The organism is Nostoc sp. LPT, from assembly GCF_017115165.1.
Taxonomy (GTDB): domain Bacteria; phylum Cyanobacteriota; class Cyanobacteriia; order Cyanobacteriales; family Nostocaceae; genus Nostoc.
Window position 1 is genome coordinate 57,672 of the sequence record NZ_JABXKF010000105.1, and the last position, 57,671, is coordinate 115,342.

A 57,671-nucleotide genomic window follows, 5' to 3' on the forward strand; every position below is an offset into this window, starting at 1 on the left:
TTCCCATGCTTTTACTAGTCGGTGAATACGATCAAAAATTTATATCTATTAATACAGAAATGGCTAAAATATGTGAATTTACTCAGATAAAAATAATTAGTAATACTGGACACAATATCCACTTTGAAAATACCTTGGCATTTGTGGAAAATATTAAAAATTTTTTGTCCGCAGCAAATTAAAAATTAAGATAACCTCACTACTTCTTTACTGCCTTGCTAGAAGGAGTTGGGGATGGTGGCAAATTTGGGGCTGTTGGTTGCTTCGCTGCGGTCAATTCTTCTTGCAACATTTTCTGATAAACTTTAGGCAAAGAGTTACTAACAGAATTAGTCTCTATGCCATATCCTAGACTTGTCCAGGTGGGAGAGAGTCGCCGCAAAACATCATTTAACTTTCCCTGACGTAACAGTTGCGAAATATCAGCTCCCCAAACTTTAGAATCATTTAACCAACGGTAAACTACTACATCTTGATATTCTGCTTCAAAACTATAAGCAGTCCAAAACATCATCTGCATCGGCTTTGGGTGATAACGAGGGGCTAAACGATACCAAGTAATGTTGATAATTTGATATCTGCCAGCAGCGGTAGAACAATTACCTGTGTTGGGGCCTGTGATAATTGTGACGCATATCTCAGGATGTCGGCTGAGGTCGTTGACTTGCTGTCCCCCATACAACAGTGAATAGGGACGCTTTCCACTAGCCTCACTTGCCGAGATAGTTCGCATTAAAGCGCGGATATAAGGGTCGCCCTGTTTCATCACCAAAGGCGGCTGTTTATTTTCAAAGATGGGATCGGAAGGCGATCGCAAGTCTCCAATATACCATTGCAACAAATACACAAAGCCGAGAAGCGCGGCTATTGGGCCAATAAGTTTTTCAACACCTTTGAATTCAAAGCCTTTCAGAGTCTGACTCCTTCAAATTCACTCTTTTTGCTAACAAAAATCACCGACGAACTGATTCTAGTAAAGTTCACACCTGATTGTTAGTTATTATTTCCGGTTTGCTCATTTTTTTCGGAATTAGCAAAAAACAGTATAAATACAGAAGTTTGTAAGTAACTGAAATACAAAATGCAGGACTTACGCATCAAATAAGTAGTAAGACAAAATTAATTACATAAATTTTGACCTGATATCGTGTCCGCATAATTAGTTATGATTCCCACAGTCATTGCACCCCACACGCCAGTCGCTCATGGGGGAAACCCCCAGACGCTCGTTCGCCCTTGGCGTCTCCCCGCAGGAGTTGACTCGCTTGCCGCCGGCGCTATGCGCGGCATCGTCTCCCCGCAGGAGTTGACCGCGCTGGCTCCCCTTAATTCCCTCCGCTTGCGGGGAGGGGAAACAAAGCGTAGCTTTGGCAGGGTGGGGTGATTCGGGTTTGATAAGTAATCAAGCGGACATGAGATGAAACCCTTATCCAGCCTAAAACCTAATGTGTAAATATTTCTGTCCGATTACTTATAAAGAGTTTTTACCTCCTGCCTCAACCTCATTGCAAAGATTTCAATTGAAGTTGACACCAACGCACAACTGCGATCCCCTACAAAAGGTCTGTATTACGACTGATTGAGAACTGCAATCAGGGAGATTGGGTAATTAATGAGTCTGTTCTTTTAGCCCCGCATCAACTTCGTATCTTAAAATACCAGGAATTTTCTGAAGACACCGTAGATAACAAATGTTACTGTGGTCTAGTTGAAAACCAAGAGGCAGATAGCCTTTACCAATATTGAATCTGCTTTGTGTTTTTACACAATAGTCATAGTCATGGGCACAATATTCAAGTAGCTTGAAATATGAAAATCACTCCTATTCACCACCAGTTTGAAAAACTATGGTTAACCGTTTTACTTCCGTGAGTACTGCTCTCACACTTAAGGTAGTTGGAATAATCTGCATTTTGTCCTTTTTCGTTGACTTTTTGATTCTGTTGTTACCCTTTCAACCCACCGATCGGGTATGGCAAATCAATTTGGGAACCGCGCTCGTTGATCGAGGAATTGTTCCTCTAGTCGGTTTGGGGCTTCTATTTGCTGCCTATTGGATTGAAAATGCTGATGCCGCAAGCGATCGCCCCCAAGGTATCGATTTAAGATTTCCTGCGGTGATTATCTCAAGTATTTTAGGGTTGATGTTCTTGCTGATTTTTCCCCTGCACCTAAATAACGTCAATCAAGCCAAGGCTCAAACACTCAACCGAATCACTCAAGAAGCAGACCAAGCAGAAAATCAACTGAACACTCGGTTATCGCAATTGCAAGCACAACTGAATACTGATCAAGGAAAAGCGCAACTAGACCAGCTGCGAAACCAAACCAAAGCTCAGTTTAGTGAAATCCTCAAAGATGACCAAAAATATAAACAAGCAATTGAAAGCCCTCAAATTCCCGCAAATATAAAAGAGTTACTCAAGAAGGCTAAAACAAATCCCCAAGTACTTGACAAAGCTATCGAACAACAAACAGATGTTCAAACGCTGCAAACTCAACAACTGAGCCAACTTCGCCAGCGCCGAGACGAAGCACTGCAACAAGCTAAAGATACTGCTTGGAAGTCTGGACTGCGGATTGGTATTAGCAGTTTGCTATTGTCCATTGGTTACATTATCATCGGCTGGACAGGCTTAAGAGGTAGGGGTGCTGTACAAGGTGGTAAACCTAGAACTGCCGCACGCTAATCCACTATTGGCATGGCAGTAGGATGTATCCAAAAATTATTGACGGATTATACTGCCATGCGCCTAATAGCTAATAACAATAAAAAGGCAATTATCACTGAGTAAAATCACTATAAAACTTGAGTAATGTTCTCAATTTACATACTGACATATAACGAAGAACTAGATATTGCTGCTTGTATCGAATCGGCGATGTTATCAGATGACATCATTGTTGTGGATTCATGCAGTAGCGATCGCACTGTGGAAATCGCCAGTCGCTATCCCATCCGCGTTGTCCAACACGCTTTTGAAAGCCACGGCCGCCAACGCACCTGGATGTTAGAGTCTATACCCCCGAAGCATCAATGGGTTTACATTCTCGAAGCTGACGAGCGGATGACACCAGAACTGTTTGCGGAATGCGAAAAGGCAAGTCAGAATCCAGACTACATCGGTTACTATGTGGCTGAACGCGTCATGTTCATGAATCGTTGGATTCGCTACAGCACACAGTATCCCCGTTACCAAATGCGACTCTTCCGCCACGGAAAAGTGTGGTTTACAGACTACGGTCATACTGAGCGGGAAGTTTGTGAGGGTGCAACTAGTTTTTTAAAAGAAACATACCCACACTACACTTGCAGCAAAGGTTTGAGCCGCTGGATTGACAAGCACAACCGTTATTCTACGGATGAAGCTCAAGAAACGTTGTATCAGCTAGAACAGGGTAAGGTTAACTGGCAAGATTTATTCTTTGGTAAATCGGAAGTCGAAAGACGGCGTGCCCTGAAAGATTTGTCTTTGCGTTTGCCCGCCAGGCCGTTGCTACGGTTTGTATATATGTATTTTATTTTAGGCGGATGTTTAGATGGACGCGCTGGAGTCGCTTGGTGTACATTGCAGGCATTCTACGAATACCTGATTTTGCTCAAAGTCTGGGAAATGAAGTATCTACCAAAACCTAATTTAGATACAACAGCAATTTTGGTACAAGAGAGTACGCAACAGGTGCAGTGCGCGGATTCTGAAACTACACAGGTTGATGCGGCGTGAAGAGGACTGGAGATTAGAAGGATTTGCTGTATAGCGATCGCAAAATCATAGGCGCACAGACGTGCTATACAGATCCCTGACTTCGTAAAAGTTGTCGGGGATCTTGTTTTTCATGATTCAAGACTAGTAGTCTGTCAATAAATAATTGATAGATATATTCCCTGTAGAGACGGCGATTTATCGCGTCTCTCTAACCGTCAAAATGAATTTGACAGACCACTAGATCAAAATTCCAAACTTTCTAGTGGGTTCTATATTCAGGGCGGGCAGGATACTCACTCCACAAGATGGATAATTTATTTATTGGAAATACTTAATAAATTAATATTTTTAACAGAACATAAAATTTTACCTTTACCGTTGATTTGCAGTAGGGTTTTGACGTGCTGGAGGAAGTTTAGCTGTTTGTTAGATGTGGTAGCCCAAAAGTCATCACGGCGATAAACGACTTTTTCTTTGTCTGCTTTGCCATCGTCGTTGAAAACGGTGATGCTGCTTTTTTTTACCGAAAGGTGGATTTGTTAATACTAATTCAAAGCGATCGCCTGGATCTGCCATCAAGCTATCTTTGGCTTCCACTGGACTGTCATCGCCAGCAACACTGTGTAGATAGAGGTTCCGATATCTAAACCAATCCAAGTTTCTGAGTTGATGAGTTCTACCAATCGCTTGAGTTTGGCGGGGTCTTGAATTTTGTTTTGTGATTTGCGAAAGATAACGCCCAATAGTCCTTTTTCTTTACCAAGCCCCGTTGGGGCGGGTGTGGGGGTGTAGGGGTGTAGGGGTTGCATGGTGAAGAACTAGCCCCAACCACCCTTGGGTCAAAAGCCCTGCCCCTTGGGGCAACCGTGTTGTCCGGGGTTTCAATCCAAAGGACTTCACCTTACACCCTTACACCCTTAAACCCTTAAACCCTTACACCCCTAATGAACCAGGTTTTCTAAGGTGTGGCAGTACTGGGTTTCTAAAGCATCACCATCTTGCGATCGCAGTGCTTCCCAACTGTATTCTGGGGGTATAGTGGAACGTTTGCCCAAAGGTGGGGGAAGTTGCTTTTGTTCTTCAACCATCTTCAGGAACAGCAAATAGGTAAGCTGTTCTACATAGTCACTGTAGCTAACGCCATCATCTCGGAGGACATTGCAGTAGTTCCAGAGTTTTTGAACGATGGTTGAGAATTCGTTAGCCATTGAGTGATGCTACAGGTAGTTTCATTAGTAACGAAGAATTATATATTTTTGAGATGGCGATCGCTGTGAAGACAGGCTCAAATTCATATTTGGTTGCTTACTTCCAGCCATCATGCAAGCCTCACCTGTTGTCTACCTGATGAATGCATCGCTGCGAAAAATCCCAAAGCTTGAGTATATTACAGTTATGAGGTGTATTTTTTCGCGAATGATTGAGAAAGTATAAAATAAAACATTTTTTGGTACTAGATCATTTCTAATAGTAATTAACCCTTAGTTAGCAAGATAGCTCTGTGCTTTCGGAGTATCATAATGAGCTTCATTAACCTGGATTTGGTCTTCAGCGCAATTACTAGCATCGCCAATCCTTTGATTAAAGAAAAAATTCTGCGATCAGAGACTGTAATTAAGTTACTCCAGCAATTTAACCTAGATCCAGAGCATCCACCTGCTGATTTTAGTGGTGTTTATGCCTACGCCTTAGTAGAATACGGTGTTGGCAAACCAAAACCATTGCTGGAATTATTACGACAAGAAGCAATTAAACAAGCTTTTCGCACAGCATTAGACCACAATAACCCCTCAATTCTGCTTTCTGAGGTTGATACTTTTCTAGATGCCTATACCTTGGGTGATGATATCAGAAGTTTGGAACTTGATGTTAGGCGAGAAGTAGCTGAATTTGCGACGGTATTTATCGAAGTTGCTAAACGCACTCGCACACCTGCTGATGTATTGCTGAACCAGAAAATTGGTTCTCTACATAAAAGGATTGCGAGTATCCAAGAACAACTGGAAAGATTGCCGACGCTGGAGGGAATTCGCACAGAAATAGCACGATTAGCAGTAGAGAATTATCCTGCATTACCAGGAAATGTAACTGAAAACCAATGTAGAGCGATCGCACTTGCCCAGCAGATGCGAGGATGGTTTGAAACCTTGGGCTATGACTTTGAAAAATATCAAATCTGGGCAGAGGAATATTTTGAATGGATAATTCACATTCCAGTACGTCGCAGCTATGACCGCATTCTTATACGTGGTGTTGCTGGAGAAATTGGACTGAGTGATGTGATGGCATTGCGTTCCTCAGTTAATGAACAAAAAACTGATGAAGGATGGTTAGTAACTACTCGCCGTATTTCCCGTGCTGCAAGGGATGAAGTCAAGAAGGAAGAAAATCATCGCCTTGATTGTTTCACTTTTGACGAACTGATTGACCTGGATGCTGACTTTAGTGGGTATCTCGACTGGTTAGAAGCGGAAATCAAACGTCGAAAAATTGATACTAAGTATGTACCACTTGCTTGTACAAAAGAAGAAATTGACCCAATTACCAAGCGGCGAATTGGGGTGAGCCGATATGAACAAGAAGACGGATGGATTGATGGATATATCGACTTATGGCTTGATGACCCTGCAAAAGAGCATATTTCCATTCTGGGAGAATTTGGCACAGGTAAAACTTGGTTTGTCTTTCACTATGCTTGGACTGCGCTGCAACGTTACCGCGATGCCCAAAAACGTGGTATTGAACGTCCCCGCCTTCCTTTAGTAATTACGTTGCGTGACTTTGCGAGGGCGCTAAATGTGGAGAATGTTTTAGCAGGTTTCTTTTTTACGCAACACAATATCCGCATCAACAGCGAAGTTTTTGACCAACTCAATCGCATGGGTAAATTGCTGCTTATTTTCGATGGCTTTGATGAAATGGCAGCAAAAGTTGACCGTCAACAGATGATTAATAACTTCTGGGAATTGGCAAAGGTGGTAGTTCCTGGTGCTAAAGTTATCCTCACCTGTCGTACTGAGCATTTTCCAGAGGCGAAGGAAGGACGTGCTTTACTAAATGCAGAACTGCAAGCATCTACTAAAAAATTAACTGGCGAAACACCGCAATTTGAAGTCTTGGAATTGGAGAAATTCAACGATGAGCAAATTCGGCAGGTGTTGTCATACCAAGCCCAAGCAGCGACAGTTGAACAAGTAATGGGCAATCCGCAATTATTAGACTTAGCCCGTCGTCCAGTAATGACTGACTTAATTTTGGAAGCATTGCCAGATATTGAAGCGGGTAAACCTGTGGATATGTCACGGGTTTATTTATATGCAGTGCGGCGCAAGATGGAACGCGATATTAAGGCAGAACGTACTTTTACTTCGTTGGCAGACAAACTGTACTTCTTGTGCGAACTTTCTTGGGAAATGCTGTCTAATGACCAGATGAGCCTGAATTATCGGCTGTTTCCAGAACGCATTCGCCGCTTATTTGGTTCTAGTGTTCAAGAAGAGAAGGATTTAGACCACTGGCATTATGACATGATGGCGCAGACGATGCTTGTCCGCAATGCTGATGGTGACTATACTCCAGCGCATAGATCGTTGTTAGAGTTTTTTGTGGCGTATAAATTTACCGCAGAGTTGGGGACATTGGCTAGCGATTTTACGGAATTATCTCAAGCACAGTCATGTTTGGATGGCAGTGCTACGCCTATTGATTATACTTGGTCTGGTTATTTTTCGCGTCAAGGGAGTAGTGAGGCGATGCCTGCGGCAACCCCTTTGGGGAACGCACCACTCAGGGAATTTAGAAGTGAGTCTTTGGATAAGCTGAGGAAAACTTTTGGCAAAGCACCACTTACGAAAACAGTTATGGATTTACTTTTGCCGATGTTAGGTAATAGTGAGTCTTTGTCTCTTGTTTCTGTAATTGAGGCAACACGAGGTAAAAGCGAAGATGAGGTGGGCTATGTGGGTGGAAATGCAGCGACTCTGTCCGTAAAGTTAGATAAAGCGGTGTTAGATGGGAAAGATTTATCGTATGCAGTGATCAAGAGGGCTGATTTTTCTAATGATAGTTTACGAGGTGTGAATTTTACTACAGCAAATTTAGCAGAATCATTCTTTGCTAAAGTTTTAGGCAGTGTTTTGTCAGTAACATTTAGTCCAGATGGAAACTTGTTAGCAACTGGTGATAGTAATGGCTTTGTTCGTTTGTGGGAAGCTACTAGTGGAAATGAAATCTTGACCTTTAAAGGTCACACTGATTGGGTACGTTCAATTACATTCAGTCCAGAGGGTAAAACCTTTGCTAGTGGCAGTGATGATATGACAATTAGATTATGGAATATCAGCACTGGTGAATGTCTGCAAATTTTTCAGGAGTTTAATTACTCAGTTGCTTTTAGTCCAAATGGAAGAATTGTTGCTACTAGTGGTGTTAATCAAACAATAAAACTCTGGGATGTTATTACTGGCGAATGCCTTAAAACTTTAAAAGGTCATACGAGTTGGATATGGTCAGTTGCTTTCAGCCCAGACGGTAATGTTCTTGCTAGTAGTGGTGATGATCGAACGATCAGACTATGGGATATTCAGAGGGGTAAATGTTTTAAAGTTTTAGAAGCACATGAAAAGAAGATATACTCAGTTACCTTTAGCCCAGATGGTAAGACTTTAGCTAGTAGTTGTGATGATACAACTGTAAAAATATGGAACCTTCAAACTGGTGAATGTGTAAACACTTGCCGGGGTCATACCCAAGGTGTATTTTCAGTTGCATTTAGTCCTAACAGCGATATGCTTATCAGTGGTAGTATTGACCAAACAGTAAAGCTATGGAAAGTAAGTACTGGTCAATGCTTAAAAACTTTTTATGGACATACAGATGTTGTACGCTCAGTATCTTTTAACGCAGATAGTCAACAAATTGCTAGTGTAAGCCATGACCAAACAGTAAGACTATGGGACATCCAAAATGGTGAATGTTTGAAAATTTTGCAGGGTTACAGTAATTGGATATGTTCAGTGACTTTTAGTCCAGATAGTAAATTTATTTTGAGTAGCAGTTTTGACCAAAGTCTGAAGCTATGGGATGTTGAGACTGGCAAATGCTTAAAAACTTTACATAAAAGCAGCAATTCGATATCCTCAGCAGTATTTAGTTCAGATGGTCAAAAACTTGCCAGTGATAGCAGTAATGATACTGTTAAAATATGGGATGTTAGCAGTGGAGAATGCCTAACTACCTTGTATGGGCATTCCAATTGGGTTTGGTCAGTTAGCTTTAATTCAAATGGTGAAATCCTTGCAAGTGGAAGTGCAGACAAAAAAATCATAATTTGGAATGTTTACAACGGAGAACGTCTCAAAACTTTAGAAGGTCATACTAATTCAATATCTTCTGTTGTTTTTAGCCCAAGAAATCCAATCCTTGCTAGTAGTAGTCTTGACCAAACAGTGAAACTTTGGGATGTTTTTGGTGGTGAATGTCTTAATACATTAGAAGGACATACTAGCTTAGTTAATTCAGTTGCTTTTAGTCCAGATGGTAAAACTATCGCCAGTGCTAGTAGTGACTATACCTTGAAAATATGGGAGATCAGCACAGGAGAGTGCTTAAAAACTTTACACGGACACACTGATAAAGTTTCTTCAGTTGCTTTTAGTTATGATGATCAAACTCTTGCCAGTGCTAGTAATGACCAAACTCTGAAAATATGGGATATCAACACAGGAGAGTGCTTAAAAACTTTACACGGACACACTGATAAAGTTTCTTCAATTGCTTTTAGTTATGATGGTCAAACTCTTGCAAGTACAGGCAAAGATGACACAATTAAGTTTTGGAATGTCAAAACTAGCGAATGTCTGAAAACACTAATCAATGAAAGACCCTATGAAAACATGGATATCACGGGCGTTATTGGTGTAACCGAAGCAGAGAAAGCAACGCTCAAAGCTTTAGGTGCAATCGATAATGGAAAATAGAAAAGCAACTGCAATACCCATGACCCAGAATTGTTAGATCGCTCCACTCAATTCCTTTACACTAATACAGAAATAGCGATCGCATCACCAATTCTGACACGTCTTGAATGTGCGATCGCTTCAATCTTCTATGATCGCACTACCCATCCCTTTACACTAATACAGTAATAGCGATCGCATCACCAATTCTGACACGTCTTGAATGTGCGATCGCTTCAATCTTCTATGATCGCACTACCCATCCCTTTACACTAATACAGTAATAGCGATCGCATCGCCAATTCTGACACGTCTTTTATGTGCGATCGCATCAGTAAAGTTCTTCCTCTTCACCATACTGTATTGGTGCTTCACCATGAAACTCAAGAATTTTAGGCTTTTTCATTTTGGTATTAGCAGGCTCAATTTTTTCTAAGTGTAAATCAAATTCCCATTCATCCCGCAAATCAAAGATAAATTGTAGATGATTTCCAGGATTTTTGTTGGGGACGCTTGAGGTTAGTTTCAATCGGGTAACTCAAGCAAGAATTGAGTTGCTGGAGATATTTGAGGGAGAATAGGTGATAAGTGCTGCTAACTTCAACACCGTCAGGTTGGAGAAATTCTAGGATGGTTTGAAAGTCCCGCAGAATTGTTCCTGGGGGATCTTGGGTGATAGTTTGCTGTTGGAGGAGTTGCTTTTTGTCTTCCGTGAGGGTTGGGAGTTGTTCGCGGAGATGATTGGGGACAGGCAATAGTCGTTTAATCATCTAATTTCAATATATTGTTAACAGTGACAATACTTTGTTAAAAGTGACATTAATCTGTTAACAGTGACAAATAATTAGTTAATACACATAATATCTAAGAACTTGCAACAATCATTTACAAGTCTTATAAAGAAAAGTAACATCCTCTAAGAATAACCAGTCGCCATCGGATTGGTTAATGTCTATGTGTATGCTTATAGGAAAATAGCTGATTTCCAGCAGCAGGAAACTTGCTAGCGTTGTAAACAGTTACTTGCGGCAGAATCTGCCAAAGTTAAAGCCTTCGGAATTTGACGAATCTGCTGGTATGGATACGAATAACAAAAGTTCCTCTAGCTTAAAACAGGAGAATCGGGGCTTGGTAATCGATCGCCTAAAACAGGACTTAAAAAACGACCTGATTGCTGGTTTGTTGGTAATAATTCCCCTAGCAACCACTATCTGGCTGACAATTACCATTGCTAATTGGGTAATCAACTTCCTCACCCAAATTCCCAAACAATTGAATCCCTTTGATGGGTTAAACCCAGTTTTGGTAAATATACTTAATTTATTAGTAGGGTTAGCTGTACCACTACTAAGTATATTACTGATGGGCTTGATGGCTCGGAATATAGCTGGGCGGTGGTTGTTAGATTTTGGTGAGCGATTATTACAGGCAATTCCTTTAGCAGGACAAGTATACAAAACTCTCAAACAGCTTTTAGAAACAATACTGAAAGATTCTAATGGCAAGTTTCGTCGGGTAATTTTTGGTAGAGTATCCCCGCCGAGGAATTTGGGCGATCGCTTTTGTTACTGGTGCAATCAGCAGTGATATCCAAACCCAGATATCTCGCCCCGTGCTAAGTGTTTTTATCCCCACCACCCCAAATCCGACTACCGGATGGTACGCAGTCGTTCCTGAAGACGAGGTGGTGAACCTCTCCATGTCGATTGAAGACGCTTTTAAAATAGTTGTATCAGGTGGCATTGTCGCACCTAATACGCCTTTGGTTTTCTCCAAAGAGTCCACATTGGAAGTGAAACACGACGAAATCAAGCAGCAGGTTATTCCCGTTGAAGAAACTTAATAATCAATCTGGCATAGTCCCAAGCAAATGCGTAATGTTGTTGTTTAACTGTGCCAAAATTGATATGATTGTAAGTTTGTCTTGCCTATTTAATCAGTTCTCGCACAATCACCCCTCAGTTTTATGCAACCTCGTAAACCCCAGCAAATTGCTCGTGAATTGGCGCTTTTAAGCCTCAGCCAATTGCCAGTCAACCCAAAGAAATTAGATAAATTGGAAGACGATCAACTAGTATCCAAGTTGGTACTAGGTGCAGTACGCACTCTAACCACAGAAGTACAAGATACCCTCGATAATGCCGCAGGTGAACTACAACGTAGTAATGATCGCCTTTTAAGTAGCCAAACTCGGGCCTCCGACCTCAATACTGCCAGAACAATGCTTCAAGAAGCGATCGCCTGCACTCAGACAGCAATTAATCAGTTGGGTACGGCAGTTGATTTCCCAGTATTGATTCAGTTAGCTAATCAGGACAAGGGAGTTCGGAATTATGCCAAAGAGCTTGTAATTACCGTCAACGAAAATCGACACATTATAGATGAACTGATTTCTGCTGCTTTAGTAGATTGGCAAGTAACTCGTCTCGCCCAAATTGACCGCGATATCTTGCAAATTGCTGTGGCAGAAATGAAGTTTTTAGGAGTTCCAGATAGTATCGCCATCAATGAAGCTGTGGAGCTAGCCAAACGCTACAGTGGAGACGATGGTCATCGGTTTATTAATGGTGTTTTGCGCCGAGTCACTGAGCAGAAAAAAACTGCGTAGTACTGCCGCGGAATTCATAATTTCTATACTGCTGTGGAAAAAAGTCTGTAGCCGCTTCTGCGGCTTCCTCCAAGGGAAACTTCTCCCTTTGGGAGTAAGAGTAAATGCTGTGCTAACGCAAAAAATCCTCTGTTGTAACGATTCTCCTCAAACCGGCGTTGAAAGGTGAGGATAACCCGGAAGTTTTCACCCCAAGAAAAAGTGCAAAGTTAAATTAAACTCATAACTTATAACTTATAACTTATAACTAATACTGCTGCAATGGTTTTTAATTGGTTCCGTCGTCAACATAACGATTCCTCTAACACTCGCTCTGATCAGAAACAGGAAGAAACTCCTCCTGCACAAGAACCCCAACCAGAGCCAGCCAAAACCTCAACACCAACTGCTGAAACTGCACCAGACACAACGGCAGACTTATTGGCATTTGCGAAAGCTGCCTACAAAAATATTCAGCAAAAACAGCAAGTTGAGGTAGTAGAAACCCCACCTGATTCAGCAGATACCTTAGCATCATCAATACAACCTGAAACCGCAGAAACGGTCATTGCAGAAATCACTGAAGCAGAAGCAACTGAGGAACCTGCTAGTACAACTGTAGAAACTACACAGCCAGAAGTTATCCAAGCTGCGAGTGAGGAAGAAATTACAGAAGATTCCTCAGTGGCAGCAATTGCCGAACAGCCAGATGTCAAAAACCCAGAACTCGCGGCGAGTGAAATTAAATCAACACCCACCGAACCACTAGCTACGCCAGAGGCAACACAGCCAACAGTACCATCCTTCTTAGAACGGGCGGCGGCAGAACGGCAAGCAAAGCTAGAACAACTAATAGCCACTGCCATTGAAGTTCCAGAACCGGAGGTAGCACAGCCAGTAGCTACAACCTTAGAGACAGAAGAAGAAATTCCTGGATTGGTATTTGATGATGGCTTTGTCTGGTCAGCGAAAGTTCTAGCAGCTCAAGGTAGAAGTGCAGAAGACGTTTCTATTGAAGAAATTACCTGGCTGAAAAAGCTTCGGCAAGGATTAGATAAAACTCGCCGTAGTATTCTCAATCAACTAAAGGCAATCGTTGGTCAAGGGCCGCTAAACCAAACTGCTGTTACGGAAATTGAGGCATTGCTTTTGCAAGCGGATGTGGGTGTAGAGGCGACAGACTTTATTATCAATGCTCTACAGACAAAACTGCGAGAAGAAGTTACTGCACCTGAAGAAGCGATCGCTTTCCTGAAAAAAATCCTTCGGGATATGCTGGATGCACCGAGCAAAACCTCTCACAAAACTACCTTTACCCCAGAAAAAGAAACCTTGAATATTTGGTTAATTACTGGGGTGAATGGTGCCGGTAAAACCACCACTATTGGTAAAATTGCCCATCTTGGACAAAAATCTGGCTATAAATGCCTGATTGGGGCAGCAGACACCTTCCGTGCCGCCGCCGTGGAACAGGTGAAGGTTTGGGGTAGTAGAAGCGGCGTGGATGTAATTGCTAATCCGGGAAAGAATACAGATCCGGCAGCAGTTGTATTTGATGCGATCGCAGCCGCCCAAGCGCGTCAAACCGAATTACTTCTGGTAGATACAGCTGGGCGACTGCAAAACAAGAAAAATTTAATGGACGAACTCGGTAAAATCCGGCGAATTATTGATAAAAAAGCTCCAAATGCCAAGGTAGAATCACTATTGGTTCTAGATGCCACTTTAGGCCAAAATGGACTGCGGCAAGCCGAAGTTTTTTCCCAAGCTGCCCAACTCAGTGGTGTTGTCTTAACCAAGCTAGATGGCACTGCTAAAGGCGGCGTTGCCCTTGCCGTTGTGCAGCAGCTAGGTTTACCCATTCGCTTTATTGGTGCTGGCGAAGGAATTGAAGACCTACGCCCCTTTTCGAGCTATGAGTTTGTCGAAGCTCTCTTGAGTGGTTAGTTGAAAAATTTCGAGTTAAAAATTTTTCTTAACAAACTTAGGGCTTATGCAATACTGTATGATTCTTCTCTGGGAGACACTGCGCGTTGGCGTAAGCCTCTGACAAAGAAGGAGATTCGATAAATTAAGCTTTTTAGCGATTTTTGCGTAAGTCCTAAAACTGATAAATTTAGGGATGACTGATCTGCTATTATCACTTGAACTAACTAGAAACAGCTCAAGTCCTAAAATCATGAATTTGTCACAATAAATGGGTAACTTTTGCTAAAATTTCTAGCTAATGCTATTTTTGAAGTCTTAAACAGGCTTTTTAAATGTAGTAGTACGGTATTTAGTGCGACATACAAAAGTGCCTAGACTTTGATCTTGCAGCAATTGAAAAGGGAATCGAGATGCTCACCCCCACAAATACAATTATTATATTGTGGGATGGACAGCAGTCTCAGTGGTGAACTTATTTATATATTCTCAGATTTGGGAATGAGTGTAAGTCTGTTTTTTACCAAGCAAAGCTCGATTTGAGCGCTTATAGAGGTTTTCACTCAAAAGATTTGTAGTCTCCTAGTTTCCTCTGCCCAAACAGTCCCTCGGAAAGCGTTATAAATTATTCTTTGAATAAAGTATTTTTATGACTTTAGAGATATGCTTTGGTAATTAAGCTATGAAAAAATGAAAAGCTTTCTGAAATATCAGCAAAACTAGTAATTTTTACGGGTAGAGTTTGGACTAAAAATACATGATTTGAAATTACTAATATTCCATTAGAAATACAATAAGCAAATAAAATACTTATAAAATTTGCCTGTTACGTCTTTATACTCTTGCTAAAATGACAAGTCTTGTCTAAATATGGTTTAGCAATGCCAAAAGCCAAAAGATTTATAAGTAATCTAAAATCTGCCAATATAAAGTGCAATAATACCTGTGCCTGTGTCTCAACTGCCCTCTCAACCCATTGATAATAATAGTAGTGCCGCGACGGATGTCACACCAGTCGTGGCACTTAAAGAACTGGTGGCAAGGTTGCACCGGGAACAGAACAAAATTCAAGATTTGCTAAGTTCTTTAGGATTTGCCCTGAGAAGTTTTAATAATTTGAATCAGTTTTTGGAACTGATTCCGCTGATGGCAACAAGAGTGACAGATGCAGACGGTAGCGCCCTGTTTCTCTACAAACCTAATGGTCAAGTCAGGTTAGAACAGTTACATTGGCAAGATAGTGGCCAGCGCAAGAATATCCGCAAAGCGCTAGAAATAGCCAGTAGTCAAATCACGCTTTTGCCAAATACTGCCCCCCTAGCTAATGCCACAGGAATTTTAGATGATCAGATGCATCGCTATTTGGGGCCAGATGTGCAAATCTTTGGTACGGCAATTCTGGTAAAGCATACAGAACGGGGATGGCTCTATGTCTTGAGCCGCGATCGAGAATATAGTTGGACAGAAACCAGGCAAAAGTTAGTTAGGTTAGTGGCAGATCAAACAGCAGTAGCGATCGAAAACGATGAACTAGCTGTAGAACTAAGAAAAAAAGAACGCCTAGACCAAGAATTAGAAATTGGCGCAGAAATTCAACGGCGACTTCTACCACGTCAATGCCCTACAGTTCCTGGTGCAGTCCTAGCGGCACGCTGTAAACCTGCCAATCGTGTTGGCGGAGACTACTACGACTTTATTGCTACCAATCATAATAAGATTCAGCCCAAGATCAAAGGTGGCACCGAAACTAGTCGCTGGGGTTTGGTTATTGGAGATGTCATGGGCAAAGGTGTCCCTGCTGGGCTGATTATGACGATGATGCGGGGAATGCTACGAGGAGAAGTGTTACATGGTAATTCCCCCGCCAGAATTTTACAAAACTTAAATAGAGTTATGTATGCGGATTTGGAAAATTCCCATCGCTTTGTAACACTATTTTACTCAGAATATAACCCCCACAGCCGAATTCTGTCTTATAGCAATGCGGCACACAATCCTCCCTTGTGGTGGCACGCAGCGACAAAAACTGTCACCCGTTTAGATACTTTAGGAATGCTAATCGGCTTGGATGCTAACAGCCAATATGAAGATGCCCAGGCACAGTTAGAGCCTGGAGATACAATTATTTATTATACAGATGGCTTGACTGATGCCGCTGCTGCTGGTGGCGATCGCTTCGATGAAGACAATTTTGTTGCTGGCTTTAATACTGCTTGTAAATACTGCAATGGCCCAGAGGAGATTGTAGATTACTTATTTAACCAAGTTCAGCAATTCATCGGTGCTGATAAACAAAACACTGATGATATGACACTAGTTGTTCTGCAAATTTTATAATCATTGGGCATTTATACTCGGTCAAGTCATGAGTCAATGCTTGGGATTATGGTGACAGAAGATTCACCACAGTGATTCTACTAAATTTAATTTTTTATTTATTTTTCTTTAGATTTCCGTAGCGATCGCCCAAATAGTTGTACATCAACCTTTTTTGGTGACTTGTTTGTATTTAGCCTTTAGGATAATACATAAAAATTGATCGTTAGAATACTTTTCTGTTCAATTAAAAACTATATATTTTGCACATCTAGCACAGTAGGAAACGCTAAGGGGGAGAGCAGGTAAAAGGTAAAAGGTACAAGGTAAAAAGTAAAAGGTAAATTTACTTCTTCATTTTTGCTTTCTTTCTATCCTTGTGACGCAAGCATTTGGTCTGCTCACTTTTGGCGTTTTAATTTTTTCTTTCTCCGCCGTAGCAAGTTTACAATAGCTACGACGGAGTTTTGCTTTATTTATTTCTTAGGTCTAGACTTAGTTATTTTAAAATAATTCGTAATTGATAATGACGCTTTCTAGCGCATCTCATAGAGCAATACGCTTGGCTTTGTGAAAAATTGTAGGTTGGGTTAAGCAAAGCGCAACCCAACAAAGCCCCGGAAATGTTGGGTTTCGTTCCTCAAACGCCACTTGCTTCAAGCAGGTGTTCCCGGACAACGCAGTGGCTCCCCAACCTACACACTTTAAGGCTTTTGGCGCTAACCCAAGCGTATTGTCTCATAAAGAGGTCATTACGAATTAGTAATTAGTTAAACTTCTTTAGTATTTAAGTTAATAACCCTCATTTAATAATTTGTCAAGATATACAGCAGAATTCAGAATTCAGAATTCAGAAGTAAAACACCCTTTATATCTGGGTAACAGACGAATGGTTGTGTACCTGACTTTCCTTGAAATCTGCTGTATCTGAAAACATTTTAGATGAAGAAAAATTTAGATAGCTATTTTATTCTTGCGCCCCAGCTTGTTGCAGACTCTGCACCACATTCTTATAACCATTAAATTCTGCAATCATCAAAGCAGTATAACCGCCCCGGTTTTTCAAATTCACATCTGCCCCAGCTTGGAGTAATAACTGCACAATTTCGCCATAACCTGCTGAAGCAGCCCACATTAATGATGTAGCCCTCGTTGAATCTTGCAAATTTACATCTGCCCCCTTTGCCAGCAACAAATGTACGATCTCTTTGTGTTTGCGTTCGGTTGCCTTGATTAAAGCAGTTTTGCCATCATCCCCTGGAATGTTGACATCAGCACCATAGTTTAACAAGACTTGCACCGTTTGCGTGTGTCCTTGTGATGCAGCCAACGTTAAAGGTACTTCACCAAGATTTTTCCCATTTATATCTCCGCCAGAACCTAGCAGTGTCTCGACAATTTGGCTATGTCCCTGCAAAGCTGCTACAAGCAGTGGTGTATCACCCAGGTGGTTGCTAATTTCGACATCTGCACCCCTGTTAAGTAACATTTGCATTACATCAATGTAGCCTTCCACAACGGCAAGGTGTAAGGCAGTTTCACCATCTTTATCTTGAAGATTAATCTGGGCACCTCGATCTAGTAAAGCTGCTGCGATCGCACTGTGTCCAGCCGCTGCTGCTGCCAATAGGGCAGTTCCACCATCAGCGTTTTTCACATTCACATCAGCCCCTGCTGCTAGCAGTGCTTCCACAATCTCCAGATGTCCCAAGTCTGCCGCTAGCGTTAAGAGTGTCTCACCCTCCTGATCGTGGATATTGACATCAACACCAGTTTGGAGAATTGCTTCTATAATTTCTATTTTTCCCTGCTTAACGGCGAGTTTCAACGCCGTATCATCATCTTTATCAGCGATATTAACTTGGGCACCAGCAGCCAATAAAACTCGCACTACATCAATATGACCTTTGAGTACTGCTGCCATTAAAGCTGTACTGCCATCTTCATTAGTGGCATTAACATCTGCACCTCTAGATAGTAAAAGTTGCACAATGTCAAGCTGTTTAGCATTAGCCGCTAACATCAAAGCTGTCAAACCATAGAGTTTTCTGGGCAAGTTAATATTTGCCCCAGCATCCAGAAGCGATCGCACAATTTCGGTGTAGCCTAAATTAGCAGCAAACATTAACGCCGTAGTGCCTTGGCGATCACACGCGTCCACCCTCGCACCAGCAGCCAATAGCGCACACAGACCTTTGATATCGCCACTTTTAGCAGCTTTAAGCAGCAAAGTATCGTTGTTTTCAGTCATGGATCAGATCCCACACAGGGAGTTTTGTTCGTCTACCCTCAAAATTTAGTCTGAGATTGTTTATCCACTTTGGCAAGAGGCTGAAGGAAAATAGTCGGTGAGGATGGTGAGTCTCTTTTAATTTGTGCCAATTTAAGCACAGAAAATAGAGTTATGCTAATTTTTATGAAGATTTAATGATTAGGCGAGAACACGATGAGTCTGGAACTTTCTACGTCGGTAAAATATTGGCTGAACTTCATTCATCCTGTGCTGATGTGGGCGCTATTAGCACTCTCAATTTATGCTGCCTATTTGGGGCTGCAAGTACAGCGTACCAGAAATGCTCAGGGCGAAGAAAAGAAACAACTGATTAAAGGTAGATATAACGTCAAACACTACCAAATGGGGTCTATACTCCTAGCTTTGATGGTAGCAGGTGCGATCGCTGCTATGGCTGTCACTTACATCAATAATGGCAAATTATTTTTCGGTTCTCACTTACTAGCAGGACTGGGTATGACAAGTTTGATTGCATTTTCTGCTGCTTTGTCTCCTTATATGCAAAAAGGGGCAAATTGGGCACGTGCAACTCACATTTTGTTGAATTTCACCCTTTTGGCACTTTTTGCTTGGCAGGCTGTTACTGGCGTGCAAATTGTCCAAAAAATTCTGACTCAAGCATAGTTAGGAGTTAGGAGTGCAGAGTTTTTTTTGACTCTTGATTGGAGGCGGAGCGTCTTTGGCTCCGCTTTTGACCGGAGGCAGAGTCTCTTTGGCTGTATTCTTGAATTACCGCTTTTGTTTAGAATTAGTAGGAAACGGTATTTCCAAAGATTTATGAAAATCTTCCTGAACTTTGCGAGTTAAGCGGCGGGAGACTTGGCGGACAATTTGGTTAAGTAAGCGATCGCCTGTAGATTGAATTATAGACTGGGGTAATCGCTGAATAAACTTGGGAAAGTGAAGATAAACTATCAAATCCAATTCCCATTCAACTCTTGTAACCTTGCTAATGCTAGTGGAAACATTGGTTTCTTTTAACTGTAGAGATGCACGATAGTCTACGTCATAACCAGGCGGTTGGTAGTCAGGAATAGGGATTGTACGGATGCGGTAAATACCCTCCTCTGGGGGCAACAATTCCAAACCTATTTTTGGTTCTACTTCATAACCAAAAGAACCAAAACGACCAATTACTAAAGCATAGCCATTTTCCCCAAGTGATTGTACCTTCATGGGTTCAGCGCAGCGCGAAAACCATGAGGCGTGAGCATTTAGATACTCAGCAACCTTCTCTACTGGAGCAGCCATTTCCATAAAATCTTGATAACGACCGTAAAATTTTGTGAGCGTCGCTACATTTGGTTCTGTTAATCTGTCCTCAACTTCTTGGCTGGACGCTACAGGTAAAACTGCTTCTGTTATTTCCCAGGATTTATATTCGCCTTTTCTTGAAAGCATAAATGCATTACTGTATATTTTGGCGTTAGTCTATATTAATGATTCCCCACACACCTGGGTCATTTCGCATTCAGATCCCATTTTGACCGAAACCTCATTAATCTGCGATCAACTCCATAGAATTACTAAAATAAAGAACTGAACAAGCACACAATAGTTTCCCAGGATAGCATTTATTATGAAAGCATTTGTAGCAGGGGCAACAGGTGAAACAGGTCGCCGGATTGTGCAAGAATTGATCGCGCGGAATATTCCCGTCCGAGCCTTGGTGCGGGATATAGAGAAAGCAAGGGGTATTCTGTCTCCTGAAGCCGAATTAGTGGTAGGCGACGTATTACAACCAGAAAGTTTAACTGCTGCGTTGGGAGATAGCACAGTTGTGTTGGTTGCGACTGGGGCAAAACCTAGCTTTGACCCCACTGGCCCCTATAAAGTGGATTTTGAAGGGACTAAAAATTTAGTAGATGCTGCTAAGGCAAAGGGAATTGAGCATCTCATCTTAGTTTCTTCTTTGTGTACTTCCCGACTTTTCCATCCGCTGAACTTGTTTTGGCTAATTTTGTTGTGGAAAAAACAAGCTGAAGAGTATATTCAGAAAAGTGGTCTGACTTATACAATTGTCCGGCCTGGGGGGTTGAAGAATGAAGACAACTCCGACCACATCGTAATGCAGAGTGCAGATACACTGTTTGATGGTAGCATCCCCAGGCAGAAAGTCGCCCAAGTTGCTGTTGAGGCGCTGTTTGAAGCAGATGCACGCAATAAAATTGTCGAAATTGTTGCCAAACCTGAAGTAGCCTCAAAAAGCTTTAAGGAGCTATTTCAACAGTGCTGATATTCCACAGGATTTTACTGCTTCTGTCTCTTATTCTCATCCCCAATACGATCGGCTCACATCTTCATGAAAAAGTGATGCCTACGCACTTTTTCAATTAGCTTACCAAGCCCCGTTGGGGCGGGTGTGGGGGTGTGGGGTTGCATGGTGGTAGGGGATATCTAGCCCCAACCACCCGCATGAGTCTTTAGCCCAGCAATAAGAAGGGCAACCGTGAAGTCCTTTGGTCTCAATCCAAAGGACTTCACCTTACACCCTTAAACCCTTACACCCTTACACCCCTAATGAAATTATCTAAATTGACCGCCCTTTGATTCCACTCCCTAAAGCGATCGCTCCATCTTTCCTGCAAGGGCTTGTTCCCAAATTGACAGATCCTCGGGTCGGTCAACATCAGCTAAGGGCAACAAGTCCACGTATGATAAATTAAGTTTCTGAGCAATATCCACGGTTTTCTGGAATACTTGAGCAGTTCCCCACTCGATGTTAACGAATAGCTCCGGGATGGGTTGGCGCAAACCAATTAAGTAATATCCACCATCGAGCGCAGGCCCAAGTACAAGGTCAAAGGCGTGTAACTTCTCAAAGGCTGTTGCTAAAATCTGGGCATTCACTCCAGGACAATCTGTACCAATGATAATTACTTTTTCTGCACCAGATTGAAAAGCATCAAAAAGCGATCGCGCCATCCGCAAACCTAGATCCCCTTCACCTTGAAACTGGTAAACCAAATCCAACCCCAGCCAGTCTTGCATAAGTTGCGAATCGCCACCTGCAAACCGCACTTCCACAGATATGTCAATGGCTTTTTGCAATTCTTGAACCTGAAATATTGTATGCTCAGTCATTTCCCGTTGAAGATTGGCAGCACCAACATTTCCCAAAACAGGTATCAATCGAGTTTTTGTCTTACCTGATTCTGGATAGCGGGTGAAAATAATCAGGTGCTGTTTTAGGCTTGCTAGTAAGTTCAGCACAAAATACCTTGTTTGAATCAACTATAAAATATCTTAATAGCAATACTTGTCGTTTTCGTTAGCTCTAGGATGATCTTTTCCCATTCGCATGGCCCCCAAAATGGTAGAAACATAGACACAACGTCTAGCTTTGCCACCATTCAAGCTGTAAAAAGTTATCTGTCCTAATCCGCCTACTGTACACTGATTTCCAATTTCAGAAATAGGACAACCGTGATAGTTAAATAAAACTCGCCACATTTGCTGTGAAGTGTGTTTTAGTAAAGTTGTCTCCTTTTTTCCTTTATTGTTTTCCTCTTCATCAATGCGAATGTTTGGCTCAAGGTTATGCCATAGGTTGCCATTGTTTTTAACAGTCTCCGGAACGAATTGTCCTGCCTCTGCTTGATGAACTGCCCATTGCACGACACCATTTTGTATGCGAAAACTGGTTTGCCTGGTCAATTTATCTTTAGTGGCTTGGCTTTGCGCTTGGCGCATAGCATAATAAACCTCATTTTGGGTAGCGTTGAGACGGCGAGTTTCTACAAAAGCCAGCCAATTGGATATTCCGATCGTAGCTAATATACCAATTAATACAATAACTACTAACATCTCTGGTAAGGTAAAACCACTGTTAGAATGATTATTCTTCAAGAGATTTTTTGCATAAATTAAAGGTGGTAGATGCACCAGGCTATCCATTTTTATTCTGATAGTTTTTCAGCTACCTAGCTGTTAAACAACGTTTCAGTTTTTGAGCTTTTTACTTCGCGCTGGTTAGTAATATTGTCGAGTAACGTAGGCATTAAAAGGATTATGAAAATTTTTAATAATAATTTTAAAGTGAAATTTATCCGCTGAAGCCTTGAAGAATTATTCAGAACATAATTCCATAAAAATTTAGCCGCAGTTAAAGCTTTTTGTCGATTAAACGGCTTTTGTAGGGCTTTGCATGTCAGGTATTTGTATAAATTTGTCAGGCTTAGATTCCAATTATGCTTAAGTGCTAAGGGTCTTTCCTTATATGCTCTCTCAAGCACCTGCAAGCAAGCTTTTTCTTGCCTTACAAGATTAGAAGAAACTGAATTAGTACTTATTCTGTACAATATTTGTACAGATGGTACGCATACAAAATCAAACTGGCAAGCTAATCGCAACCACATATCCCAATCTTGAGCAGCACTTAGAGATTCGTCAAATCCACCTAATTTGATTAAAGCTTCTCTACGAATCAAAAGATTGGAGCCATTCTCTAAAAAGTTTGTCAACAATAACTTTTCATAAACGTCTCCATTGGCTGTAACGTGTGTACCAGAGAGTACTATTTCACTATTTTCATCGATATAATCAGTCCAACTGTAAGCAACTGTCGCAGTAGCGTTTTCTTGCAGAGCCTTTAACTGAGACTGAAGCTTATCAGGCGTCCAAAGATCATCCGCATCTAAGAAACTAACAAATTCTCCAACTGCAAGCTGTAGACCTCGGTTACGACTAACGTTTCCGCCAGCATTGGTATAGGAAAATATTTTTATTCGGGGATCTTTAATTTGTGTAACAACATCTAAAGTTGAGTCTTCTGAACCATCATTAATTACAATTAATTCTAGATCGCTCAAAGTTTGATTTAGAACAGATTGAATTGTGTGATGAATAGTATTTTCACTATTATAAGCGGGGATAATTACAGAAGTTTTTGGCAAATGTTGACTATAGTTAATCATTTTACAGGGCTAATTTGTTTTTTAATCCTTTGCGCAAATTAGATTTTAAGTAATAAAAAGGACTCATCATACTAGCCAAGTAAAATTCCATTTCAAAAAGTGCAATTAAATTACTTTTCAATTCCCCTCTATAGTGAATACGATGATGTAATACTCGGCGTAAATTCCCTAAAATAGTTTTTATAAACACTATTGGTTTTTGCCAATTTTTAGTATTTATCAAGCTTAACTGGAAAATACACAAGCCACAACCGCGTGCCAGAGTTAAGAGATAATCTCTCTCAAGTCGCCAGCGTGGTATTTGATGATAGGTGTGCATGGTAGGGTTATACCAAATTTGCCAGCCTGCATAATGTATGTAAAGCAATGGTTCATAGTCATCACCCTGTACCAAAATACCAGGCAGCTTCCCACTTAAATTAGGTCGCTGTGGTACATTTTCACGCCATACCTGTTTCCGAACAACAAGCGCCGCACCAGGAGGAAGTCTTAAATTATCTGCGTCAAATAAATATGGATTTGAACCATGTTCTCTAATAGCTAAAAAAGCTTGAATTCTTTCAAAATTTTCTGGCGGGTTTACTTCAAAATTACCATGAATCTGTCCACTCCAAGCACCTGCTTGAGGATACTCTAATCCAAAGGTATAGGCTTCTGATAACCAATCAGGAGCAGGTAAGTTATCATCATCTAAAAATGCGATTAGCTGCCCTTTGGCTTCACGTACTGCTCGCAATCTGGCAAAAGCTGCTCCCTGTTCAGGTTCTAAAAAATATCTTAAATGACAGTTTCCACCATATATTTTTTGGTAATTCTGAATTATTTCATACGTGTTATCAGAACTATTATTATCCACTATAATAATTTCCCAGCTAAGTTGTTCTACTCCTGTCTGGGTTAATAGCTTATCCAAAATTTTAGGTAGACGGTTTGCCCCATTGTATGCAGGAATAGCTACGCTAATATCTAAATTTTTATCTGTTAATTCAGTCATAATACCTAACGTTTTAATAATTTATTTTTTAAAGTATCCATTTTTCCACAGATAAAAAGGACTAATGAAACTACTTAAAAAAAGTTCCATTTCGCAAGCAGCTACCAAATCATTTTTCAGATTAGTTCGATATTTTAGTAAGTGTAACGTGATTTTACGCAAGTCATTTATCATGTAAGATAAAAGAGCAAATGGTCTATATATTTGTTTTATATTTACCATTCTAGTTACACAACGGCTAAGTCCAATTCCTCTAAAGAATGGAATCAAATAATCTTTTTGCAAACGTAATTTTGGTATTTTGTGTGATATTTCCATTTCTGGGTTATACCAGATTTCCCATCCTGATTTTTGGATATAAGACAACATTTCTAAATCTTCACTAGTAAGCATATTGCCTTTAACTCTACCAGTTAAAATAGACTTATCTGGTACGCTTTCTAACCATGCTTGTTTACGAACAACAAGTCCGGCAGAAGGGGGTAGTAATTTTTTAGATGTTTCATATAATAGCGGTAGACTACCGCGTTCTGTAATTGCTAAGAATGGAGCAATTCTCTTAAAATTTTCCGGTGGTTCTACTTCCCAGTCTGGGTGAATTTGGCTGCCATAAGCTCCCACTTTGGGATATTTTTCCCCAAAAGCATAAGCTGCGACTACCCAATTTGCTACTGGGTAGTTGTCATCATCTAGAAAACCTATGAATCTACCTTTAGCTTCTAAAACTGCCTTTTTGCGAGCATAAGCTGCGCCTTGTTTTGCTTCAAAGCAATACTTTAAAGGATAAGGACATCGCCAATCTTTTTGATAGGTTTGAACAACTTTAGCTGTATTATCAGTGCTGTTATTGTCTACAACTATAATTTCCCAAGATAAATTATCAGTGTGAAGTTGGTTTTGTAGTCGTTCTAGTAGTTCAGGCAAACGACTTTCACCGTTATAAGTTGGGATAGCTACAGTAAAGTCAAGGTTCTCAGTCATTATCCGAAAGTTATGTTTTATTAGGGCGATTTTTCAGGTATTTAAAATTAGAACACTGCACTGGATGTTACAATTTTGCTCTTAAAGTGCAGTTTTCTGTACCGTATTTATATGGAATTTTTGATATGTTTCGCTACAAAAAAATTATTTAATTATTGCTGCACGCGGCGTCTTTCGCTGTTCGCATTCCCCCAAGAAGAGTTTGCACTATGACATAGCGTTTCAATGCACTAGCCTCAGTAGTTCCTCTTTTGGGTGCAGCTAGCATCACTTTTAAACATGTATCAGCAACAGTACCGTCAGACTTAGGTGCCAATACACCCATATAGTCGAAAGTAATAGTGCCGGTTCCTGGCGCAGTCTCAACTATGTTACCACTAGCATTTTGTGTATTGGAAGCAGCAATGTTGGTATACAGTAGAATTTGCCCTGAATTAGACGCCATATCCTCACCTAAAGACTTCCACACAACACCTGAAGTCGGTGGAACAGAACCCTGATGAATAAGGAATTTGGAAAGGTTGTCTTCAACTTTAAAACTGACACTGTAGCTAAGTTTTTTGTTTTTAGCTTCGCGCTGTGCTTGTTGCAGTGCGGCGAAAACGGCGTCGTTAACCTTATTTATCCGTTGCCGATTTACAAAAGCAGCCCAACCAGGAGCTGCGATCGCTGCTAAAATTCCTACTAACAGCAGTACTACTATTAACTCTATAAGACTAAATCCAGCATCTTGTTGATTGTAGCTATCTGTAGACGATCTATTTGCTAAATATTGCTGCTTTAGCTTTGTTTCTCGGCTGTGCAACTGGAAAGAATCTAATAGTCTTAAACTAAGAATATTCGGCATACTATCCTGCTTTTAGTAATATTTGTCAAAGATAGAAGCTATTTGGTAAAAATGAAGCTGCTTCCTTGAACCTTAATGTTTGCACTCGGAAAATAATTAGATTTACTCTGCGCGTAACGTACTTTAGTTTCATCATTTTGTATTAAACGAGCTTGTGCATTACCCCTTAAATAAACTTCCGCAGCACTCCTATTATCTGCGCTAACTGAATCTACACAAGCATAAAAGCCTCTTCTAGCAAGGTTTGCGACTGCTGGAACTTGACTAAAGCCAGTAGAACAAGTCACTGTTGCTGTAGCTGTTGGGGTTTCTTGTACTGTTGTTGTTTGATCTATAAAATCAACCAACACCACGGGAACTTGATCGTAACTCCCCCCTCCTGCCCAACTATTCATTTTTGCTTGTAATGTTATGCCCTTTTGTGACAAGTCAAATGGTTTAAAACCTTTATCTGGACATGGGAAATATTTGTCGGCTGTAGTAAATCCAGGGCAAGTCACTGTAGCAGCAGTATTTGGAACGCCATCTTTAATTTCCCATCTGGCGATGCGTGCAGCGTTAGACCAAGTAGTGTTAGTGTCTTTTATTAAATAGTAGGCAACTAATGAGTAAACAAAAGTATCATCTTTTTGAGTGACTGTAAGTATTGTAATCGCTTGATTAATTAATTCTCGTTTCCAAAAAACAAGCACAGGAACTTTATCTGTTCCGTTAGGTAGTTGATTCCCAGTTGTACCTGCATTTGGGCAAGTGTTATCGGTACTAGCATCAACAGTACCGCTTAGACAAGCAATTCCAGTAGCATCATAAATATATATCGCTTGTTGGACATCACGACTAATATAGTCAAGTGCTGCTTTAATTTCTTGCTCAGAGTTCGCTTTGGCTTGTTCCTGTCCATCAGTGTTTAAAACGCTGATCATAAAACCTAGTAATGGCGTAATTACTAAAAATGCGATGAGCATAGCCACCAGTAATTCAATCAGGGTAAAGCCACTATTTTTGTTTTGCTTGTGAGAGGGTTTTAGCTGAGTACTTAACAGCCACCTCAATATATTCATTTTGCTACAGGTTCTCCTTAGTAACCGATACTAAGTCATGAAATTATTTATGTTTACCAGGTTAATTATGGTTGACAACCACCAAGGCGATCGCACAAAGCGCTATAGGAACTTTGACCCCTGACAATTTCAGTTGTCATTTCTACTAGGGGTGCTTTGCGATCGCCTAGTCCCCCGGTGAATGTTGCTGCTGTTTTTCCATTGCTATCACTACTTTTTTTCAAGCTAGTAGTACCGATGAAGGCATCTGAACGATATACCCGAACTCCCAAACGATAGCTTTGACCGCTATCAATTTGAGCGCTACTTGTGCTGATAGTTCCAACTGCATTGCCAAAAGCCTGAATGTAAAACTGAACTGGACTGGTTGTTTTGTAGGTTGTACAGGCGCTTGGTAGATTTATTTTGCCATCATTGTGAAAGCAATACAAACTAGTTGCGTCTGCGGGAACACCTGCACTACTGATTAAATAGTCACTACTGGTAGTTGAGCTTGATACAGTTCTAGGTGCAGCGGCAGTTGCAGCCGAAAGTGAGGTAGTATTTGATACTTGATCTTCAGATATTGTTTTAGACTTAATAGCATCAATGAAGGCTTTAGCCGCTCCTGTTGCCAATTCGACCCGTTTAGCTTGCACACGAGTTGCTGTTGACATTACTAAGACAGGTGCGATCGCTACTAGCAAAATGGCAACTACGAGGATCGCCACAAGCGACTCAATGATCGTAAAACCAGAATCGTTAGACTGAGCAGATAATTCTTGTAGTTGGCGTGGGTTCATACTCAATTTCTTAATAAGGCTATGTTTTAAAGTAATTTGCGATCGGGTGTAATACACTCTTAACCTTCTCTCCAAACCTCTCCCCTACAAGGGGAGAGGCTTTGAATTTTCCCCCTTACCTAATAGAGAAGGGGGCTAGGGGGTTAGGTCTGTTAACGTGGTCTATTCACCCAAAAAGTGATGTAAAAACTCTCATTCAAACACTTTAGGATGGTTGGAGTTGGCAGCTAGTAGGACGTTCAGTTGCTGGTAGTGCAAATTTGAAACCGCTGCCAAAGTAACTAGTGTCCGCAGTATCAAACCCATCCGATGTTTGAGTTTGTACACCACACAACAGAGTTTTCACCCAAAGGTCATCGCGGCCTACTTCTCTGAAGTATTCATTCGGAGGATCTGCTGCTGGAGTTACAAAGCGCTGGGCAAACAAGTCGGGATTTTGCGCCAATAACGCCACATCAAAACCCCAGTTACGGTTAGGAGGCATATAATAAGGCGCTTCACCACTAGGATTAGTAATGTAAGTACTATCTGATGTGTAACCAGGTCTTGCAGAATTCAGAAGTCTGTAAAAGATACTGTTATTATTCAAAAGGTTAGCAGCACTAGTATCATTAGGGTCAGAAGTGGTTGCAGGAGGAGTTGTTGGCCCTGGTCTGACAAGAGCTTGGAATGGTGCAGTAGCATAGATACTGCGTTTAAATTGGATGAATGAACCGTTGATATTGGCATCAACCCCATCCCAGTTTTCTAAGAACCGCACAAAGTTATGCAAACCTCCATTGATTTCAAAGGTACTTAAACCCACACGAGCCGGAGTATCACCAGCAGCAACTACTAGATTAAAATTTGTTGCACTTGCCTGAGACAACCATCTAGTGTTTTTAACGACACTAGATGATCCTGCTAAAGTGGCGTAACCTTGATCTTGAGGTGCTGCGGTTGTTACTTGTAATTGCAATACAGGTTCAAATAGCGGCTGGTATGACGCATCTCTGGCGGGTGAAGCAGGGTTAAATAGTGACGCGTCTGTAGCTCCAGGAAAATCCCTAAGCGAACCAGAAGCCGGTAGTTTGGGGTATCTGTAGAATACACGATCGGTGTTGTTGTATTTGATCTCGCTCATTGTCGATGGTGGTGGGCTATTAGGAGAAGTAGTATTTGTTGTGGTTGCAAACCATAGAGCATTAGTTGCTATGTCAGGTGTGCTAAGCGGATCTAACACACCACCTATGAAATTTAGCGGCAATTCTCTTACTACACCTAATTTAATACCTAGTGGAATGGGATTAGCACTAGTATAATTTATGGCGTTGTTACTAGTATTAACAAGCTTACCAAAATCAGGATCACTTGTTGGTGTGTATTTCCGTTTGAACGCAACCCTACGAGCAAATTGAGCGAAATCAGCCCTTGGCGATCGCGCAGTTGTACCAGCTAAGAGTCTGTTGGGATTTACACCAACCACATCACTAGACCTTTTTAGGATTTCTGTGTTTAGGTCAAAAGTATGAGTTGTAGTAGGATCGCTATCTAAACCCACATACCAGTCACCCGGTTGACACTCGGAAACTGGTATCTTGAAGCACATCTCCATTACATACTCTGGGAAACTTCCTCGACGCTGAATGGGCGTGACGAAGTTGTTCACGTAAGAACTGTTATTGTTTACTGAGTCGGCAGCAGCGGGAGTACCTGTATAGTAGGCATCACCACCAGAGTTAGTCAAGAAATTAGATGAAGTGACGAAGTTGTTATTCCAGAAACCTACCTTCAGCCGACTGAGTACGACGTTAGGATCGCTCCCTTGGTTATTTCGCAAGTCGTAATCACCCTCATTGCGGAAACCTTCACGGAAGTTACCAGAAAGCAAGGTAACAGCATCGGCAATTACTGATGCTGGTCGCCAGGTTTCGCCTGTTGTGCAATTGGGTAGTCTGGGGTCACTAGGCCGACAAGCAAAGTCAGGATCGCGATTTGCCGCAGCACGAGTGTAAAATTTAGTATCGTAGTTAGCAGCACTGGGAGCAGGTAAAAGATCCGGGGTTTTGAATTCTTGTTTAGTGTGCAGATTAAAATCGCCTTTAACATACACTGGCAGTTCAGTTGCTAAAATCAAGCCTTTTTCTTCTGCTCTGTAATTAGTCTGGCGACTCAAATTACCGCCATTCATCAACATAATGGCGTTAGGTCGCCGTTCTGGATCGAGATTGTAGTCACTAGCACTGATATTTTCACTAGTTGGGTTACTGCGATCTTTTTGAGCATCATCACGAGAGGCATAGATAATGCCGCTATTGGGCAATAGATATTCGTTATCTGATGCAGCACCGATTGCTTGTGTGCGAAGCTGACCTAAATTTATGCTAGTGGCACGAATTTCGAGAGGCTGACGCTGTTCAACTTCTAGATTGTAGTTTCCAGTTAATGTACCACCTTTATCTATAGCTTTAATTTGTCGGGCATCAAGAAATGTAATTTCTTTGATTGCGCCATTAGGAATGTAGGTAGTACTCCGAGTCAGAGTGCCATCAGCAATCTGTATTGCACAGATAGTAGAGTCAATTGCTGATTGCTCAGAGAGAGTGAGTTTACTGGTTGTTGCTTTTGCCAGTGCTTGCCTTAATAGAGGATTAACAAGGCGGCCATTGGGAAATACCAAGTTGGCTTGATATTTCAAGCGATCTAGCAAAGTTACACCAGTGTTAGTAACATCATTAGCGTTAGTCCCAGGTGTTAAAAAACCATTGCTATCTACTGCCTGTCCTCTAGTTATACCAGCAGATGTAGTAGCGGGAGCAGCGTAAACAACCCCATTGTTAGATGCTGCTACTGTTGTCAAATCAAGAGGATTATAGGTGTTTGTAGTTGCTGTTGCCTGATTGGTAGGGTTGTAGTAGCTACTTACACAGGCCATGGGTGTTTGATAATCGTCTGCTGTAGCCGCTTGAGGATTATAGGAATCAAAATTGTAGTGATAGACTACCGTGGCACGCATTACCAAATCACTACGTTTTTGTTTACTCGCATTCAAAGGATCGGTCGGATCGGATACAACCATAGGCATAGTATCAGGCCAGACTACAGTGCCATAACTTTCGTTGACTCCCGACGTGCTTGGATCGTCAACCAGTTCGGGCTTTCCTCCTCGTGTTGGAATAGTAGGTTGGACGAGTGTTCTTAGTCCAGAACCTGTAGGTGTATATACTCCAGCACCTGTAATCACCCTCAGTCCACCCACCACATCAAGGGGATTAGATCGGGGTGAAGCAGCTGAAATCTCCCAAAAACCATCACGTCCAGTTACCCCTAAATCTGATAACTGTCTGACGCGAGTGGTACGAGTTCGATCTTTGGTAGTGCTACTTGTCCACTTAACAGCAGGAGTGATGGGTTGCGGAGCATCGTCTCCTACAAAGTCTCCTTTTGTGCTATCCCATATAAGTTCAGGCAGGTTATTGCCTACTACAATGCGATCGCCTAACTCTGTTTCTATTACGGGAGTATTATCTACAACGTCTGGATCTCTAGTAGGTAGTTGCGCTGTATTTAGTGTTAGTGTTGTATTCGTATCTGTTGGATAAATCCAAGCATCCATTGGACGTAGCGTATTAACAGAACCTTTCATAAAAGTTGCTGCATCTGCTGTGGTGTAATCGACACCAGCAGATTTTTCAATACCAGAAGTACCATAAGGAACTTCTCTAAATGGTACACGCCTAGTACGTTTACGGAACCAATTTCCCAATTCTTCCTTACGTACTTTAGTCGCATCCAAGCTTGGATCGCTTAGAAGCCGATTACTTATATTGCTTTGAATTTCTTGAGGATCGGTACTAGTAGCATTAGCTGATTGTGCGTTCACTAATAAGTCTATACGTTGAGCATAAGCCTGAGTGTTATAGGCAATGTCATTCGAGTTATTTGAGGTAGTTTTATTAGTAGATGCTAAAGTTTTATTTGTAGTAGGCGCACCATTTTCTACAAATAAATCTACGTATGTTCCACCTGTATTACTTGTACTGATTGGACTACTAGTGGCAATATTGCCGCCAACAACTATCTTGCTATTTTCTCGTTCGTAGTAACATGAATACCTACTACTGACCTGAAATAGAGTTATATCTTGATTAGTTTTAGCAGTAAATAAGTTACTGTTGGTAAAGATGCGTCCATTAAGACGGAATCTAGGCCCTGGTGTAATATCTAAGTCATCTTCATAGACAACGGCATTATTAGTAATAGAAACTTGACTACGATCTTGTTGCATTTCTAATGCAGAAAAGCCCTTATTACCTCGATACTTCTCATATTTGGTTGCATCAAGAGAAGTAGCTTGAGCAATATCACTAATGGGTACCGTTACTGCATAAACGAAAAAGCTTTTTTTCAATTCGCCAGTTGGTAGCTTATACCAACCCGAACTACCTACTAAGCTGGCGCTAGTATCACCAGCTATGTCACAAGCTCCACCTGCCTTAGCTAGTAGCATAGGAGGAGTTCTAGCATCTAGTGGGCTTCTACTTCTGTTTTGGGTTGTACCAGTTTGGGGGGGAGTGCGGAAGTAGATACCATAGAGAATAAAGCTATCAAATTTACCGTTATTATCTGTATCAGCAGGAAATTTCCAGGCAGTTTGTATGTTTTCTTTATTTTCTAAAGCCATACTACTACCTGCTTCAATCATCGGAGTTGTAGTACTTTTATTTAGGTTATAAGCCAAGGTGATGGGAGTTTCATCACCAAATGTATAAACAGAAAGTTTATTAATTAAGGTATTGTATAGTGTTACATTTGATGGTACAGATCGTGGTAGAGTCGGGTCAGCAAACAGTGCAGTTATTTTGGCTTTAGCCCTATCTAAAGCAGGGGTGGCGGCTTGCATTGTTGCTTCATTCACACGGACATTACTAGCATTTTTAGAACGCTCAAAAGACCGAAACAAAATTGCAGTTGTTAACAGTACGACTACCAAAACGACCATCGCCACTGTTGGCAATACAAAGCCAGAATTAACCGAACCACGTCTTCTTTGAGTACCAGAAATAGTTCGCAAAAGCCAAATTATTTGCTTATTAATTGCAGATAAAAACTGCTTACCAATTTCTCTGAAGGTTTTTTTAATTACCTTGAATAGCTGACGTTTTCGAGACATAGCTGCTTCTGGGTCTAGTAGATTTTCTATTTTGTCAAAATTTTCAATTCTGCCTATCAAGGATTTTTACAGGCATTATATGAGACGATATTGCTCTAACTACTATATTTGGCTTTACTAACTTTCAAATAAAGTAGCTATAACAAAATATAATTTATTAAAGTTATATCATTTATGAATTGTTCATTTGATCCGGTAAACACTGATTTTTTCAGAATTATTTAGTTCAAGTCTGATAAATAATAAAAGCATTACTTCACAGTATATTTGCGTAAATGTGTTTTATTTTAAGACTAATTTATGAAGATGTTATCAACAGAGTAGGCTTATAATACCCATCTGTTAAAGGAAAGATATCAGTTAAGTGCAAAATAATCAGATGTGCGGCTTAGATTCGCGACTTTTTTAATTAAGAAGTCGAGAATCTTGTTGTTCACATTGCTTTGATTAATTACTAATTACTCACTAGTACACCTTGGCGTAAATCCCATTACCACCTTTAAATGCAAGCAAGCTTCTGCCACAAGATACGAAAAATTAGTACCCTGTGGCAGAAGCTACTAGGCATCATAGATGCAACACGCAGTTAGATCAACGTTAAAAAGGGTGATTAGAAACCGCAACTATACGGGGTTTAACCACCTCCGTGGGTTTCAAACCCTCAATTATTCTTAGACTTTGTTTGTGTATCCAAGCCAGTTTGCTCTTCTCCCTACAACCCTTTGGGTATGTGAGTGAAGGGGAGATGCCAGGTGCTATGTAGCAATTTGTGGTACTGACACCTTCACAAGCATTTTTTTGCTAAAAGACAGACCGTTCTCATTTTTGTCGATGATAATCGTGTCTCCAGAGATAAAAGTATTTTCCAATAACTTGGTGGCAAGGGGGTTTTCTACTTCTCGCTGAATTGCCCGTTTGAGTGGGCGGGCACCGTAAACTGGGTCATAGCCTGATTCGACAAGGTGATCGCAGGCAGATTGGGATATCTCAAAGAAGATTTTTTGCTCGCGGAGGAGATTTTCTACCCGCTTGAGTTGAATGCGGATGATCTGCCGCATTTCTGTGCGATTTAGTGTATGAAAGAGAATAATATCATCAAGACGGTTGAGAAATTCCGGGCGGAAATGCGATCGCAAGGCTTCCATTACCCTAACCCGCATCGTTTCATACTTGGAATCATCACCAGATATATCCAAGATATGTTCGCTACCAATGTTACTGGTCATCACAATGACGGTGTTACGAAAATCTACCGTCCTTCCTTGAGAGTCAGTAACTCTCCCATCATCTAACACCTGCAATAAAATATTGAACACATCGGGGTGCGCCTTTTCCACTTCATCCAACAGCACCACTGAGTAAGGACGGCGGCGAATCGCCTCGGAAAGTTGACCGCCTTCTTCATATCCTATGTATCCTGGAGGCGCACCCACTAAGCGAGAAACTGAGTGTTTTTCCATATACTCAGACATATCCAAGCGCACCAATGCATCATCAGAATCAAAGAGAAACTGAGCTAAAGCACGGGCAAGTTCGGTTTTGCCTACACCTGTGGGGCCCATGAACAAAAATGAACCAATGGGACGAGAGGGGTCTTTCATCCCCGCACGGGCGCGGCGAATTGCGGCTGCTACTGCTTCTACAGCCTCTTCTTGCCCAATGACTCGTTGATGCAAATGACTTTCTAATTGCAGTAATTTTTGTCGTTCCGATTCCAACAAGCGATTGACGGGGATTCCTGTCCACTTTGCGACAATTTCGGCAATATCGGCTTCGGTGACTTGTTCTCGCAGCAAAGTGGAACCTTGGTTTTGAATTTCTAAAAGGCTCGCTTCTTTGGCTTCGCGCTCGTGCTGCACTCCCTCCAATTTGCCATACTTTAGTTGGGCAGCTTTATTTAGATCGTAAGCACGTTCCGCCTGTTCAATTTGCACTCGCAGCGCATCTTCTTCTTTCTTTAAGGCGCTTATCGCCTCCAATATCTGCTTTTCACCTTGCCATTGCTCATTAAATATTTGCTGTTTTTCTGTTAAATTGGCAATTTCTTGTTCAATGCGCTGCAAACGTTCTTTAGTTTGGGAAGTGCCCTTTTCTTCGCCAGCTAATGACAGCTTTTCCATTTCTAACTGCATGAGGCGGCGATCAATGGTTTCCAATTCGGCTGGTTTGGAGGTAATCTCCATTTTCAACTGTGCTGCTGCTTCATCTACTAAGTCAATAGCTTTATCTGGTAAGAAGCGATCGCTAATATAACGTGCTGACAGGGTTGCTGCTGCTACCAAAGCCGAATCAGAAATTTTGACGTTGTGATGCACTTCATAACGTTCTTTTAATCCCCGTAGAATCGAAATAGTATTTTCCACACTTGGCTGATCGACAAATACTTGCTGAAAGCGGCGTTCTAGGGCGGCATCTTTCTCAATGTGTTTGCGGAACTCATCAAGGGTAGTAGCACCAATGCAACGCAGTTCTCCCCGCGCCAGCATTGGTTTGAGCAAATTTCCCGCATCCATTGCCCCTTGTTGGCTGGAACCTGTACCGACTACGGTATGTAGTTCGTCAATAAACAAGACAATTTGACCGTTAGATTCCGTAACTTCTTTGAGGACAGCTTTCAGACGTTCTTCAAATTCTCCTCGCAATTTTGCCCCAGCAATTAAACTACCGATGTCTAAAGAGATCAGTTGGCGGTTTTTCAGAGATTCAGGAACATCACCATTGACCATTCGTTGTGCTAAAGCTTCAGCGATCGCTGTTTTACCTACTCCAGGTTCACCAATCAGTACGGGATTATTTTTGCTACGACGAGACAATACTTGAATTACCCGCCGAATTTCATCATCCCGCCCAATTACCGGGTCGAGTTTTCCTGCTTTTGCCTGTTCTGTCAAATCTCTGCCAAATTTTTGTAAGGCGTCATAGCGGGATTCTGGGGTTTGATCTGTCACCTTTTGGCTACCGCGAATAGTTTTGATAGTAGCTTCGAGTTTGGGTGCATCCGCGCTAAAGCCTTTGAGTATTTTTCGTCCAATGCGATCGTCTTCAGCAAAGGCCAAAAGTATGTGTTCTACGGAAATGTAGGAGTCTTTCATCCTGGCTCTAGCTTCCTCGGCTCGGTCTAGTAAAATATCCAAATTGCGGCTAAGGTAAAGCTGATCGCTTTTACCAACTTTCGGCTGACGTTGGGTAAAGGCTTCTAGCTGCTGCTGCAAGCGGATTGGATCGACCTCAGATCGAGCCAGGATACGTATTGCTAGACTAGTGGGTTCTTCTAACAGGGCAATAATTAAATGTTCAACATCTAGTTGCTGTTGTTGATAAGCACGGACTATATCCTGAGATTTAACAATTGCTTCCCAGGCTTTATCAGTAAATTTATTTGGATCTGTAGGTTGCATCTTTAAAATTTTTGAATTTGGATTTTTAGTTTAAGGATTGGGGATTATTAAAGGGAGTAGGGAGTTGGGAGTGGTTGTAACCCTACTCCTTAATACCCAGATAATTATCCAAACATTCTCAGCGTATATCCGCGTGTATCTCCGGTGGCAATTTGGGATTGGCAATTGATGATAGTTTAATCCATTGCCTATTTCCTAATTTAAAACGAAAATACTGTTATGAGCAGACTTTCCCCGATGGTGTTATTGGAGCGATGTCTACGACGGGCTATGACGCTCGCGGACTCGCTAACGCTTCGCTACTTAGTGTTGCTTATCAAGGGCAGTATGGGGGTAATACTAATAGGATTTACGTAAAGAAGATCCCCTAACCTGCCTAAAAAGGGAAAAGTCTCGCGCGTCATCTGGGTTTACTGACACAAGACGACAGTGCGTGGGAAAAATCAATCTCTCTCTAGCTCAACTTTTTAAGACATCTGTGTGGATTTTCCTATGGCTCTTAAGTACAAGTTCCTACCCAGATTCCCAACTTTTTGAAGAAGTCGAGGATCTGAATCCAGCTTAAATAAATGACATTCCACCCTACCGGATAATTAATTTTTTGGAAATCCCTGATAAAAATTACTGACTCACAAGTTGCTCTTGTGATTCCTGTTTGACTCCTGAACCTTGAGTTCCCAGTTGAATAAGTTCAATTTTATACCCATCTGGATCTTCCACAAAAGCAATTACCGTCGAACCATGTTTCATCGGTCCTGGTTCGCGCACGACTTTACCGCCTTGATTGCGGATTTCCTCACACGTAGCGTAAATATCATCAACGCCAAGGGCAATGTGACCATAAGCATTACCCAATTCGTACTTTTCTACCCCCCAGTTGTAGGTTAGTTCGATCACCGTGTTATCGCTTTCGTCGCCGTAGCCAACAAAAGCCAGGGTAAATTCTCCCGCCGGATAATCTTTTTGGCGCAGTAATTTCATTCCTAGAATTTCACAGTAGAACTTTAAGGATTCTTCAAGGTTGCCCACCCGTAGCATTGTGTGTAGTAATCGCATATTGAGCTTTTCTCTGTAATTGATTTAGTGTTATTCTCTGTCAACATTTTACAGAAGTTGCCAGAGGCGATCGCATTTGGATAGAATCCAAAAATTGCTCAACTTCGGCAAAGATAGGGGACTGGAGAGGAGTTAGGGAGGATCTGAACTTTTTAAAAAAGAATGAACTGTATTTTACAAAAGTCAGAGATAGCTACATTACCTAAGTTGCTAGTTATGGAAGATTCCAACAGAAGATAGAGTAAAATCCCCTGCTGAGACTCACTCAGAAGCTCAAGTGCCGAGTTCAGAAGTCCAAATACCGAGTTCAGAAGTCCAAATACCGAGTTCAGAAGCTCAAGTGCCGAGTTCAGAAGCTCAAGTGCCGAGTTCAAAAGTTCAAATACCGAGTTCAGAAGTCCAAATGCCGAGTTAAAAAGCTCGTAATGAATAAAAGACTCACCTTGACAGCGCTAATCTCCAATCTCTAATCTGAATCCTTGGGCAAAGCGCTTTCACCCAATGGCTGGAAATATTCTTTAATCTCAGCCTACAAAGCTTCCTAAACGCCTATGCTAGCGATTGGGTTAGCCACTAAACTATATCGGCGCTAAGAACGCAATCAAAGTAAAGGACTAAGTACAGATGAGTAACATTTTAGATACTGCCATTGAAGCGATCGCAGCCCGTGAAATTCTTGATTCACGTGGTAGACCGACAATTGAAGCCGAAGTGCATTTAGCTAACGGTGTTGTCGGACTGGCGCAAGTTCCCAGTGGTGCATCTACTGGCACTTTTGAGGCTCACGAACTGCGTGATGGCGATAAAAGTCGTTATGGGGGCAAAGGCGTACTCAAGGCAGTACAAAACGTCAAGGAAGCACTTGCACCACAATTGTTAGGCTTAGATGTCCTCAATCAAGAACTGCTAGACCGCACAATGATTGCGATAGATGGTTCTGCTAACAAATCCAATTTGGGGGCTAATGCAATTTTGGGGGTTTCCTTAGCAGCTGCTAAAGCTGGTGCTGAGTCTCTAGAAATTCCTCTGTATCGCTATTTGGGTGGCCCTTTAGCGAATTTGCTCCCAGTGCCGTTGATGAACGTGATTAACGGTGGCGCACACGCCTCAAATAACGTGGATTTTCAAGAGTTTATGATTGTCCCAATTGGCGCAACTTCCTTCGGGGAAGCGTTGCGCTGGGGTGCAGAGGTGTTTGCTACCCTCAGCCAGGTGTTAGATGAGAAGGGTTTGCTTACTGGTGTGGGCGATGAAGGCGGCTTTGCCCCTAACCTAGAATCTAATCAGGTGGCTTTGGAATTGCTGGTTGCTGCCATTAAGAAAGCTGGTTACAAACCAGGGGAACAAGTAGCTTTGGCGTTAGATGTGGCGGCTAGCGAATTTTACAAGAATGGTCAGTATGTTTACGATGGTAAACCTCACGCCTCGGCTGAATTTATTGATTATTTAGGACAACTAGTTGACCAATACCCAATTGTGTCAATTGAGGATGGCTTACACGAAGAAGATTGGCAAAGTTGGCAATTACTGACCCAGAAGTTAGGTTCGCGGGTGCAGTTGGTAGGGGATGACTTGTTTGTGACTAACGCTACTCGCTTGCAAAAAGGCATCCAGGAAAAAGCCGCTAATGCCATTTTGATTAAACTCAATCAAATTGGTTCACTCACCGAAACCTTGGAAACGATTGATTTGGCAACTCGCAACAGTATCCGTTCAGTAATTAGCCATCGTTCTGGTGAAACTGAAGATACAACGATCGCTGATTTAGCTGTAGCAACCCGTGCCGGTCAAATCAAAACAGGTTCTCTATGTCGCAGCGAACGAGTAGCAAAATATAATCGCTTGCTGCGAATTGAAGATGAACTAGGCGATCGCGCCGTTTATGCTGGTGCTGTGGGGTTAGGGCCGAAGTAGAGAGATGAGGGAGCAGGGGGAGCAGGGGGAGATGGGGGAGACATGGGAGACATCGGAGTAAATTCTTCCTCATCCCCCTCATCTAGGGATAGAAACCAAGTTTGGGCAACCCCAAGGTTTCATCCCAGCCCATCATCAGGTTCAGACACTGAATAGCTTGGCCCGCCTGTCCTTTAATTAGATTGTCAATTGCTGACATGACAATTACACGACCCGTGCGTGGGTCAACTTCTACACCGATGTAACAAAGATTGCTGCCGTTAGCCCATTTGGTTTGCGGGTAAACGCCGCTACCGCAGACTCTTACCCAAGGAGAGTTGCGGTAGAAGGCTGAGAAAATTGTGATTAAGTCATCTCGCACTAGACCTGGGTCGCTCATTGTGGCATATACTGTTGCCAAAATACCACGTACTATTGGGATAAGGTGCGGTGTAAATTGGATCGTGAGTTCGTGACCGGCTAAGTGACTGCAAATTTGCTCAATTTCTGGGGTATGACGGTGACGACCAACATTGAAAGCTGCTATGGAGTTGTCTGCTTCAGCTAGTAATAAGTTGGTTTGAGCGTGCCGTCCACTGCTAGATGTGCCAGACTTGGCATCGATAATAGCTGTTTCTGGTCTGATTAAGCCTTGCTTTAAAAGTGGCGAAAGTGCAAGGAGACTAGCAGTGGGATAGGAACCAGGACAGCCAATGAGTTGAGCTTCAGCAATGCGATCGCGGTAAAGTTCTGGTAATCCATAAACTGCTGTCGCTGCAATTGTGTGATCGCTTCTCTCTGTACCATACCAATTGGTATAAGTTGTCAAATTACTAAACCGATAGTCTGCACTCAAATCTAGTACTTTACATCCTTTTTCCAACAATTTGGGTGCGATTTGGCAAGCCAGACCATTTGGTAAAGACAGGAAAACTACTTCACAGCGGTGAGCAATTATTTCTGGTTCTACTGCCTCTATTAGCAGGTTAGTTGCATGAGCCAGATGCGGGTAGAGATCCCCAAAAGATTTCCCGATACTACTCTCACCTCCTAAATAAACCATTTCGACTTCTGGGTGATCCATCAGTAGTCGTACTAACTGCACTCCACCATAGCCCGACGCGCCAACAATCCCAACGGGTACGCGTCTAAATTTGCCCATGATCTGAAATCCTTATCCCATGAATGGTTAATTCGTTCTCAGCTATCAACAATATCAGCGACCAGACGCACAGCGCACAAAAGGTCTTAAACCCCTCTACTTTGTTCTGAGAAGATGGGGGAGCAAACAAACAATTATTCTTCCTCATCCCCTTCATCCTTTACTGTCGCCACACTTTATCCCCACTTTTTATGGCAAAAATTTTTACCCCGCTATCAAATCATTGTTAGTCTACTTCTCTGCCTTATAAAGGAGCTACAATCTAAAAGAAGAAATTGTTAAAAAAATTTACGTTTATAGCTGGAAATCTTTCTGTGTCACAGCCTAATACTACCCAAACTTTTAAATTTGATTCGATTGATGCCGCTTTAGCAGACCTAAAAGCTGGTCGCGTCATTGTAGTGGTAGATGATGAAAATAGAGAAAATGAAGGCGACTTAATTTGTTCTGCCCAATTTGCCACACCCGACATGATTAATTTCATGGCGGTGGAAGCAAGAGGACTAATTTGTTTGGCAATGACAGGCGATCGCCTAGACGAGCTAGACTTACCCTTGATGGTAAGCAACATTACAGATACTAACCAAACTGCCTTCACTGTCAGTATTGATGCCGGGCCAGAATTAGGTGTCACCACAGGCATCTCAGCAGAAGACCGCGCCCGAACTATCCAGGTTACTCTCAACCCGGCCACAAAACCTACCGATTTACGTCGTCCTGGTCATATTTTTCCCATTCGGGCTAAGGCTGGAGGCGTACTCAAACGCGCAGGACATACGGAAGCGGCTGTGGACTTAGCTAGGCTAGCAGGGCTATACCCGGCGGGGGTAATTTGTGAAATTCAAAACTCTGATGGTTCAATGGCGCGGTTGCAGCAGTTAGTTGAATACGCTAAACGTCACAATTTAAAAATTATTAGTATTGCGGATTTAATCAGCTATCGCCTACAGCACGATCGCTTAGTGTATCGTGAGGTAATTACCAAGCTGCCTAGTCAATTCGGTCAGTTTGAAATTTACGCCTACCGCCATACCCTGGATAATACAGAACACGTTGCAATTGTCAAGGGCGATCCAGCTAACTTCAAAGATGAGCCAGTGATGGTGCGGATGCACTCAGAATGCTTAACTGGTGACGCTTTGGGTTCTTTGCGCTGCGACTGTCGGATGCAGCTTGTAGCTGCACTCAAAATGATTGAGTCTGCTGGTCAAGGTGTAGTTGTATACCTGCGTCAAGAAGGGCGGGGAATCGGTTTGATTAACAAGCTGAAAGCCTACTCGTTGCAGGATATGGGACTAGATACTGTAGAGGCAAATGAGCGTTTGGGATTTCCTGCTGACTTGCGAGACTACGGTATGGGGGCACAAATGCTCATGGACTTGGGCATCAAAAAGATTCGTTTGATTACCAATAATCCCCGCAAGATTGCTGGTGTCAAGGGTTATGGGTTGGAAGTAGTCGATCGCGTGCCATTGTTGATTGAAGCAAACGACTACAATTCCTATTATTTGGCGACAAAGGCGAAAAAGCTGGGCCACATGCTGTTACAGACTTATCTGGTAACAGTGGCAATCCACTGGCAAGATGACCCGGAAGCTGTGACAGAACGTTATGAACGCTTAGAGAAACTGCGACACTTAGCGAGAAGTAACGATCTATTGTTGCAGGAAGAGGCGCGTCCCTTGGCGATCGCTCTATTTGACGAGCCATCTTTAACAGTACACTTGGGTTTCGATCAGGCAAAAGTTGCTAGCTGTGATTGGTATCAGCAGAGTGGTCATCCTTATATACACGCAATCTTCCAAATTCTAGATAACCTAGCAACTGTGCCTTACATCCAGAAACTAGAATTTCTGATTTCTTCTGGTTGCGATCCTTTGAGTAATTTACAAGTCCAACTAGATCGGCAGACATTCGCCGATGGTACACTGCCTTCATCGATTAGCGATCACTTAAAGACGCAGCAAATTTACAGCTTTAGTAAATAGCTTGGATGATTTTATTTTCAATAAATCTTGTAGGGTTCTGGATAACGCATATTTAATTTCACCAGATGTCTAATATCATGTTCGATAGAGTAATTATATACTCCGGTTAAGTGTCGATGCTGTGGGGAAGCTACTTTGAAGAGCAAATGGCGATCGCAAAATATGCAAGTTAAATGAAATAGGACTACAGAGAAAATCAATGAGAGCAGTCAAAATTATTGTTGAAAAACATAATGACGGTTACGTAGCCTATCCCTTGGGTCTCAAGGGGGTTGTAGTTGGCGAAGGTGACAGCTATGAAGAAGCACTAGCTGATGTTAAATCTGCTATCCACTGCCATATAGAGATATTTGGTCAAGAGGTTTTAGAAGAAGAATCACCAGTGCTAGAAGCTTTTGTGGCCGAAGCTGAGGTTCCTATTTAAGGGGTAAGTAAGTCGGTGCAATAAAACCAAACTGTGTGAAGAAAAGTAAAGAAGCCTCAAACTCTTTCTCCCCCAGCTAAGAGCTCCCAGCAAGAACTGCCTTATTCCAACAATAATTATTTACGCCGATCTACTTAAATTTCCAGTAGATGCATCTAAAACTAAAGTAATTAAGACATTAGAATTTCTTGGATTTACTGTTATTAGAGAGCGGGAGCATATTGTTATGGAAGGAGAAAATGAAGATGGAACAAAAACCCCACTGACTATGCCTAACCACTCTCAAATTAAAGGTTCGACGTTGAGATCCATTTGTACTCAAGCGGGTATCTCAAGAGAGGATTTTTTGTCTGCTTATGAACAAATCTGATGCTCGGTTAAGACTAAAAAATAGAAATGTGTAGCGAATTAGGCGATCGCTTTGGAACTGAAGTTCAATTATAAAACTCGTATTACAGATACTTTTGCACCAATCGCTCATCTAGTATGGCTTTCACTTCTTTATCTGTAGGTGGCAAGGTGTCAGTCGTCTTGGCAAGTTTAAGACTTACGTGGTTTTTCTTAGCGCACAATTTTTTGGCTTGACCCTATCCCTGCTTATTTTACCACAATCTTCTTCTAAATAACCGTAAAAAATCACAATTAAAGGGTGATTTTAATTCTATATTAAACTAACTACTTTGCTTAAGATAATCAAAGTAGTTAGTCTAATAAATCTTCAACTTTTAGAAATTAAAATTTATTTTTTATAGTAACTAAGCATTATATGGTGAATTTTAGTCGAGCCTGGTCAAGGCCGTTTAGATTTGTCTGTGGTGTAGATAATCCAAATGTATTTTCTAAATTATCTTGTAAAGGTAAAGCAGGAATATATGTTTTTACCAATGAGTATGATAGTCAGGTTTTGTACGTAGGGAAAGCAGAAGGAACATCTGTAGACATTTGTGATAGGTTGCGCTCTCACGTAACTGATAAGGGCAACGATGGAATTGGAGACCTATCAACACATGGTGAAACTTTTATAATTAGGTGGGCAGAATGTAGAAATCCAGCTTTTTCTGAATCAGTTGCTATTATTCTACTTCAACCATTATTTAGTAAAAGACTAGAATGGGCAGTTGATAGGCGGTCTATAGATATGCAAGTACCTAGTGCAGACCAATGTGTATGGGAAGCACAAAGGCTTGGATTGTTTCCTTCTGAAGTAGATTATTATAATAATTTGGTTAAAAATTTATGCCAAGCTTTAGGATTTGACATTGGACAAAACCGTTGCCTCAAAGAAGAGCTTTGTGAAAAGGCTGAATCTTATAAAAATTCGACAGATTGGAAAGCTACATCAGAAGTTTTGAAAGCACTACAAGGGCAGTGGAAGAAAGTAGGTAGTGCTGGTAGAGAAATAGATGATTACCTGTGGAATCGCTTTAAAAATGCAGTAAACCAATTCTACGAAAGGCGACAAAATTATTTTCAACAGCTTGAGTATGCACAACAAGAAAACAAGAAGAAAAAAGAAAATATTATTAGAGAAGCAGAGTCGTTAAGCTACTCATCTGATTGGAAAACAACAGGTGAGGCATTCAAAAAATTAGCTGCACAATGGAAAATAATTGGTTCGGCTGGTAAAGAACATGAAAACGAATTATGGGAAAGTTTTCGTCAGGCTCAAGATATTTTTTTTACTCAAAAAAATAACTTTTTTCAAGATAATTTGAGAAAAAAAGAAAAGTTAGTTAACGCTGCCGAAAATTTAACAAACAATCAAATTACTGCTATAGTGACAGGAAAAATTGACATAGGAGATGTAAGCGTAGCAATTCAAAGGGTTAAAGAACTACAAGCAGAATGGAAAACAATTGGTTCTGTACCAAAAGATGACGCTGATAGACTTTGGTATCGTTTTAAGAAGGCTTGTGATTGCGTGTTCGCTTCGGCAGAAGAAGAGAGAAAGCGTAAGCAGAATGAATGGCGCTGCAAAATGCTGGAATTATTAAAGCGCAAACGTGAGCAAGCTGAAAAGCTTAGAGACTCAATTGAGCATGATAGAGACGTTTTAGGTAGAGCAGAAGATAGCTACTATAATGTGCGTCCAGGTTCTCGTGCTGAAGAAATACGTGCAAGTTTAAGAGACAAAAGAGCGGCTTTGGAAGAAAAAATAAGGTCTAAACGTACACGCTTAGATGAGCTTGAAGGTTCAATTCGAGATATTCAGTCTAAACTATAGCTAGCTGTTCTACTTGCGTTAACTGAACCGTATGAATGGCAACATTGCCCTCTACTCTAGCTTTTAGCAGACAAGCTACATTATAATTTTATATAATATTAGCTTGAATAAGTAACTTTACTTTACAACGTGTCCCATTTTGCACATATCCCGGCTGTACCCCTATCCTAGCCATAAGACTTTTTCAGCAAGCCCTAAGTAACCTGAGTTTGGGATAAGCTGAAACCTTGATTTAGTCGTTAGTTTTGACAGTGTAAAACCCTTATTCTTTCGTCCAAGCGATCAAATTTGAGTCCTTAACCCGAACTGACGTTAAGTACTTATACATAAAATTCCGCATAACCCCCTTATTTAGGGTATTAAACGGAAATTTTCTGCATATCAAGGTATAGAAGAACGCCCTAAAAAATTGCTGGAACAAATACAATATTTCTAATAATGAGTTGCCGACTTACGATGATGCACGGCTGTAACGCCATCAGTATCTAGCACTTTGCCACTCTCAACAGTCGCATAAACCAGCCAGTGGTCGCCAGATTCCATCCGGTTTTTTACAGAACATTCGAGATATGCTAGGGCATCCGTAAGTATAGGAGAACCGCTTTCCGTTTCTTCGGCGGCGACATCGGCAAATCGGTCTTGTCCTGGCCCAAAAGGTTTGAGGAAGTGCTTCATCAATCCCAGGTGATTCTCCTCTTTAAGGATATTGAGGACAAATTTGTTTCCTGTATGCGTCAGTGTTTCCACTGCGCGATCTTTGGCGACGGCGATGGTTAAACCAGGGGGACTAAAGCTAGCTTGAGACACCCAAGAGGCTAACATGGCACTGGAGCGATCGCCTTCCTTAGCTGTGAGAACGCAAAGAGAACCGACAATGCGACCAACTGCTTGTTCTACATTTGTTGCAGGTTGACGTGGCGATCGCACTTTTCTCGCTTTTTTGAGTGCTTGGGCAAAGTCGGTTCCAGCTTCTTCACACAATTGTAAGGTGGCATCGTCGGGTTTGAATTTTACGCGGATGGTGTCAAAACCAAACCGATAGCCAGCATCTTTTAATTTACCTTCAATTAAATCAACTGCTTCCCCACTCCAGCCAAAGGAACCAAAAGCACCAGCGAGTTTATTGTTAGTAGCCGTGGATAGCACAATTCCTAAAGCTGTTTGCACGGGTGTCGGTGCATGACCGCCAAGAGTAGGAGAACCGATGATAAAACCACCCGCTTTTTCCACAGCCGCTCGGATTTCTTCTGGTTCCGTAAACTCGCAGTTAATCGATTCTACAGCGACGCCAGCTTTTGTGATCCCACGAGCGATCGCTTGGGCTAATGTTGCTGTATTCCCATAAGCTGATGCATAAATCAGTGCTACTGTCAACTCAGCAGATGTTTGCTGTTGACTCCATTCCCGATAAGCTTTGGTTAGGTCGATTAAGCCATAGCGCACCAAAGGCCCGTGTCCAGTGGCATACATTCTCACGGAAAAATCGACCAGTTTATCCAATGCTGTTTCAACTTGACGGGCGTGGGGAGCCATGAGGCAATCAAAATAATAGCGCCGATCCTCGTTATATATTTCCCAGCCTTCATCAAATACCTGATCTCCACAAACGTGTGCCCCAAATAACTTATCTGTGTATAGAATTTCTGTTTGTGGATCGTAGGTGCAGAGTTGATCGGCATAGCGGGGATTGGGGGTGGGAATAAATTGTAAATTATGCCCATTACCCAAATCTAGAGTTTCTTCGCCCCGCATGACAAGAATTTGCAAATCTGGATTTTCCAGCGCCGCACGTAAATTTATCGCCCCTGGATTAGAACACACAAAGGTGATTTGCGGGGCAATTTCTAACAAAGCTTTTAAAGTTGCAGCACGGTTAGGATTTACGTGTCCCAAAATTACATAATCTAAATCTTCAAGATGGAAACGTTGTTGCAAAGCTTCTAAATAAATTTGCGTAAAGGTTTCCCCTGGAGGATCGATAATGGCGCTTTTATCGCTTTCGATTAAATAAGAATTAGCAGTTGTACCTTTAGCAAGAGCATATTCAATTTCAAATCTCAGCCTTGACCAACTGCGCGATCGCAGTATTCTCGTATCTGTAGCAATGGGGAAAACTTGAACGTCACGGGGTTTATTTTTTGACATGGCTTTATTGGGGAATGGGGCATTGGGCATTGGGAATAGGGCATTGGGCATTGGGCATTGGGCATTGTTTATTAATTCTTCTGCCTCATCTCCCTCATCTTCTTGCTCCTCTGCCCCTCTGCTCCTCTGCTCTCGTTATTAATAATGATTACCAACTTTACGGTGATGCACAGCAGTCAAACTTTCTGGCTTAGAAACCCGTCCGGCGTAGACTGTGCTATATACTCCCCAATGGTCGCCGCAATCCATTCTACTGATGACTTCGCACTCCATGTAGGCGAGAGCATTGTTAAGGATAGGCGCACCATTTTCGGCTGGCTGAATTCTCACACCTTGAAAGCGATCTGCACCAGGGGCAAACCGTTTCAAAAAGTGTTTCATTAATGGTTGGAAATTGCCTTCTTCTAAGACATTGAGAACAAAGCGATCGCCTACTTGCATAAGTGATTCAATTGCCCGATCTTTGGCGACTGCAATGGAGAATCCCAATGGTTTAAAGCTAGCTTGAGCAACCCAAGAGGCTAGCATAGCACTAGAAACATCGCCTTTTTTAGCAGTAATAATATATAACCCACCGCTAATTCTACCTAGTGCTTTATCTAAGTCAGCACCAAGGGATTTCATCGCCTTGATGCTGCGATCGCGTGTTACCCATTGAGCTAAGTCTGTACCCGCTTCTTCACACAACTTGTAGGTATTTTCTGTAGGCGTTTGTTTAATCCGAATCGCTGGAAAAACTGTTGTCAAACCCAAATTACGGAATTTACTCACCAAAGGATCTATCGGCTCATCATCGCCACTGCCGGTTTCAAACACGCCGATAGCTTGCTTTTCTTTGGCAGATCCTAAAACTGTGCTGAGTGCAGCTTGGATATTCGCACCACCAGAAGCCGGAGGTAATCCAACGACTAGTCCAGCACAACGGCTAACTAGTTCCCGCAGTTCTTGTAAATCGACTTCAGATCCCAAATCGACAATTTCCACGGCAACACCTGTTTTACCGATACCATTGGCAATTGCTTGCGCGAGGCGATCGCTATATCCGTATTCGGAAACGTAAAATATCCCAATTGTTGTTTCTGCCTTGGTTTGTGTTTGGCTCCAAGTGCGGTAACGTCCAACTAGTTCTTCAACATTGTGAGATAATAATGGGCCGTGTCCAGTGGCAATCATGCCGATGGTTTTCAGTTCCGCCATCCGCTTCAGGGCAGATAGAACTGACCGGGCATTCGGCCCCATCAAGCAATCGTAGTAATAATGAAAGTCTTCTTCGATCGCGGCTAAGTCTTCATCAAAGGTGCTATCTGAGCAATAGTGCAGCCCAAAAGCGTCGCAGGTGTAGAGAGTTTTGGTTTTGTGGTCGAAGCTGAAGATAGTATCCGGCCAATGTAAATTTGGGGCAATCACGAATTCAAATTCATGACCATTGCCCAAATCTAAGCGATCGCCATTTTTTACAATCCGCCGCTTAAATGGCTGATGTACTAAATTCTCCAGAAACTGAATCGCCACTTTAGAACCGACAACGGTTATTTCTGGAGCCATTTGCAGCAAATCTTTAACTAAACCGCTATGGTCTGGCTCGGTGTGGCTGATAATCAAATAATCAATCTCTGTTGGGTTGATTAGTCCGGTGAGCGTATCAAAGTATAGTTGACGAAACTTTTCATGGGAGGTATCAACTAACGCAGTCTGCTCCCCACGGATGAGAAACGAGTTATAGGTGGTACCGTTTTGCAGACCAAACTCAATATCGAAGCGATCGCGATCCCAATCCAAAGAGCGAATAGCCGTCGTCTCTTGAGCGATTTCCACAGTCTCTATGGTGAGGCGTTTTTCAGTTTTTTCGGTGAGCGCTACCATAACTCCCCTCCTTGACAAATTGAGTATTTATTCCTCTGGTTTTATTGTTACACGCCTTGAATGTTAATTTTTATTAAAAAATCTATAACTGACTTAAAAAAGTTAAAACAGTGAAACCGTATAAGCACCCAGAACAAACAGAGAATGTTTGGCTAGCTTTGGAAATTGGTAATTCTCGGCTGCATTGGGCATTATTTCTAGGGAAGACGCTTTCCTCAGCTTGGGATACCGACTATATACCTGAGTTTGTCATACAACAGATGGCTGAATGTCAAACCCTGGATGATTTACTAGAGAAAATTTTTCCATTCCATCAGAGAACTAAGAAACAAGGAGGATACGGAGACAATTCCTTCCCCGCGTCACCGCCTCCCCTCCTCCTCGCTTCGGTAGTTCCCAGCCAAACTGCTATTTGGCAAACTTACCCAAATACTCGCGTTATTACCTTAGATCAAATATTACTAACAGGCGTGTATCCCACACTAGGAATTGACCGCGCTTTAGCTTTGTGGGGTGCGGCGAAAACTTGGGGTTTTCCAATGTTGGTGATTGATGCTGGGACAGCGTTGACTTTTACAGCTGCGGATGCTAATGAGTCTCTAGTTGGAGGTGCAATTTTGCCGGGATTAGGTTTGCAATTTGCAACTCTCGGTCAACAAACAGGACAATTGCCATTAGTGGAAATACAAAATTTTCCGTCTCTACCAGCACGTTTTGCTCTCAATACTACAGAAGCAATTCAAAGCGGAGTAATTTACACAGTATTAGCTGGAATCAAAGATTTTATTGAAAGTTGGTGGAATTTATTTTCTAATGGGAAAATTGCGATTAAAGGGGGCGATCGCACTTTATTACTAAATTATCTGCAAGCCTTGTATCCTGAAATTGCAGCACATTTGATTGTGGAACAAAATTTGATATTTTGGGGAATGCGGGAAATAGTAATGGAGCATAAAGAATAAGAATCCGAATTTTCACGGCAAAGAGACAATCCAAAATCCAGATAGCATAGAATTAAAAGAGAAGTTTCCCCCTAAATAAACCATGCCCAAAACTTCACAGCTAGATGTCATTATGCAGCAATTGGATGCCCTTTCTTCAGCAGAATTACTAGCAGTTAGGGCAAGAGTCGATGCCTTGATTGAGGGACAATCGTTGCCATTGGGCAAAGGTCAACCACCTTTGTTTGGTTTGCGTAACGTTCAGATCCCTGAAAGTACTACATATTATGGGAGTTTTAGTAGATTTACATTCATTCGTAACGAGAATAACGACGTAGACATCCTTGCTGCACCTGCAACTATAAACATACCAAGAACAAATGCAACAAATCTCTTGCCAACCTGGTTACGAGCATTAAGACAAAATCAAGTTGCCCAATTTTTGGAATCGGAATCAAAAGGAGATGATTCCTTAGAAAAGGTAATGGAACTGGTTGACGAATGGATGGTTGATGAATCGGGATATGATGAACAAACATACCCACAGATTGAGACAGGCTTGAATCAGAATCGGATGTCAGTGTAAAAACGCAGATGAGTAGAGCCGTATTGCTAGACACTCATCCTTTGAATTAAGTAACGCATCCACAAGTAAACCCAAAAGTCCAACAGTGGTTACAATCGTTAGGCAAAACCGAAACTGTTATACGTGTGCCGGAAATAGCCGATTATGAACTTCGGCGTGAACTATTGAGACAAGGAAAACGAAAAAGTATAGATCGCCTCAACAAACTTAGTCAAATTTGTCTCATACCACTGACTCCCGAAACGATGCGAAAAGCAGCCGAACTATGGGCATGGGTACGAAACAGGGGAAGCCTACGGCAAGCAATGATAGCTTAGATGGTGATGTAATTCTTGCTGCTCAAGCAATTCTCCAATTAAAGAGTTTTGATCAGGTGATAGTTGTGACAACAAACTTGAAACACATATCACGCTTTGAGAGCGAAGGAATATGTGTATTAGATTGGCAGCAAACTCTAAATGAGCTAGTTTAATTCGTTTAAATTATGGCTTTTTAAGATAGCTTTAATAAACTCTCGAATCTCCATCGCTACAATCCCAGCACAAGATTCTGGTAAGTCATTTCCGGCATGGGCAATCATTTTTAACTCGACTTTCGGCATCAGTTGAGCATAAACCCGACTTTTAGCTAAAGCATCTGGTGTGTCTTGGCCACCTTGTAAAATAAAAATCGGCACATCTATCATGTAAAGCCGCTTTTGTATTAATTCCGCCTCAATTTCTACTTGTCGCCGTTTGAAGAGTAACTGGCAAGCTATGGGGTAACGCAACAATTCCTGACGTAATTGCAAATCCTGGGCAATTTTTTCATACCAACCCAGACTTTTAGTGAAAGGAATTAGCGGGGATCTAGACACCGCGAATTTTCACAAATCAGATAGGATTGCTATATGTCTATAGTGTATTTTATCTGAGGCAGATACCAACGATTGAAATACTAGGAATGTTGTTTGGTATATCTAAAAGAACTACGCCTTAATAGGTGATGTTTTTCAGCTTAGTAACTAGGTTGGCTGGAATTAAAAAGGCACAAATCCCAATACGGTAAGTGCTTGAAAATTCAGTTAAGGTGTTAAAATCGAGCATTAGTTTACTGAAATTGATTTGGATTCAAGTTGCGATCGCCCATTATCGTGATGCGGCAGGGCCGCCATTCCATGTTCTTGGGCACGCAGCTCTTGACCAGAGATTTCTGGCTCCTTAATATAGACCGAACTCAGTAAGATATTCAGGACTCCACTTTCTTCAGCCTGACGTACAGCGCAATGCGTAATCAATTCACCTACATTTAGAATCACGTTGTCTTCTGGATCAAGAATGACGCGGGTAACTGGACGACCCAGTGCAACTTCAATTCGTTGCTTCCTGATCGCCCGTGTGCTGAGTCTTTGTAGCATTTCTGCCTTCTGTTTCAAGGCTTGCCAGAAAGTATTGAGGTTCTCTTGGGCGACGCTTGCCCCCTAGCGCAGTTGAACTTTGGTTTCTAACCATGTGTCACTTGTGGTAGAACGAACTGCGGTTGCCAGAGCCAGACCAGCAGCGTTGAGTAATTCTGCTTGTTTGCCATAAGTCTGGGCACGAGCAAGGACGGATTCAGTTACAATCTGCCCAGATGCCGCAATAATTAAGCCATCGTCAGCACGCACCGTTTGCAGGACTCTGCGCCCTCTTACCTGCTGGATCGCCTGTGCTGTCAGCGCATTAACAGAGTGACGTAGGTTAGCAGCACTGCTCATCGTTGCGCTCCCAATTCGATTGCTAGTAGATTTTGTTGCTGCTTGCAAATTGCGGCTGATATTTGCAGTCAGACTACCACCGGTAGCTCGATAGAGTTCATCAAGGATACCCATACGAGCGGCCGCTTCTGCATCAACTAGCGTGACTTCTTGCCCTTGTAGTAGCAGTACACTACCGTCTAGCGTTAGCACATCTCGCTCAACATGCTTGCCAATCACGTATACTTTTTGCTCGGCAGGGTCAACCAAATTATTTGTCAGGGAGGCAGCTGCATTTCGATTGAGGTCCTGCAGTTTGCTGCTAGTAGCATCAGTTGCGGTTTGTAGTTGCTCACCTGCATTTTGGCTTGCTGACTGTAGCCTGCGGTTCACGTTCTCTACTGAGCTTTGCAGTTGCTCACCTGCATTTTGGCTTGCTGACTGTAGCCTGCGGTTCACGTTCTCTACTGAGCTTTGCAGTTGCTCACCTGCATTTTGGCTTGCTGACTGTAGCCTGCGGTTCACGTTCTCTACTGAGCTTTGTAGTTGCTCACCTGCATTCTGGCTTACTGACTGTAGCCTGCGGTTAGCCGTTTGAGTCGATTCTTGGAACTTGTCTTCAGTTGCTTGGACGGCTCCCCGGATACCACCGACCTGTTCTTCCATCATCTGAGCAGTTTCTGGAGGCACAAAGGCAACATCGTCACCAATTATCAGTGCTTTTGGAGCAGGAACGAAAGATCGCCCGGAGTAAGCATCGGCAAATACACCGCCAGAAACTTCGTATCCTTCCACTAATCCACTATGCTCATCGAAGAACAAATCCACCAGCCCACCAAGGTAAAGTCCCTCAGTGGTCAGAATTCTCGTTCCTCTGAGTACGATATTCTGGTGCAGAATCTCTTTAATTGCAGGCACACGATGTGCCTTAACAACAGATTCTTTCGATTTAACTATGATCGCATCTGACCCGATCGCTTGCACCTCTTGTAGGGGAATAACTTTTGCATCCCGAAACAGTCCCTTCTCTTCAACCAGGAAACCCAAAAGTTGATTGCGTTTGTGATCAAAAATTAAATCTAGAATTCGCTGAATTTTCTGACCCTTGTCAGAGGTGACGACTACTTTATCGATCACATCACTACCTTTACGCATTTATCTATTCCTTGCAGTTATTATTAATTGGGTTATTTAGTGACTTGTTCGTTGGTTGGCTGAATTTTTAGCTGAAAATATCGTCCCTCTCTGCCAAAACCAGGAACGATGTCAATAACGCCAAAGTATTCCAGGAATACCCCAAAGATGGCGATAAGGATGATGAGAACGGTGATATTTGCTCCAGTATTAGAGCGTTGTCCTACGAGTCTAGGCATTTTTTTCCTCTTATTTTTGTTGTTTTTTTTATCGCCAAGCTTGTTATAAAAATCAGATAAGGTTGTTTAGATAATTATTAATTTGACATACATATCTATCTACTCACATATACTATCGCTCAGTTTGTTCTTCTAAAATAAATAAATTTTCCAAAAAATATAGGTATTTGATTATTTGAATTTTCCTAAGCAATGGTTTGAGCGATTTTAATTAGCACTCATACTGGTAATGGAGCGGATTAATTTAACAGACACCCCTATACATCTGTACAATGATCAACTAAAAAGCTGAGTTATACTTGACTACAAGCATTCAAACACACATCATAGTGGCAAACAAAAAGTTTTTCATTCGCCACTATGATGTGGTTAGTTCAAAGTCTGTGATTCTTGTCTACCTAAAATTTGTTTTTGAAGCGAACGAATTTCTCCTGCTAATTCTTGCCGAGTAGAACCTTTGAGCAAGTAGCGGAAAGTAAACCAAACTGTGTAACCCAGTCCAATGAACTGTAAAATTGGAGAAACTAATGGAATATCATTTATTGCGTTCAGTACTGCTAGAAATATTCTCAGTGCCGTAACCGTTATCACAAGCAAAGCAAAGCTGATAATCGGTAATTTGTATTCTTGGTAGAACCTACCTATGTACTCAGGTAGTTGTGCCAAAAATGTAGAAATCTGTCTACCAATTCTTTGCCATTGATCTTCAGCTTCCGAGGCAGGCGGTAACATTGGCAAGTTTCTAGCCTCTGAACCTTTAAGTGCTTCTATCCGGTTTCGGGAGGCAGCATCGACGTATTGCTGTTGCTGTAATTCAGTTTCCATAATTCTCTCCTAATTTTCTGCAATGAGAACAGTTTTAAAGTTTAGACTTTGTTGCTATCAACTTTGGCAACGGTTGCTTTAACAACTACATTTTTAACGCCTTTTATTTCCTTAGCTATGAAATTTTGACTCTATACAGTGAGTTAAACAGTTTCATGGCGACAGTCAGAAATGATAACAGCAAGGTCTTCACTGTTGTTATCAAAACTAACTGTTTGACGAACTCCTCAGTTGTTACCTGCGGAGGCATCATAAATAATAAAATCCTCGATTTATCGCCGTTTGAGAGTCGCTTCCGCACGCTTCCTCTCAGTGGCATTGCCTTTAATTGTTACTAAGTAATCGGCTTGATTAAAGCGATCGCTTAATTTATTAGGGCTTTAATAATATTAAGACATTTTAATATTAGTTTTTCATCAACCTCTTGGAGTAAGTTTTTTTTCTTTAGAGTGAGATCAGGACTTGAACTCAAAATAATAAGCGCTACAAAAATATCAGGATATTTGATTGAAATGTAAGGGTTTAAGAAATTTAACTAGCTGAAAGTTATGAATATATATGAATTTAGGTAAGTTTTAACCTGAGATTTCCGGCTAGAACCTAGTCACAAAAATATTAATAATAGAGGTGTCCTGGTTTATGAATACTACCCTCTAGAGTTTCTAGGGCGACGGTTGTGAGCAAGGTTTAAACCCCCACTTTGTTAAATGGCTTATTTCCAGGCGGGGTTAAAGCTCTGACTGAAAAATCCCTAAAACCGGACTTCCTTCTGGAAAATTTTAGTTATAATAGATTTCATCATCAGAGTGAAAAAATTCAAGATATTAAAAGAATACTTCTTTATAATGCAAGTAAAACTAGATTAGCTTACTACTTTTTATGAAAGCTCAATATGATTTAACTCAATCTTTGGAAAGAAGATTTATCTAAATTGAATGTGCTAAATTCTAAAAAAGAAACAGCACATTTTAAGGAATAGAATAATGCCACTGCAAAAAATAAGTGAGTTTGATACAGACTACCAGGATGCTATTCAAGGTAACGACATCAAAGGAATGGATGTGTATGTTCAGGGAACTGATGAGAAGATTGGCACGGTAAGTGATGCTGTAGTAGACGAACAAGGAGCGTTCCGCTATTTAATTGTTGACTTAGGCCTTTGGATTTTTGGCAAGAAAGTATTACTACCAGTAGGGAAATCGCGTATTGACTCTAGAGCAAACCGTGTATATGCCGTTGGGATCACAAAAGAGCAAGCAGAAAAGTTGCCTGAATATCAAGAACACACAGCGCTTGATTACGACTATGAAGAACAGGTGCGTGGAGGATATCGTACACCGTCTGTAGGAAGTTCAGTAGCTTCGACAGATGGTCGTACTGCTCCCACTTATGATCGCAACAACTACACATACGCACAGGACGCGGATCTGTATGATGTCAACGCTCATGAAGACCAAACCTTCAAACTCTACGAAGAAAGGCTGGTTGCCAACAAACAACGCCGGAAAACTGGAGAAGTGACAATTGGCAAGCACGTTGAAACAGAAACTGTAAGAGTTTCTGTTCCAGTGGAAAGAGAGCGAGTCGTGATTGAGCGAGTTACTCCTCAAGATGCAGGCAAAGTTGTGTCTGCTGAAACAGCTAACTTCGGTGAGAGCGAGGTAGCACGTATAGAACTCTATGAAGAAGTTGCTGATGTCCAGAAAGAAGCTTTTGTGCGCGAAGAAGTCAGAGTCCAAAAAGTTGTAGACAAAGAAACCGTTGAAGTTAAAGAGACCATTCGACGTGAAGAGTTAGATGTTGATGCTGATGGTCGTACTATTGAGGAAAAAACTGGTAATAAGTTGCCCAAAGACCGTATTTAAGAAGACTGCTTTTAGCCTTCATCGCTTGTCAGACAGCACAGAGATTCCAGGCTGAGTCTGGAATCTCTTTAAGGGTTTTCGGCATTTTTGTGATCGAGCAAATGTATTTGCTTTCTGTATGCGTTCGCAAGAGTTGTAGAGATCCCCAATTAGATTTAATCTACCGATTTAGCCACACGAGAGGAGAGACTTCTTCAAACCAGAAAGCGTCAAGTCTGCATTGGCTGAACTTATCGCCATACAAACTTAAAACACATATCGTAGTTTGAGAGCGAAGGAATATGTGTAGCAGATTGGCAGCAAACTCTCAATAATTTAGCTTAATTAGTTGAGTTCACGGCTTTGGAGATACGTAACCCGCTTTCCTCCAATTACTAATTTTCTTTAATAAACTCCTGAATTTCAATTGCCACAACCCCAGCACAAGATTCTGGTAAATCATTTCCAGCATGGGCAATCATTTTCAACTCGACTTTCGGCATCAGTTGAGCATAAACCCGACTCTTGGCTAAAGCATCTGGTGTATCTTGCCCACCCTGTAAAATAAAAACTGGGACATCTATCATATAAAGCTGCTTTTGCAGTAATTCCGCCTCAATTTCTACTTGTCGCCGTTTGAAAAGTAACTGGCAACCTATGGGATACGGCAATAGCGATTGACGCAGCTGCAAGTCTTGTGCAATTTTTTCATGCCA

The 57,671-nt window shown here is 41.7% G+C and carries 47 protein-coding genes and 2 pseudogenes (2 of these 49 cut by a window edge); 22 read left to right on the forward strand and 27 right to left on the reverse strand.

Annotated features, from left to right (window positions below):
• On the forward strand, nucleotides 1-182 hold the 3' portion of the coding sequence (gene menH / locus HWQ58_RS20010; protein WP_292866380.1) for a 2-succinyl-6-hydroxy-2,4-cyclohexadiene-1-carboxylate synthase. It extends 637 nt beyond the left edge of the window; the window shows 182 of its 819 coding nt (coding positions 638-819); its start codon lies beyond the left edge, outside the window; the stop codon is at nucleotides 180-182.
• Between the two features lie 17 nt (nucleotides 183-199).
• Here the strand turns inward: menH and HWQ58_RS20015 are convergent, their stop codons facing one another.
• Entirely contained in the window at nucleotides 200-847 is a 648-nt protein-coding gene (locus HWQ58_RS20015) for a glycoside hydrolase family protein (protein WP_292866383.1), read from the reverse strand.
• A gap of 1,000 nt (nucleotides 848-1,847) precedes the next feature.
• Between HWQ58_RS20015 and HWQ58_RS20020 the strand changes: the two genes are divergently transcribed.
• A complete protein-coding gene (locus tag HWQ58_RS20020; protein ID WP_292866386.1) occupies nucleotides 1,848-2,690 on the forward strand; it encodes an HpsJ family protein in 843 nt (280 codons plus the stop codon).
• Nucleotides 2,691-2,816: 126 nt separating this feature from the next.
• Nucleotides 2,817-3,725 carry a glycosyltransferase family 2 protein gene (locus tag HWQ58_RS20025; RefSeq protein ID WP_292866389.1) on the forward strand — a complete coding sequence of 303 codons (909 nt, stop codon included), beginning with the start codon at nucleotides 2,817-2,819 and terminating at the stop codon, nucleotides 3,723-3,725.
• A gap of 432 nt (nucleotides 3,726-4,157) precedes the next feature.
• Here the strand turns inward: HWQ58_RS20025 and HWQ58_RS20030 are convergent, their stop codons facing one another.
• The 3 genes from HWQ58_RS20030 to HWQ58_RS20040 all read right to left on the reverse strand — a co-directional run bounded on the left by HWQ58_RS20030 (nucleotide 4,158) and on the right by HWQ58_RS20040 (nucleotide 4,915).
• A complete protein-coding gene (locus HWQ58_RS20030) occupies nucleotides 4,158-4,304 on the reverse strand; it encodes a hypothetical protein (RefSeq protein ID WP_292866390.1) in 147 nt (48 codons plus the stop codon).
• Nucleotides 4,283-4,516: a hypothetical protein gene (locus HWQ58_RS20035; protein WP_292866392.1), complete on the reverse strand. Its 234-nt coding sequence runs from the start codon at nucleotides 4,514-4,516 to the stop codon at nucleotides 4,283-4,285. The genes HWQ58_RS20030 and HWQ58_RS20035 overlap by 22 nt, the downstream gene beginning before the upstream one ends.
• A gap of 132 nt (nucleotides 4,517-4,648) precedes the next feature.
• Entirely contained in the window at nucleotides 4,649-4,915 is a 267-nt protein-coding gene (locus HWQ58_RS20040) for a type I restriction-modification system subunit M N-terminal domain-containing protein (protein WP_292866396.1), read from the reverse strand.
• Between HWQ58_RS20040 and HWQ58_RS20045 the strand changes: the two genes are divergently transcribed.
• The 3 genes from HWQ58_RS20045 (at nucleotide 4,915) to HWQ58_RS20055 (ending at nucleotide 9,853) form a co-directional block, all read left to right on the forward strand.
• Nucleotides 4,915-5,055, forward strand: coding sequence for a hypothetical protein (locus HWQ58_RS20045; protein ID WP_292866399.1), 141 nt, complete (start codon nucleotides 4,915-4,917; stop codon nucleotides 5,053-5,055). The two genes, HWQ58_RS20040 and HWQ58_RS20045, sit on opposite strands and share 1 nt — an antisense overlap.
• A 172-nt stretch (nucleotides 5,056-5,227) precedes the next feature.
• Nucleotides 5,228-9,685, forward strand: coding sequence for an NACHT domain-containing protein (locus tag HWQ58_RS20050; protein ID WP_292866402.1), 4,458 nt, complete (start codon nucleotides 5,228-5,230; stop codon nucleotides 9,683-9,685).
• Nucleotides 9,686-9,715: 30 nt separating this feature from the next.
• Nucleotides 9,716-9,853 carry a hypothetical protein gene (locus HWQ58_RS20055; RefSeq protein WP_292866405.1) on the forward strand — a complete coding sequence of 46 codons (138 nt, stop codon included), beginning with the start codon at nucleotides 9,716-9,718 and terminating at the stop codon, nucleotides 9,851-9,853.
• Between the two features lie 278 nt (nucleotides 9,854-10,131).
• Here HWQ58_RS20055 and HWQ58_RS20060 read toward each other — a convergent pair whose 3' ends face one another.
• Nucleotides 10,132-10,434, reverse strand: a complete 303-nt coding sequence (locus HWQ58_RS20060; protein WP_292866408.1) for a hypothetical protein — start codon at nucleotides 10,432-10,434, stop codon at nucleotides 10,132-10,134.
• 307 nt (nucleotides 10,435-10,741) lie between these two features.
• On the opposite strand from HWQ58_RS20060, the pseudogene HWQ58_RS20065 reads away from it, so the two are divergent.
• The 4 genes and pseudogenes from HWQ58_RS20065 to HWQ58_RS20080 all read left to right on the forward strand — a co-directional run bounded on the left by HWQ58_RS20065 (nucleotide 10,742) and on the right by HWQ58_RS20080 (nucleotide 16,514).
• Nucleotides 10,742-11,507, forward strand: a pseudogene (locus HWQ58_RS20065) (DUF502 domain-containing protein).
• 123 nt (nucleotides 11,508-11,630) lie between these two features.
• The gene (nusB, locus tag HWQ58_RS20070) at nucleotides 11,631-12,272 is read left to right on the forward strand and encodes a transcription antitermination factor NusB (RefSeq protein ID WP_292866412.1); all 642 of its coding nucleotides are present in this window, start codon (nucleotides 11,631-11,633) and stop codon (nucleotides 12,270-12,272) included.
• Between the two features lie 261 nt (nucleotides 12,273-12,533).
• The gene (gene ftsY, locus HWQ58_RS20075; protein ID WP_292866414.1) at nucleotides 12,534-14,198 is read left to right on the forward strand and encodes a signal recognition particle-docking protein FtsY; all 1,665 of its coding nucleotides are present in this window, start codon (nucleotides 12,534-12,536) and stop codon (nucleotides 14,196-14,198) included.
• A 924-nt stretch (nucleotides 14,199-15,122) separates the two neighbouring features.
• Nucleotides 15,123-16,514, forward strand: coding sequence for a PP2C family protein-serine/threonine phosphatase (locus tag HWQ58_RS20080; protein ID WP_292866416.1), 1,392 nt, complete (start codon nucleotides 15,123-15,125; stop codon nucleotides 16,512-16,514).
• Nucleotides 16,515-17,460: 946 nt separating this feature from the next.
• Here the strand turns inward: HWQ58_RS20080 and HWQ58_RS20085 are convergent.
• A complete protein-coding gene (locus HWQ58_RS20085; protein ID WP_292866418.1) occupies nucleotides 17,461-18,744 on the reverse strand; it encodes an ankyrin repeat domain-containing protein in 1,284 nt (427 codons plus the stop codon).
• 195 nt (nucleotides 18,745-18,939) lie between these two features.
• Here HWQ58_RS20085 and HWQ58_RS20090 point away from each other — a divergent pair, with 195 nt between their 5' ends.
• Nucleotides 18,940-19,410: a DUF4079 domain-containing protein gene (locus HWQ58_RS20090; RefSeq protein ID WP_292866421.1), complete on the forward strand. Its 471-nt coding sequence runs from the start codon at nucleotides 18,940-18,942 to the stop codon at nucleotides 19,408-19,410.
• A 105-nt stretch (nucleotides 19,411-19,515) separates the two neighbouring features.
• Here the strand turns inward: HWQ58_RS20090 and HWQ58_RS20095 are convergent, their stop codons facing one another.
• A complete protein-coding gene (locus tag HWQ58_RS20095) occupies nucleotides 19,516-20,187 on the reverse strand; it encodes a DUF1997 domain-containing protein (RefSeq protein WP_292866423.1) in 672 nt (223 codons plus the stop codon).
• Nucleotides 20,188-20,365: 178 nt separating this feature from the next.
• On the opposite strand from HWQ58_RS20095, the gene HWQ58_RS20100 reads away from it, so the two are divergent.
• Complete coding sequence (locus HWQ58_RS20100) at nucleotides 20,366-21,022, forward strand: NAD(P)H-binding protein (protein WP_292866425.1); 657 nt, start codon at nucleotides 20,366-20,368, stop codon at nucleotides 21,020-21,022.
• Between the two features lie 323 nt (nucleotides 21,023-21,345).
• On the opposite strand, the gene HWQ58_RS20105 is transcribed toward HWQ58_RS20100, so the two are convergent.
• From HWQ58_RS20105 to gloA, 11 genes are all read right to left on the reverse strand, one after another.
• Nucleotides 21,346-21,999 (reverse strand): TIGR04282 family arsenosugar biosynthesis glycosyltransferase, encoded by a 654-nt coding sequence (locus HWQ58_RS20105; RefSeq protein WP_292866428.1) that lies wholly within the window; start codon nucleotides 21,997-21,999, stop codon nucleotides 21,346-21,348.
• Nucleotides 22,000-22,032: 33 nt separating this feature from the next.
• Nucleotides 22,033-22,683, reverse strand: coding sequence for a type II secretion system protein (locus tag HWQ58_RS20110; protein ID WP_292866430.1), 651 nt, complete (start codon nucleotides 22,681-22,683; stop codon nucleotides 22,033-22,035).
• A gap of 26 nt (nucleotides 22,684-22,709) precedes the next feature.
• The gene (locus tag HWQ58_RS20115; protein WP_292866432.1) at nucleotides 22,710-23,702 is read right to left on the reverse strand and encodes a glycosyltransferase; all 993 of its coding nucleotides are present in this window, start codon (nucleotides 23,700-23,702) and stop codon (nucleotides 22,710-22,712) included.
• Nucleotide 23,703: 1 nt separating this feature from the next.
• The gene (gene hpsE, locus HWQ58_RS20120) at nucleotides 23,704-24,696 is read right to left on the reverse strand and encodes a hormogonium polysaccharide biosynthesis glycosyltransferase HpsE (protein WP_292866435.1); all 993 of its coding nucleotides are present in this window, start codon (nucleotides 24,694-24,696) and stop codon (nucleotides 23,704-23,706) included.
• Nucleotides 24,697-24,717: 21 nt separating this feature from the next.
• Entirely contained in the window at nucleotides 24,718-25,677 is a 960-nt protein-coding gene (gene hpsE / locus HWQ58_RS20125) for a hormogonium polysaccharide biosynthesis glycosyltransferase HpsE (RefSeq protein WP_292866437.1), read from the reverse strand.
• A 148-nt stretch (nucleotides 25,678-25,825) separates the two neighbouring features.
• Nucleotides 25,826-26,524 (reverse strand): prepilin-type N-terminal cleavage/methylation domain-containing protein, encoded by a 699-nt coding sequence (locus tag HWQ58_RS20130; RefSeq protein WP_292866439.1) that lies wholly within the window; start codon nucleotides 26,522-26,524, stop codon nucleotides 25,826-25,828.
• A 38-nt stretch (nucleotides 26,525-26,562) separates the two neighbouring features.
• A complete protein-coding gene (hpsC, locus tag HWQ58_RS20135; RefSeq protein ID WP_292866440.1) occupies nucleotides 26,563-27,585 on the reverse strand; it encodes a hormogonium polysaccharide secretion pseudopilin HpsC in 1,023 nt (340 codons plus the stop codon).
• Between the two features lie 65 nt (nucleotides 27,586-27,650).
• Nucleotides 27,651-28,367 (reverse strand): hormogonium polysaccharide secretion pseudopilin HpsB, encoded by a 717-nt coding sequence (gene hpsB, locus HWQ58_RS20140; protein WP_292866444.1) that lies wholly within the window; start codon nucleotides 28,365-28,367, stop codon nucleotides 27,651-27,653.
• A gap of 205 nt (nucleotides 28,368-28,572) precedes the next feature.
• Complete coding sequence (gene hpsA, locus HWQ58_RS20145; RefSeq protein ID WP_292866447.1) at nucleotides 28,573-33,519, reverse strand: hormogonium polysaccharide biosynthesis protein HpsA; 4,947 nt, start codon at nucleotides 33,517-33,519, stop codon at nucleotides 28,573-28,575.
• Between the two features lie 755 nt (nucleotides 33,520-34,274).
• Complete coding sequence (clpB, locus tag HWQ58_RS20150; RefSeq protein WP_292866449.1) at nucleotides 34,275-36,917, reverse strand: ATP-dependent chaperone ClpB; 2,643 nt, start codon at nucleotides 36,915-36,917, stop codon at nucleotides 34,275-34,277.
• Between the two features lie 621 nt (nucleotides 36,918-37,538).
• Nucleotides 37,539-37,973, reverse strand: a complete 435-nt coding sequence (gene gloA, locus HWQ58_RS20155) for a lactoylglutathione lyase (RefSeq protein WP_292866452.1) — start codon at nucleotides 37,971-37,973, stop codon at nucleotides 37,539-37,541.
• Between the two features lie 277 nt (nucleotides 37,974-38,250).
• Between gloA and HWQ58_RS20160 the strand changes: the two genes are divergently transcribed.
• Together HWQ58_RS20160 and eno are read left to right on the forward strand one after the other, a co-directional pair.
• Entirely contained in the window at nucleotides 38,251-38,388 is a 138-nt protein-coding gene (locus tag HWQ58_RS20160) for a hypothetical protein (RefSeq protein ID WP_292866454.1), read from the forward strand.
• A gap of 209 nt (nucleotides 38,389-38,597) precedes the next feature.
• Nucleotides 38,598-39,887, forward strand: a complete 1,290-nt coding sequence (gene eno, locus HWQ58_RS20165) for a phosphopyruvate hydratase (protein WP_292866457.1) — start codon at nucleotides 38,598-38,600, stop codon at nucleotides 39,885-39,887.
• An 82-nt stretch (nucleotides 39,888-39,969) separates the two neighbouring features.
• On the opposite strand, the gene argC is transcribed toward eno, so the two are convergent.
• Complete coding sequence (gene argC / locus HWQ58_RS20170; RefSeq protein ID WP_292866460.1) at nucleotides 39,970-41,028, reverse strand: N-acetyl-gamma-glutamyl-phosphate reductase; 1,059 nt, start codon at nucleotides 41,026-41,028, stop codon at nucleotides 39,970-39,972.
• A 314-nt stretch (nucleotides 41,029-41,342) separates the two neighbouring features.
• Between argC and ribBA the strand changes: the two genes are divergently transcribed.
• From ribBA to HWQ58_RS20190, 4 genes are all read left to right on the forward strand, one after another.
• Nucleotides 41,343-43,016: a bifunctional 3,4-dihydroxy-2-butanone-4-phosphate synthase/GTP cyclohydrolase II gene (gene ribBA, locus HWQ58_RS20175; protein WP_292866463.1), complete on the forward strand. Its 1,674-nt coding sequence runs from the start codon at nucleotides 41,343-41,345 to the stop codon at nucleotides 43,014-43,016.
• A gap of 199 nt (nucleotides 43,017-43,215) precedes the next feature.
• Nucleotides 43,216-43,440, forward strand: a complete 225-nt coding sequence (locus HWQ58_RS20180; protein WP_292866466.1) for a hypothetical protein — start codon at nucleotides 43,216-43,218, stop codon at nucleotides 43,438-43,440.
• A 169-nt stretch (nucleotides 43,441-43,609) separates the two neighbouring features.
• A complete protein-coding gene (locus tag HWQ58_RS20185; protein ID WP_292866648.1) occupies nucleotides 43,610-43,810 on the forward strand; it encodes a type II toxin-antitoxin system HicA family toxin in 201 nt (66 codons plus the stop codon).
• 396 nt (nucleotides 43,811-44,206) lie between these two features.
• Nucleotides 44,207-45,664: a DUF349 domain-containing protein gene (locus HWQ58_RS20190; protein WP_292866469.1), complete on the forward strand. Its 1,458-nt coding sequence runs from the start codon at nucleotides 44,207-44,209 to the stop codon at nucleotides 45,662-45,664.
• Between the two features lie 432 nt (nucleotides 45,665-46,096).
• On the opposite strand, the gene HWQ58_RS20195 is transcribed toward HWQ58_RS20190, so the two are convergent.
• A complete protein-coding gene (locus HWQ58_RS20195) occupies nucleotides 46,097-47,809 on the reverse strand; it encodes a diflavin flavoprotein (protein ID WP_292866650.1) in 1,713 nt (570 codons plus the stop codon).
• Nucleotides 47,810-47,947: 138 nt separating this feature from the next.
• The gene (locus tag HWQ58_RS20200; protein WP_292866471.1) at nucleotides 47,948-49,672 is read right to left on the reverse strand and encodes a diflavin flavoprotein; all 1,725 of its coding nucleotides are present in this window, start codon (nucleotides 49,670-49,672) and stop codon (nucleotides 47,948-47,950) included.
• A 110-nt stretch (nucleotides 49,673-49,782) separates the two neighbouring features.
• Here HWQ58_RS20200 and HWQ58_RS20205 point away from each other — a divergent pair, with 110 nt between their 5' ends.
• From HWQ58_RS20205 to HWQ58_RS20215, 3 genes and pseudogenes are all read left to right on the forward strand, one after another.
• On the forward strand, nucleotides 49,783-50,634 hold the full coding sequence (locus HWQ58_RS20205) for a pantothenate kinase (protein ID WP_292866473.1): 852 nt from the start codon (nucleotides 49,783-49,785) through the stop codon (nucleotides 50,632-50,634).
• A gap of 82 nt (nucleotides 50,635-50,716) precedes the next feature.
• The gene (locus HWQ58_RS20210; RefSeq protein WP_292866475.1) at nucleotides 50,717-51,199 is read left to right on the forward strand and encodes a hypothetical protein; all 483 of its coding nucleotides are present in this window, start codon (nucleotides 50,717-50,719) and stop codon (nucleotides 51,197-51,199) included.
• An 8-nt stretch (nucleotides 51,200-51,207) separates the two neighbouring features.
• Nucleotides 51,208-51,671 (forward strand): annotated as a pseudogene (locus tag HWQ58_RS20215) (hypothetical protein).
• On the opposite strand, the gene HWQ58_RS20220 reads toward HWQ58_RS20215, so the two are convergent.
• The 5 genes from HWQ58_RS20220 to HWQ58_RS20240 all read right to left on the reverse strand — a co-directional run bounded on the left by HWQ58_RS20220 (nucleotide 51,663) and on the right by HWQ58_RS20240 (nucleotide 55,111).
• Nucleotides 51,663-52,055 carry a hypothetical protein gene (locus tag HWQ58_RS20220; RefSeq protein ID WP_366838298.1) on the reverse strand — a complete coding sequence of 131 codons (393 nt, stop codon included), beginning with the start codon at nucleotides 52,053-52,055 and terminating at the stop codon, nucleotides 51,663-51,665. The pseudogene HWQ58_RS20215 and the gene HWQ58_RS20220 sit on opposite strands and share 9 nt — an antisense overlap.
• A 228-nt stretch (nucleotides 52,056-52,283) precedes the next feature.
• Complete coding sequence (locus HWQ58_RS20225; RefSeq protein WP_292866477.1) at nucleotides 52,284-52,595, reverse strand: hypothetical protein; 312 nt, start codon at nucleotides 52,593-52,595, stop codon at nucleotides 52,284-52,286.
• 63 nt (nucleotides 52,596-52,658) lie between these two features.
• Nucleotides 52,659-54,068 carry a PRC-barrel domain-containing protein gene (locus tag HWQ58_RS20230; protein WP_292866479.1) on the reverse strand — a complete coding sequence of 470 codons (1,410 nt, stop codon included), beginning with the start codon at nucleotides 54,066-54,068 and terminating at the stop codon, nucleotides 52,659-52,661.
• 32 nt (nucleotides 54,069-54,100) lie between these two features.
• A complete protein-coding gene (locus HWQ58_RS20235; RefSeq protein WP_292866481.1) occupies nucleotides 54,101-54,286 on the reverse strand; it encodes a hypothetical protein in 186 nt (61 codons plus the stop codon).
• 369 nt (nucleotides 54,287-54,655) lie between these two features.
• Complete coding sequence (locus HWQ58_RS20240; protein WP_292866483.1) at nucleotides 54,656-55,111, reverse strand: CAAD domain-containing protein; 456 nt, start codon at nucleotides 55,109-55,111, stop codon at nucleotides 54,656-54,658.
• 983 nt (nucleotides 55,112-56,094) lie between these two features.
• On the opposite strand from HWQ58_RS20240, the gene HWQ58_RS20245 reads away from it, so the two are divergent.
• Complete coding sequence (locus HWQ58_RS20245) at nucleotides 56,095-56,976, forward strand: DUF2382 domain-containing protein (RefSeq protein ID WP_292866485.1); 882 nt, start codon at nucleotides 56,095-56,097, stop codon at nucleotides 56,974-56,976.
• A 374-nt stretch (nucleotides 56,977-57,350) separates the two neighbouring features.
• Here the strand turns inward: HWQ58_RS20245 and HWQ58_RS20250 are convergent, their stop codons facing one another.
• On the reverse strand, nucleotides 57,351-57,671 hold the end of the coding sequence (locus tag HWQ58_RS20250; RefSeq protein ID WP_292866487.1) for an alpha/beta hydrolase. The gene runs 492 nt beyond the window's last position; 321 of the gene's 813 nt are visible here — the last part of the coding sequence; its start codon lies beyond the right edge, outside the window — the gene reads right to left on this strand; it ends in the stop codon at nucleotides 57,351-57,353.

Excerpts from the sequence above, each read along its gene's own strand:
- HWQ58_RS20020 (WP_292866386.1), top strand. The coding sequence starts at position 1,848 with ATGGTTAACCGTTTTACTTCCGTGAGTACTGCTCTCACACTTAAGGTA.
- HWQ58_RS20025 (WP_292866389.1), top strand. The coding sequence starts at position 2,817 with ATGTTCTCAATTTACATACTGACATATAACGAAGAACTAGATATTGCT.
- HWQ58_RS20035 (WP_292866392.1), bottom strand. The coding sequence starts at position 4,516 with ATGCAACCCCTACACCCCTACACCCCCACACCCGCCCCAACGGGGCTT.
- HWQ58_RS20040 (WP_292866396.1), bottom strand. The coding sequence starts at position 4,915 with ATGGCTAACGAATTCTCAACCATCGTTCAAAAACTCTGGAACTACTGC.
- HWQ58_RS20050 (WP_292866402.1), top strand. The coding sequence starts at position 5,228 with ATGAGCTTCATTAACCTGGATTTGGTCTTCAGCGCAATTACTAGCATC.
- HWQ58_RS20060 (WP_292866408.1), bottom strand. The coding sequence starts at position 10,434 with ATGATTAAACGACTATTGCCTGTCCCCAATCATCTCCGCGAACAACTC.
- nusB (WP_292866412.1), top strand. The coding sequence starts at position 11,631 with ATGCAACCTCGTAAACCCCAGCAAATTGCTCGTGAATTGGCGCTTTTA.
- ftsY (WP_292866414.1), top strand. The coding sequence starts at position 12,534 with ATGGTTTTTAATTGGTTCCGTCGTCAACATAACGATTCCTCTAACACT.
- HWQ58_RS20085 (WP_292866418.1), bottom strand. The coding sequence starts at position 18,744 with ATGACTGAAAACAACGATACTTTGCTGCTTAAAGCTGCTAAAAGTGGC.
- HWQ58_RS20090 (WP_292866421.1), top strand. The coding sequence starts at position 18,940 with ATGAGTCTGGAACTTTCTACGTCGGTAAAATATTGGCTGAACTTCATT.
- HWQ58_RS20095 (WP_292866423.1), bottom strand. The coding sequence starts at position 20,187 with ATGCTTTCAAGAAAAGGCGAATATAAATCCTGGGAAATAACAGAAGCA.
- HWQ58_RS20100 (WP_292866425.1), top strand. The coding sequence starts at position 20,366 with ATGAAAGCATTTGTAGCAGGGGCAACAGGTGAAACAGGTCGCCGGATT.
- HWQ58_RS20110 (WP_292866430.1), bottom strand. The coding sequence starts at position 22,683 with ATGGATAGCCTGGTGCATCTACCACCTTTAATTTATGCAAAAAATCTC.
- HWQ58_RS20115 (WP_292866432.1), bottom strand. The coding sequence starts at position 23,702 with ATGATTAACTATAGTCAACATTTGCCAAAAACTTCTGTAATTATCCCC.
- hpsE (WP_292866435.1), bottom strand. The coding sequence starts at position 24,696 with ATGACTGAATTAACAGATAAAAATTTAGATATTAGCGTAGCTATTCCT.
- hpsE (WP_292866437.1), bottom strand. The coding sequence starts at position 25,677 with ATGACTGAGAACCTTGACTTTACTGTAGCTATCCCAACTTATAACGGT.
- HWQ58_RS20130 (WP_292866439.1), bottom strand. The coding sequence starts at position 26,524 with ATGCCGAATATTCTTAGTTTAAGACTATTAGATTCTTTCCAGTTGCAC.
- hpsC (WP_292866440.1), bottom strand. The coding sequence starts at position 27,585 with ATGAATATATTGAGGTGGCTGTTAAGTACTCAGCTAAAACCCTCTCAC.
- hpsB (WP_292866444.1), bottom strand. The coding sequence starts at position 28,367 with ATGAACCCACGCCAACTACAAGAATTATCTGCTCAGTCTAACGATTCT.
- hpsA (WP_292866447.1), bottom strand. The coding sequence starts at position 33,519 with ATGTCTCGAAAACGTCAGCTATTCAAGGTAATTAAAAAAACCTTCAGA.
- clpB (WP_292866449.1), bottom strand. The coding sequence starts at position 36,917 with ATGCAACCTACAGATCCAAATAAATTTACTGATAAAGCCTGGGAAGCA.
- gloA (WP_292866452.1), bottom strand. The coding sequence starts at position 37,973 with ATGCGATTACTACACACAATGCTACGGGTGGGCAACCTTGAAGAATCC.
- eno (WP_292866457.1), top strand. The coding sequence starts at position 38,598 with ATGAGTAACATTTTAGATACTGCCATTGAAGCGATCGCAGCCCGTGAA.
- argC (WP_292866460.1), bottom strand. The coding sequence starts at position 41,028 with ATGGGCAAATTTAGACGCGTACCCGTTGGGATTGTTGGCGCGTCGGGC.
- HWQ58_RS20180 (WP_292866466.1), top strand. The coding sequence starts at position 43,216 with ATGAGAGCAGTCAAAATTATTGTTGAAAAACATAATGACGGTTACGTA.
- HWQ58_RS20190 (WP_292866469.1), top strand. The coding sequence starts at position 44,207 with ATGGTGAATTTTAGTCGAGCCTGGTCAAGGCCGTTTAGATTTGTCTGT.
- HWQ58_RS20195 (WP_292866650.1), bottom strand. The coding sequence starts at position 47,809 with ATGTCAAAAAATAAACCCCGTGACGTTCAAGTTTTCCCCATTGCTACA.
- HWQ58_RS20200 (WP_292866471.1), bottom strand. The coding sequence starts at position 49,672 with ATGGTAGCGCTCACCGAAAAAACTGAAAAACGCCTCACCATAGAGACT.
- HWQ58_RS20210 (WP_292866475.1), top strand. The coding sequence starts at position 50,717 with ATGCCCAAAACTTCACAGCTAGATGTCATTATGCAGCAATTGGATGCC.
- HWQ58_RS20225 (WP_292866477.1), bottom strand. The coding sequence starts at position 52,595 with ATGCTACAAAGACTCAGCACACGGGCGATCAGGAAGCAACGAATTGAA.
- HWQ58_RS20230 (WP_292866479.1), bottom strand. The coding sequence starts at position 54,068 with ATGCGTAAAGGTAGTGATGTGATCGATAAAGTAGTCGTCACCTCTGAC.
- HWQ58_RS20235 (WP_292866481.1), bottom strand. The coding sequence starts at position 54,286 with ATGCCTAGACTCGTAGGACAACGCTCTAATACTGGAGCAAATATCACC.
- HWQ58_RS20240 (WP_292866483.1), bottom strand. The coding sequence starts at position 55,111 with ATGGAAACTGAATTACAGCAACAGCAATACGTCGATGCTGCCTCCCGA.
- HWQ58_RS20245 (WP_292866485.1), top strand. The coding sequence starts at position 56,095 with ATGCCACTGCAAAAAATAAGTGAGTTTGATACAGACTACCAGGATGCT.